Below are 53,619 nucleotides of genomic sequence, written 5' to 3'. Positions count from 1 at the left end.
GGCGTCGGTCTTGATGACGATGTTCGAGAACTCGTTCGGGTCGGTCAGGCGGCCCTCGACCTGCACCGGCAGTTGGAAGGCCGCGGCATTGGTGTCGAACGGCGGCTGGCCGATGGCACCGGCGGCGGCCTGGACGTTCTGGGCGCGCAGGGCGGCGACGATGTCCGGCCCGGTCAGACCGCGCTGGGCCGCCTTGGCCGGGTCGATCCAGACCCGCATCGAATAGTTGCCACCGCCAAAGATCTGGACCGCGCCCACGCCCTCAAGCCGCAGCAGCCGGTCGCGCAGCGTCGAGTTCGCATAGTTGCCGACATAGTCATTGTTCAGCGACTGGTCCGGGGATGTCAGCCCCAGGATCATCAGGAAGCCGCTCTCCTGCTTGTTCACGGTCACGCCGATCTGGCGCACCTGTTCGGGCAGGCGCGGCTCGGCCAGGGCCACGCGGTTCTGCACCAGCACCTGGGCGGCATCCAGATCCGTGCCGGGGTTGAAGGTGACGGTGACCGCCACCGTCCCGTCCGAGGTGGAGGACGATGAGATGTAGAGCATCCCCTCGACGCCATTGACCTCCTGCTCGATCGGCGCGGCGACGGTCTCGGCCACCGTCTCGGCCGAGGCGCCCGGATAGGCGGTGTTGATCGTGATCGTCGGCGGCGCGATCTCCGGATACTGCGACAGCGGCAGCAGCGGATAGGCGAAGGCCCCGACCAGGGTGATGAAGACCGCGATCACGGTCGCAAAGATCGGCCGGTCGATAAAGAAGCGAGAGATATTCATGGCTGGGCCGGACTTTCCCGCTTAGCGGCGTTGGGGCAGGGCGCCCGCCGGTGTGGCGATGGCGGCCGGCGGGGCGCGGGTGACCTGGGCCTGGGTGTCGGTCGGGGTGCGTTCGATCTCGACCGTCTTTGGCGTCACCGGCTGGCCCGGACGGGCGCGCAGCTGACCGTTGACGATCACCCGGTCCGTGGCCTCGATCCCCGAGCGGATCACGCGCAAGCCGTCGGACAGCGGTCCCAGCTCGACCGGCCGGGCCACGACCACATTCTCGGCATCGACGACATAGACGACGCGGCGCGCCTGATCGGTGGCGACGGCGGCATCGGGCACCAGCAGCGCCTGATAGGGGGCGGCACCGGCCACCCGCGCCTGACCGAACAGGCCGGGCTTCAGGAAGCCGTCGCCGTTCTGCACCACGGCGCGCAGGCGGATGGTGCCCGACGCCGGGTCCACGGCGTTGTCGGAGAAGTCGACCGTGCCGCTCCAGCGGAAGCCGGTCTCGTCCTGAAGGCGGATGCGGATCGGGGCCGAGGTGCCGTCGCGCGCATCGCGCTGATAGCGCAGCGTGACCGCTTCAGACGCCTCGAACACAAAGTGGATGGGGCTGGAGGCGACGATGGTCGTCAGCACATCGGCGGCGGATGACCCGCCTCCGACCAGATTGCCGGCATCGACGCGGCGGTCCGAGACGCGGCCCGAGATGGGCGCGGTGACGCGGGTGAACTCGACGTCCAGTTCCCGACCGCGCACGGCGGCCCGGGTCGAGGCGACACCGGCCTCGGCGGTCTGGACGGCGGCGCGTTTCTGATCGACCTCGGCCTGCGACACGGCCTGGATTTCCAGCAGCGATTCGGCGCGGGCCAGCTCACTACGCGCCAGAGCGACCTGCGCTTCGGCCTGCGCGGCCTGGGCGCGGGCCGAGGCCAGCGCCGCCAGCGCCGGGCGCGCATCCAGGGTGAACAGCAGCTGCCCCTTGCGGACAAACTGCCCGTCGCGGAAGTGGACTGCCTGGATATAGCCGCCGACCCGGGCGCGGACGTCCACGCTCTGCGGCGCTTCGAAGCGCCCTGTGAACTCGTCCCAGTCGACGACCTGATCGACCAGCGGGGTCGCGACCGACACCTCCGGCGCCGGCGGCGGGCCCTGGGCCTCGCTCCGGTCGGTGCATCCGTACAGCAGGCTCGTGATCAGCACGGCCACGGCCATGATCTTGAAATGGCGCATCTGCGCAGTCTCCGGCGGCCGGGCAAGCCGGCTCAGTCAGGTTGGAAAGCGGCACGGCGCGAACGGGGAGGAGGCGCGGTGTCAACGACGGGTGACTTAATGGTGATCTCTGTTTCGCTTGTCAACAGCTGATGACAAAGCCATATAGGCCGTGGGGACATTAATCGGAGACCGGATTGGCCTTTCCTGTATGCGGCCCACGCCCGCGCAACGCTGCCGCCACGCGCGCCTCGATCCTCGAGGCCGCGCAAAACCGTTTTGCGCGCGAGAGTTATGACGATGTCGGCATGCGTGACATCGCCGGGGACGCGGGCGTCGACCCGGCCCTGATCGTCCGCTATTTCGGCTCCAAGGAGGGTCTGTTTCGCGCGGCCCTCGATCACTGCCACGAGGGCTCGACCCTGCTCGACGGGGACCGCGAGACCTTCGCGACCCGAATCGCCCACGAGATCGTTTACGGCACCAAAAGCCCCAAGAAGATGCAGGGCCTGCAGATCATCCTGCGCTCCATGTCTTCGGCCCGCGCCATGGAGGTGGTCCAGCAACAGTCCTGCGAGCAGTTCATGAACCCGCTCACCACCTGGATCGGGGGCGACCACGGCGCGGTCAGCGCCCGCATGGCGGCGGCCCTGATGATGGGCATGACGGTCTCCAAGGAGATCACCGGCGGCCTCGACCTGAGCGAGGCAGAATGTCGCTCTCTTGAGCAGAGACTGGCCCGCGTGCTTCAGGATATCATCGACGGCGCTTGAGCCCGACGGCCCTGTCGGTATAAGGGCCGCACACCAGACCTTCCGACCGGATGATCCGCATGGCCACCCCCGAGACCGAAACCACCCACGGTGACTACCAAAAGGGCACCCAGCCGGTTCACGAGCAGCAGGCGACCTATTCCCTGTTCATGAGCCTGGCCAAATGGGGCTCGCTGCAGATCGCGGTGGGCATCACCTTCTTCGTGCTGTGGCTGCAGCCGGGTGGCAGCATCGTCTTCGGTTTCGTCGCCGCTCTGGCCCTGGCGGTGATCGGCTACTTCGCGCTCAAGTCCAAGCCCGCGAAGCACTGACCCCGAGACACTCGACAGGGGGCCGTTTTCGCGGCCCTTTCATATAAAACCAGCGCTTTACCGTGGGGGACCAGACAGCCTAGGCTGTCTGTGAACTGTCCACCCCACGGAGGGATTCGCTTGGCCGTCACTATCGCCGTGACCCGCGAACGCCGAGATGGCGAGACGCGCACTGCCCTGACACCCGACATGGTCAGAAAGCTGACCGGTATGGGTGTGACCGTCGTGGTCGAGACCGGCACCGGTCTGGGCTCCTCCATCCCCGACACCGCCTATGCCGAGGCGGGCGCGACCGTCGCCCGCGACCTCAAGACCGCGCTCACCGGCGCCGACATCCTGATGAAGGTGCGCGGCCCCACGGCCTCCGAGATCAGCGCGTTGCGGCCCGGCACCGTGGTCGTCGCCCTGCTCGACGCCTGGCGCGACAAGGACACCGTCCAGGCCCTGTCCGGCGCGGGCGTCACCTCCTTTGCCATGGAATTCGTGCCCCGCATTTCCCGGGCCCAGGTCATGGACGCCCTGTCGTCCCAGGCCAACCTCGCCGGCTACCGCGCGGTGATCGAGGCCGCAGCCGCCTATGGCCGAGGCTTCCCCATGATGATGACGGCGGCGGGCACGGTGGCCGCGGCCAAGGTGTTCATCATGGGCGCGGGCGTCGCGGGGCTGCAGGCCATCGCCACCGCCCGGCGTCTGGGCGCCGTCGTCACCGCCACCGACGTCCGCCCCGCCGCCAAGGAACAGGTCGAGTCGCTCGGCGCCAAATTCGTCGCCGTCGAGGACGAGGAGTTCAAGGCCGCCGAGACCGCCGGCGGCTATGCCAAGGCGATGTCCGACGAGTATCAGGCCAAACAGGCGGCCCTGACCGCCAGCCATATCGTCAAGCAGGATGTGGTCATCACCACCGCCTTGATCCCCGGCCGCCCGGCCCCCCGTCTGGTCACCGCCGCCCACGTCTCCTCGATGAAGCCCGGCTCGGTGATCGTCGATCTGGCCGTCGACAACGGCGGCAATGTCGAAGGCATCAAGGCGGGCGAGCTCGCCACCACCGCAAACGGCGTCACCCTGGTCGGCTGGACCAATATGCCCGGCCGTATCGCGTCGGACGCCTCCAGCCTCTACGCCCGCAACCTCGTCGCCTTCGTCGCCCTGATGCTCAAGGACGGCATCCTCGCCGTCGACCTCGACGACGAAATCCTCAAGGCCGCCGCCGTCACCCACGGCGGGGCCATCGTCCATGAAGGAGTGAAGGGCTGATGGAACACGTCCCCGTAGACCCCACCGTCTTTCGTCTGGCCATCTTCGTGCTGGCCATCTTCGTCGGCTATTATGTGGTCTGGAGCGTCACGCCGGCGCTGCACACGCCGCTGATGGCTGTGACCAATGCCATCTCCAGCGTCATCATCGTCGGCGGCCTGATCGCCGCGGCGGCCGTGTCCGAGGCCTCGGGCATGAACGGCTGGATCGCCAAGGGCGCCGGCGTCGCGGCGGTGACGCTGGCCAGCGTCAACATCTTCGGCGGCTTCATGGTCACCCGCCGCATGCTGGCCATGTACCGCAAGAAGGAACGCCCCGCCGCCGCTCCGAAGTCGGCCGCCTGACGCATGATGCAGCCTGATCCCACCCAAATTGCCGAAGTCGGCGCCTGGATCGCCACCGGGCTGGGCGCGGGCATGTGGATCTGGATGTTCGTCAAGGAGCGCGACCCCATCCGCCGGGTGCGTCTGAACGACTGCGGCGTGGTGCTGGTGTTCTCGGCCATCCTGACGCGGGTGGTGATCGACGGTCGCCCGCTGGACCCGTTCGACTGGGCCTTTCTGATCCTCAGCCCCCTGTTCATCGCCGCCGCTCTGTGGCGCCTCGCCCGCACCCAGGGGATGGGGCGATGACCGGTCCGGGCATGGAGGATACCGTCCGTGCCTTCGAGGGCGCGCCCCTGCTGGATCATGTGCTCGCGGTCCTGCGCGACTATCAGGCTGCAGCCCATGCGGTGGGGGCCGAGTTCGTCGGTGTTGTCGGTTCGGTCGCCCGCGGCGAGGCAACCGACGACAGCGATGTCGATGTGGTCTTCGACGTCGTGGGGCAACTGGACTACTGGCGACTGGGCGGGCTTCAGCAGGACTTGCAGGACGCGGTCGGCCGCAAGGTCGATCTGGTGGACCGCGCGATGATGATTCCGGAGCGATGGGCCTGGATGTCCCGGGACCTCGTACCGCTGTGATGAACCCGGCGATCCGTTTCCTGCTGGAGGATATCGTCGCCTACGGCAGCGAGGCCCTCGATATTGTCGGCGACCGTGACGCCGGGACCATTCTCGCGGATCGCCTTCGCGAGCATGCGGTGTTGCGAACGGTCCAGATCGTCGGTGAGGCCGCCGCCCAGATCCTGAAGACCCAACCGGAAGGGATCGCGGACCTGGAACTGCGGGACGCGGCTGGCTTCAGGAATGTGCTTGTTCATGGCTACGCAAAGGTCCGCATGGAGCGCGTGGTCGAGATCGTTCGCCGATCGCTACCGCCGCTGATCGCGGGTGCCCGTACCGTCCTGGGGGAAGAAATCGAATGACCGCATCCCTTGCCGCCCTGGCCTATCTGGTCTCCGGTGTCCTGTTCATCCTGTCCTTGCGCGGGCTCTCCAGCCCCGAGACCAGCCGACGGGGTAATACCTTCGGCATGGTCGGCATGGCGCTGGCCATCGCCGTGACCCTGGCGACGCTGGGCCTCACCGATGCGCTGGATCCCCTGACGCTCGGCCTGATCGCGGGCGGGGTGATCGTCGGTGGCGGGGCCGGGGCCCTGATCGCCGCGCGGGTGCAGATGACCCAGATGCCCCAGCTGGTCGCCGCCTTCCACAGCCTGGTCGGCATGGCCGCCTGTCTGGTCGCGGTGGGCGCCGTCTATGCGCCGGTCTCGTTCGGCATCGCCACGCCCGACGGCGGCATAAAGATGCTGTCGATCATCGAGCTGTCCCTCGGCCTCGCCATCGGCGCCGTCACCTTCACCGGCTCGGTGATCGCCTTTGCCAAGCTGAACGGCAATATGTCGGGCGCGCCGATCCTGCTGCCCGCCCGTCACCTGATCAATATCGGTCTGGCGCTGGGGCTGGTGTTCCTGATCGGTGTCCTGATCGGCACGGGCGGCACGGCCACCTGGGCCTTCTGGGGCGTGTTCGCCATCGCCTTGATCCTTGGCGCCACCCTGATCATCCCCATCGGCGGGGCCGATATGCCGGTCGTGGTCTCCATGCTCAACAGCTATTCCGGCTGGGCCGCCGCCGCGCTGGGCTTCACACTGGAAAACATCGCCCTGATCATCACCGGCGCCCTCGTCGGCAGTTCGGGCGCCATCCTCAGCTACATCATGTGCAAGGGCATGAACCGCAGCTTCATCTCGGTGATCCTGGGCGGCTTTGGCGGTGACAGCGGCCCGGCGGGCGCCGGCGCGGTCGAGACCCGCCCCGTCAAACAGGGCTCGGCCGAGGACGCCGCTTTCATCATGAAGAATGCGTCCAAGGTCATCATCGTCCCCGGCTATGGCATGGCCGTCGCCCAGGCCCAGCACGCCCTGCGCGAAATGGCCGACAAGCTCAAGGAGGAGGGGGTCGAGGTCAAATACGCCATCCACCCCGTCGCCGGCCGGATGCCCGGCCACATGAACGTGCTGCTGGCCGAGGCCAACGTCCCCTACGACGAGGTGTTCGAGCTGGAGGACATCAACGCCGAGTTCGCCTCCTGCGACGTCGCCTTCGTCATCGGCGCCAACGATGTCACCAACCCGGCTGCCAAGACCGACCCCCAGTCGCCGATCTACGGCATGCCCATCCTCGACGTCGAAAAGGCCGGCACCGTCCTGTTCATCAAGCGCGGCATGGGCAGCGGCTACGCCGGCGTCGAGAACGAGCTGTTCTTCCGCGACAACACCATGATGCTGTTCGCCGACGCCAAGAAGATGGTCGAGGGGATCGTGAAGGGGCTGTGAACGTGAACTTAGACCAGTGCGTGGAGCACCAGCTGGCCTGAGATGGCACCGCCCATGAGCAACGTGAAGAGCGCGCCAATGACCAGGAGTAGACTCAGCACCCAGCACCAACCCCACTCGCTGTGATAGGCCAGCCTGTATTGGTACACGTAGGCGGCGATGGCGGCGGTTATCGCGCAAGCAAGCGAGCTTCCCAGCCAAATCATCGCCCATCTCGTGAGCAGGAGCGTTTGGGCTGTCACGTCATCGACCTGTGCAGCGAAGGATAACAGGGCAACGAGCGCGCCAGCAGCAGTGGTTATAAGCGAGGTTATGACGACACGACTCCAAGAGAGCGCGCCCTCCGCTTGGACTGGATCGACGTGACGCGGAGTCGTGCTCAAGCCGCCACGCTCTCAGCCTTCAACGCACCCGCCCCTGCCATGTCCCGGTACAGCGCTTCGGGGCTCCAGTCGTAACCATTGGGCCAGGTCAGCGCGCCGTACTCCAGGAACACGCGGTCGAAATAGGCCGGGTCCTCGAAGGCCCGGGTCAGGGGCGTTCCGCGCCGAGCCAGCTCGGAGAAATCCCACTCGCCTGCCTGACCGTCACTGAACCACAGCTTCAGGCGATAATCGCCGAGCCTCTGCAGCTTCCTGACTTTAACAAGCTCAGATGTCATGGTCGGTATCGGGTCCGGGGATTCGCTCTGGTGTTTCGTCGTTCCGCACGGCCGTCCATGCAGCGTTCAGCTCACGACCATACATCAGAATCCAATTCTCGACGATCTTGCGCTGTTTCCTGCCTAGCCTGCCATCGATCATCTTGCCGGTTGCGATGTCGAACCTGGCCTCCAACCCGCCGTGGTAGGCATGAACGTGAGCGGGCGCATGATCGTTGAAGTACATGCGGATCGCGATGCCATAAAAGAAGGCGATGGTGGGCATGGCTTTGCCTAACACGGTTAGATTGCATCGGCTATGACTCCCCCCATATGACCCCCGCCGACATCATCGCCCTGCTGGACCTCGCCCCGCACCCGGAGGGTGGGCATTACCGCGAGACCTTCCGCGATCCGCGCTTGGTCGACGGGCGCTCGGTCGGCACGGCCATCTACTTCCTGCTGACGGCGGGCGAGCGGTCGAAATGGCACCGCGTCGACGCGACCGAGATCTGGCACCACTATGTCGGGGCCCCGCTGGCGCTGGACATCGACGGTATCGGTCGCCTGATCCTCGGCCCGGATGTCGAGGCCGGTCAGCAGCCCCAGATCATCGTCCTGACCGGCAAATGGCAGGCCGCCGAAAGCCTCGGCGACTGGTCCCTCGTCGGCTGCACTGTGGCGCCCGGATTCGAGTTTGCCGGATTCGAAATGGCCGACGATGATGCGCCGCAGGGGAGAGCCTGACCCATGTCCGAGCTGACGACCAAGAGGGCTGACCCGGCAAACAGGTCGGTCTGGCGCGGCCGTGGTTGGGGAGCCGCTGTGGTCGTCGTCGCATTTCTGGGCATGGTGCAAGGGACGGCCCAAAACTGGGGGCCATGGTCCCGGTTCCAGTCGGAGCTTGTGGGGGCGCCAATTATTGGTTGGCAGCATTCATCGCAATGGGTGGAGGTTGTCGGTTTTGTCTTGATCGGGTGGAGCGTGGTGGTGGCCGTTCTCGCTGCCGAGGGCCGCAGGCCCCGCTGGGTCTGGAGTTGGGGAGGGCTGGCAATTGTGGCGCTGATCAGTCTCAGCACCAGCCTTGCCGCTTCGCGAAATGGCGTGGCGCTCTATGCGGACCGGCTTGTCTGGCGTCAGGGCATCTTCTCCGAACTCCGAACCACTTCACTCTCGGAGATTACCAGTCTGAATATCAGCTGCGAGATGGTCCGCCCCTATAGAAGCTTTGATCCCAATAAACTCGTTGATCACTCCGTAGTGAGCATTCGCCTGAACGATGGAAGCCTGGTCGTGCTTGAGGATGGGATGACAGGTTACCGACACTCCGCATTGTCACGCCATCGACTTCCGGTCCTCATTAGACAGCTTGGTCATCTGCCGAGACAGGTAGACTCAGCTGACCCTCGTTGTGTGGATCTGATTGTTTTGCGGTTCGAGCCGCAGGATCAGCCCTATGTCCGGTCCTTGTTTTCAGGGGATGCGGTGCGGGCATCCTTGAGCCGTATCCCTGAGCGTGAGACGATCCACTGGGGGCGATAGGTGGCCTGCCGCTCGCAACATTTCCCTTGAGGCTGACCCATGTCCGAGCTGAAAACACTGCCGACCGATGCCTCGGTCGAGGAGTTCCTCAACGCCGTGCCCCATTCGGGCCGCCGTGCCGACGGCATCGAACTGGATGCCCTGCTGCGCGACCGCACCAGTAGCGCCCCGGTCATGTGGGGCCCGTCGATCGTCGGCTATGACCGCTATACCTATGTCAACACGACGAAAAAGCCCGCCGACTGGCCGATCATCGGCTTTTCGCCGAGGAAGGCGAACCTGACGCTCTACATCATGCCGGGCTTTGCCGAGCGGCCCGATCTGATGGACGGGCTGGGCAAGTGCAAGACCAGCGTCTCCTGCCTCTATCTCAACCGGCTGGCCGATGTGGACCGCGACAGGCTGACGGCCCTGATCGACTGGTCGATCAAGACCATGCGCGAACGCTACGGCGTGTCGTAATCCACGCCGGGCCCGTAATAGGTCTCGAAGAAGGGCTTCATCGGCGCCTCATACCGCTTCCACGCGGCCTTGGAGGAGGCATACAGCGGCTGGCGCACCTGGGCAAAGCTGGCGGTGGTCACGGCCCGGTCGGTGGCGTGGAAATCCCGCACCTGATCCTCCCAGTCCAGCCCGGCGTGATCCAGAATGCGCCGCATCCAGGTGTCGGGATCATCGACCAACTGCTCATAGGGCACGGTCAGCAGGGTCTCGGGCGGCAGGACGCGGGTCCAGTGTTCATGCAGCCGGTCCTCGCCCCGGAAATGCCGGGCGATGTCGGTCAGCGACCGGGTCCAGTCGGCCCCCTTGACGAACCGGGTGCGGAAGCACGACCAGGCGATCCCGGCCGGATGCCGGCGCAGCCAGATGAATTTGGCGTTCGGCAGGCACTGATGGATCAGGCCCAGAAACCGCGTCTGGTTCAGCGTCTTGTCGATCACCCGGCCTTCGGTGCCGAACCGCTCGTCCATCAGGTGCAGATAGGCCCGGCCAATCCGCGTGGCCAAAGTCTCTCCGCCGGGCTGGGCAAAGGCGGCGCGGACGGCGTCGGGCGTATAGCCCTGAACCGACATGGCCGCATGGCGGAACAGATTGACCTCGGCCCCGTCGTGCACCGCCGAATGGCTGACCAGAATCTGCTCGACCAGGGTCGTCCCCGAGCGCGGCAGGCCCAGGATAAAGATCGGCCGGTCGCTGTCGATGTCGCTCTTCGGCAGGCTGTCGATGAAGGCGCGGTCATAGCCCCTCACCACCTGATCGACGAACAGGTCTGACTGGTCGGCGTTAAAGGTGCTGTCCGGCATCTGCAGCTGGCCGGCCTCGTGGAAGGCGGCGAACGCCTTGTCCGTCTGGCCGGTGTCGTCATACGCCTTGCCCAGCGCATACAGCAGCACCACCCGGTTCAGCCGCCGCTCGGGCGCATGACCGATCCGGACGGCCAGCGCCTCCATCGCCGGGATGTCGGGATCGTCCGCCGTGAACTTCTTGATGCCGGCCAGCACCGCCCAGGCGTTCTCGGCCCCCAGCGCCACGGTCGGCAGGTCCAGAATCCGCCGCAGATTGGCAATCGCTGCCTCATTGTCTCCGAACTGCACCTGACAGGTCGCCAGAAAATGCAGCGCAGCCGGATCATTGGGCCGCTCGCGCACCAGCGCCTGGGCCTCGCGCAGGGCCTCCTCCGACCGCCCGTTCTGGCTCAGCAGATTGGCATAGGCCTGACGCGACTCCGGCGTCGGCGCCGCGGCGATATTGCGGCGTGCGGCGGCCAGCGCGATCGACACCTCGCCCATGGTCGCCGCGAGTCGCGAGACCGAGGCCCATTTCGTCCCGATCGGCGGATCGGCCTTGATCGCCCGCGCCAGCTTGTCAGCCGTGGTGTCGCGGTCGCGGGCCTTGAAAGCCTCGACCGCCTCATTGATCAGGCGGGCGCCGTCCTGGTGGGCCGTCGTCATACAGGTCTGTCCTCCGTAAGCCGACGAGGGCTAGCGGCCCCGGCCCCGGATCGCAAGCGCGCTCGCGGATCAGGCGGCCATCGCCGGGATCCAGCTGTCCTGATCGCTGATGCCGGGGGTCCAGCGCGCCTCGTCCCACAGCTGGTCCTCGACCGTATAGCCCGCGGTCGCCGACAGGGTGATCACATCGACCACCTGTTCTTCCAGCCGGTCCCAGATGACCGCCAGATCGCTGCAGCCATCGGCGTCGCACGGCACCGTCAGATAGCGGTCGGCCAGGCGGGTCGGGCGGGGGGCGGGGGTCGCTTGGAACATGGGTCTGATCCTTGTTTGCGGGGCCGGATCGCTCCGGCGCTTGATGACAAAGATAGAATGGCGCACACATACGTCAGAAACGGTCGTAGGCATCCGGAGCCTCCATGCGGCACGACAAGGCAGCGCTGATCCTCGACCTGGCCCGCCGCCTTGCGGCCAGTTCCGAAGGCCTGTCGCTGGACGACATGGCCCGCGACCTCGCCGTCAGCCGCCGCACGGCCGAGCGCATGCGCGATGCCGTGCTGATGATGTTCCCGGCGGTCGAGGAGGTCTCCGATCCCCCGCACAAGCGCTGGCGCATTCGCGGCGGCCTGTCCGCCTTCGAGCAGGCCCCGACCGCTTCCGAACTGGTCGAACTGGCCAAGGCCGCCTCGGGCCTCAGACTGTCGGGTGAACCGGGCCGGGCCGCTGCGCTGGAGGGGCTGGAGCGCAAGATCAAATCGGCCATGCGCTCGACCACGCTGAACCGGCTGGCCCCGGATCTGGAGGCCCTGGTCCGGGCTGAGACCATTGCCGTCCAGGCCGGTCCCCGCCCCACGGCGGACGAGGCCGAGCTGACCCCCATCCGCCACGCTGTCCTGGCCGAGCGCCCGCTGGGCTTTGTCTACAGCCGCCCCGGCGCCCCCTCGCGCAGGCGGATCGTCACCCCCTGCGGCCTGATGTTTGGGCGGGCCAACTATCTGGTCGCCGCCGATCGCGACAGCGGCCGCATCCAGACCTTCCGCCTCGACCGGATGAGCGCGATTACGGTCGAGGAGGGCACGGCCCGCCCGCCGGAAGGCTTCGACCTTCAGGCCTTCGCCTCCCGCTCCTTCGGCATCTATCAGGACGAGGTCGAGCATGTGGAGTTGCTGATCACGCCCGAGGGTGCGGACGAGGCCCGGGCCTGGCGCTGGCACCCGACCCAGACCTTCGAGGACCAGCCCGACGGCTCGGTCCGCGTGCGCTTTACCGCCTCGGGCATGCGCGAACTGGCCTGGCATTTGTTCACCTGGGGCCATCAGGTCCGCATCCTCGCCCCCGACCGCCTCAAGACCGCCATGGCCGAGGCGCTCGACGCCGCGAAAGCGGCGTTGGGCTGACAGCCGCCATTGTGAAGCCGGCGCCCTTCCACAAGGTCGCAGGCACCTTCTTGCTGATGGTCTACTGGGTCATCGGCGTCTGGGTGATGCAGGGCCGCCTCAAAGCCTTGCGGCACAAGCTTGAGGCTGCACCGGAGTAGCGATCCCGCACCCTTTGTCATCCCGGACGCCCCGCAGGGGCGATCCGGGACGGCGGTCCCTGCACTCCATCCCTCCCGGAAATCGCTTGTGCGATTGTCCGGGAGACGGCCCGCCCCATCCGCCCGTCTCCCGGACAGCCGTTCCGTCTTCCGGGATGCCCATAACCACAGGAGCACCGTCCCGGATAATCGCTGACGCGATTTCCGGGATGACAATCCGAAACCTTCACCCACACCGCCGCCCCCTCCGTCACGACGCTTGCGCGTCGCGCCACCTCCCCATGCAATGGGGAGGAGATGAACTGGGCGGCCCCGACCCTTAGGCCTCCGCCGTCGCCCCCCGCAGGCCCTCGCTGTGTCCTCCGTGGCTTTTCTTCGCTGTGGTCGCTGTGATGAACCCCTGACCGGCAGCCGCATCAATGCCCTCAGACGCCGCGCACGCCCGGGCCCCCATCGGCCCTGCGGGCCACCCCCCCCGTCCGTTTTTGACGCACCCGCGTGCCAGCCTCCCCGGCATGACACAGGCTGCTCCCTCTCCCCCCGCCCCCGACGACGTCTGGAGCGTCGCGCGCGAGGCCTATCTGGCAGGGTCGACCGCCGCCATGGTCTGTCGCGAGCTGGCGCTGTCGCCGTCCACCTTCTGGCAGCGCGCAGCGCGTGAGGGGTGGTTGCGTCGCGACCATCCGCGCCGCGCCGCCACCCTGCCGCCGCCCGCGCCGGTCAAACTCGACGATCCCGTCGACGATCTGTGGACCGCGCTCGACAAGGTCTGGCACCGCATCTGCGCCGCCCTGGATGCCGGGGATGCGGCCGGGGCCGCGCGCTGGACGCGGGTCCATGCCCAGCTGAAGGCCACGGCGACCGCCGAAAACCAGGCCCGGGCCGCCGACCGCAGGCGCGCCGCCCATCAGCAAAGCCTCGATGCCCTGCGCGAAAGCGAGGCCATCGTACGCGCCGCCGAGGCCCATATGGCCGCCCTCCACGCCCGGCAGGCCGTCTCGAAAGTGGAGAAAGTGGAGTCTGTTTTGCGGGACTCCACGCCACCCCCGGCGTCACAGCCCGCCCCACCCCTCAACCGCGCCCAGCGCCGCCGCCTGCAGAAGCGCGGCGGCGGCCCTTGATCCCCGTGTCAGGCTTCAAACGGATAGGGGCTGACCGACTTGGTCCAGTCGTCGACCGCCAGCGGCCGGTCCAGCGGCGGGGCGGCGCGTTCGGCGCAGGGGTGGCGCAGGCACAGCCGGCAGGCCGGGCCGATCGGCGTCACCTCGGGCGCGGCCAGATCGAGGCCCCGGCTATAGACCAGCCGCGGCGCATGCTTCAGCTCGCACCCCAGTCCGATGGCCAGATCCTGCCCGCCGTCGTCGGCTCCGTCCCCCTGCCGCCCGACCGTGCGCGCCAGGGTGAACCAGCGCCCGCCCTCCGGCGTCTCGATGATCTGGGTGACGATCCGCCCGGGCGTGCGGAAGGCCGCATGCAGCCGCCAACGCGGGCACGCCCCGCCAAAGCGCGAGAACGGAAACGCCCCCGAGGCATAGCGTTTGGAGATATTGCCCGCCTGATCGACCCGCATCAGGAAGAAGGGCACCCCCCGCGCCGTGGGCCGCGACAGGGTGGTCAGCCGGTGCGCCGCCTGTTCAAACGACACGCCGAACCGGGCCGTCAGCCGCCCGAGGTCATAGGCGGTGTCCTCGGCCGTCGCCTGAAACGGGCCGTAAGGCATCAGGGTCGCGGCCGCCAGGGTGTTGGTCAGCGACACCTTCAACAGCCGCCGGGTCGCCTCATCCGGCGGTCGCGCGGCTCCGGTCATGGCCTCCAGCTCGGCCCCGTGCTCGCTCAGCGCCAGCTGATAGGCGACGGCAAAGGCCCGCGACGACGGCCCCAGCGTCTCCGACAGCAGCAACCGCCGCCGGTGCGGATCGAACCGCCGCGTCCATTCGACCATCACCTCGGCCGGCATCACCTTGACCGTCAGGTGGTGTCGCGTGGCCAGCCGCGCGCGCGCCGCCGCCTCAAAGCTGTCGTGCACCCCGCCGGCCGGGTCGAACAGGGCGGCGTTAAGCGCCTCGCCCAGCGTATCCAGCTCGGCGAAATGGTTGTTGCGCGACTGGATGTGGTCCCGCACCCAGTCGGACGGCGTGCCGGTCTCGACGCCGCCGTGCTCGGCCTCGATCCGGCTGCGGCTGCGCTGCTCGGCCAGCGACCGGTAAAGCCGGATCAACGCCTCGGCCGCGCCGGGCAGGTCCTCGCCCAGCTGCAGCATCTCGTGGCGGGGCACGCTGATCCCGGCGAACAGGGGGTCGGCGAATACCTCGGCCAGTTCGGCCTCGCCGACGCCTCCCTGATTCAGGGCGCGCAGATCGACGTCATAGGTCTCGGCCAGTCGCAGCAGCAGCTGCGCCGTCACCGGCCGCTGGTTCCGCTCTATGTGATTGAGATAGCTGGGGGAAACGCCCAGGTCGGCGGCCATGGCCGTCTGTGTCAGGTCCAGCTCGCGCCGCAGCCGCTTGAGGCGCCCCCCGAGAAACAGCTTGCGATCCGGCGTCTGATCCATGGCCGCAGTTTGTCACATTATGACTGGAATGCAAGTGTCATGATGTGACGAAATGTCAGGAATGCGACCGCTTTTCGTGTATAAATCGTGACTGTCGCGTGTTTCCTTCCTCGCAACCGGTGGCCGCGCGCCGCCTGCATCCAAGACGAGGGACTACCCATGACCACTTTCGCCGATTTGGTGCCGTCGCCCAAGGGCCGCTTTGACGGGATTGAACGCCCCTATACGCCGGAAGACGTCCTGCGCCTGCGCGGTTCGGTGACCCCGGCCCAGACCCTGGCCCAGCGCGGCGCCGACCGCCTGTGGGAGCTGCTGCACACCGAGCCCTACATCAATGCCCTGGGCGCCGTGACCGGCAACCAGGCCATGCAGATGGTCCGCGCGGGCCTCAAGGCCATCTACCTCTCGGGCTGGCAGGTCGCCGCCGACGCCAACACCGCCGGCGCGATGTACCCGGACCAGTCCCTCTATCCCGCCAATGCCGCGCCCGAGCTGTGTCGCCGCATCAACCGCACCCTGCAACGCGCCGACCAGATCGAGCATGCCGAGGGCGGCGCCAAGCGCGACTGGTTCGCCCCGATCGTCGCCGACGCCGAGGCCGGCTTTGGCGGCCCGCTGAACAGCTTCGAGATCATGAAGGCCTTCATCGAGGCGGGCGCCGCCGGCGTCCACTTCGAGGACCAGCTGGCCAGCGAGAAGAAGTGCGGCCACCTCGGCGGCAAGGTGCTGATCCCGACCCAGGCGCACGAGCGCAATCTGGTCGCCGCCCGTCTGGCCGCCGATGTCATGGGCACCTCGACCATCACCGTCGCCCGCACCGATGCCGAATCGGCCCAGTTGATCACCTCGGATGTGGACGAGCGCGACCACCCCTTCATCAACCGCGAGGATCGCACGCCCGAGGGCTTCTTCCGCCTCAAGCCCGGCACCGGCCTTGACCACTGCATCGCCCGCGGCCTCGCCTATGCCAACATCGCCGACCTGCTGTGGTGGGAGACCTCCCACCCCGATCTCGACGATGCGAAGAAGTTCGCCGAGGCCATCCAGAAGAAGCACCCCGGCAAGCTGATGGCCTATAACTGCTCGCCCTCCTTCAACTGGGAGGCCAAGCTGGACAAGGCCACCATCGCGAAGTTCCAGCGCGAGCTGGGCGCCATGGGCTACAAGTTCCAGTTCGTCACCCTGGCCGGCTTCCACAGCCTCAACAACGGCATGTTCGAGCTGGCCTCGGGCTATCGCGACCGCGGCATGGCGGCCTATTCCGAGCTGCAGCAGCGCGAGTTCGCCAATGAGGCCACCGGCTACACGGCCACCCGCCACCAGCGCGAGGTCGGCACCGGCTATTTCGACCAGGTCGCCACCGTCATCTCGAACGGCCAGTCCTCGACCACGGCGCTCAAGGACTCGACCGAAACCGCCCAGTTCGTCGCCGCTGAATAAGCAAGGAACCCACCCATGGAACCGATCAAATCGACCGACGGCATCATCGACTTCTGCCTCGCCCCGCTCAGCCTCGATGGGGGCTCCGAGTCGGAGCGCGAGGTCCGCCGCCGCATGACCCACGTCATCCGCACCCTTCAGGCCAAGCTGGCCGGCCCGGTCGCCGTCGACTTCTCGAACATGCCCTCACAGGTCATCAACGAAGCCGCCCACGGCTATGAATAACTGATCCTCCCCCGCTTGCGGGGGAGGGGGACCGCGTAGCGGTGGAGGGGGCGGAACGCCTAGCTGAACGCGAACAGCAGGCGGCCCTCGCCCATCCGCTCACGCAGGCCCGGCAGGTCGGCGTGGGCGACCGAGAAACAGCCGTACGACCGGCCCAGCTTGCCTTCGCGCTCGAGGAAGTCCGGGTCGGCATAGTCGGCGCCGTGCACGATGATGGCCCGCTCGCGCGCCTTGTCGTTCGAATACTCCAGCCCGTCCAGCAGGACATTCGGCCCCTGCTGCGGACCCCAGTTCGGGCCTGCGGTCACATAGGACCCGACCGAGGACATGAAGCTTTCTGGCGTGTTCGAGAAGGCGCGCGGCACACCCGTGTGCTCGGGGTCGGATCCCCGACCGTGGCTGGTGCGCATGGCCGTGACCGTCCCGGCCAGCAGATCTACTTCATACAGGCGCGGCTCGGCCGAATGCACCTTGAAGTCGACCAGATACATGCGGTCCCGTTGCGGGATCTTGCGGTGGTGGATGTCCAGCGCCGCCATGGCCCGGTCCATCACTTCCTTGCGCACCATGCCCTTGGGATCGAGCGGCGCCGGGTCACCGGACAGAACGACAGGCGCGACGGCGGGGGTCGGCACCGGTTCCGGCATGACCAGCGGCGTGGCCAGATCGACCGTACTGGCGGTGGCGGAAGAGCATCCCGCCATCAGCGCGGAGCCCCCCAGGATCAGTCCTCGTCTCGATATCCGCATGCGACGCCCTCTTGCGGTTCAACGATCATGACAGGTTGTTTCAAATCCGTACGGCCATAGCAACCTGAGCCTTGGCGAAACCTCCCAAGGGCCTATGGTGCAAGCCTCATACCGGGGAGGTGGAAATGCGTTCGATCCTGATGGCCCTTGGCCTGTTGCTGTTGTCGGCCGTGCCCAGTCTGGCACAGCAAGGCGCGGTCCCGACTGGCCTTTCTCCTGATGGGGGAACGACGTTCCTGCAGGTCGGGCGTCTTCTGGCCGATCCGGGAACCGGCAGAATTCTCACGGATAAAACTGTTGTGATCACGGACGGCCGGGTGGTCGAGATCCGCGACGGGTTTTTCGTTAACGAGGCTGAGGTAGGCCGCATCATCGACCTGCGCGACGCCTTCGTCCTGCCCGGCCTGATCGACAGCCACGTCCACCTGACCAGCCAACAGAGCCCGACCGGCCGGCTGGATGCCGTCACCCTGTCGACCTCGGACCGGGCCATGATCGGGGTCCGCCACGCCCGGCTGACCCTGATGGCCGGCTTCACCACCGTGGCCGATCTGGGCGGGGCCAATGAGGCCGTCTTCGCCCTGCGCGACGCCATCCGGCGGGGCGATGTCATCGGCCCGCGCATCATCGCCTCGGGCTCGTCGGTCTCGATCCACGGCGGCCATGGGGATGCCAACGGCTACCGCGACGAGGTCCTGCACGTCCTGTCCTCACCCAGTATTTGCTCGGGCGTCGACGACTGCATGCGGGCCGTCCGCGAGCAGGTCCGCGCCGGGGCCGACGTCATCAAGATCACCGCGACCGGCGGCGTCCTGTCGAACACGGCCGCCGGTCTGGGCCAGCAGTTCACCGAGGCCGAGCTGGCCGCCATCGTCGAGGCCGCCCACCGCATGGGCCGCCGCGTCACCGCCCACGCCCACGGCGCCGACGGCATCAATGCCTTCCTGCGCGCCGGCGGCGATTCGATCGAGCACGGCACCTATCTCGATGACGAGTCGATCCGCCTGATGCGCGACAGCGGCGCCTGGCTGGTCCCGACCCTGATGGCCGGGGACTATGTCGCCCGCGTCGCCTCGGGGCCCGACAACTTCTTCACCCCGGCCCAGACGGAAAAGGCCCTGCAGGCCGGGCCCCTGATGCTCGACATGGCCGGTCGCGCCCACCGGGGCGGGGTGCGGATCGCGTTTGGCACTGACTCGGGTGTCTCGGCCCACGGTGACAATGCCCAGGAGTTCGCCCTGCTGGTCCGCGCCGGCCTGACCCCGCTGGAGGCCATCCAGACCGCCACCGTCAATGCCGCCGAACATCTCGGCATCGCCGATCAGGCGGGCCGTATCGCGCCCGGCATGCCCGCCGACCTGATCGCCGTCTCGGGCGACCCGCTCAGCGACGTCACCGTACTCGAACGCGTCACCTTCGTCATGAAGGGCGGGGTGGTGTACCGCTCGGAGTAGGGCTCAGCCCCCGCAGGTCCGGGCCAGCAACGCATCCAGCGCCGCCTCGTCCTCGAAGCGGGCGCGGACGGGCCAGGCGGTGACGCGGGCGCGCCAGTCGGGGGGCAGGCGCACCCAGTCCTTTTCGGTCGTCACCAGTCCGGCGTCGAAGACCGCCGCCCGCTCGGCCAGAGCCCTTAGCTCGCCTTCGGCATAGGCGGCGTGGTCGGCGAACGGGGCAAAGTCGACCAGATCACAGCCGGCGGCCTTCAGCGACCGCTCGACCTTCCACGGCTTGGCGATGCCGGCAAAGCCGATCAGCGGTCCCGGCGGCGGCGGCCCCGCCGGCTCCAGCCGCGCGATCAGAACGGGCAGCGCCCCGAACAGGGCCAGAAGCTCCGGATCGGGCGTCGGAAGGTCGGCGGGCATCAGCACCACCACCGCATCGGCCCGGGCCAGACCCGTCGCCAGCGGCTCGCGCATGGGGCCGGACGGGAACACCGCCCCGTCGCCGAATGGCCATTCGTCGTCGCGGGTCTCGCCGTCAACGATGATCAGGCTGAGGGTCTTGGTCAGCGTCGGGTTCTGGTGGGCGTCATCCAGCACCAGCGCCTCGGCCCCGGATGCGACGGCAGCGTCGGCCCCCGCCGCCCGGTCCCGCGCGATCCAGGCGGGCGCCACCTGCGCCAGCATCAGCGGCTCGTCGCCCACGTCCTCCGCCGTGTGCGCGCCAGGATCGACCCGCACCGGACCCTCCAGCCTGCCGCCATAGCCGCGCGACAGGGCGTGGGCCGCGACGCCGCGTGCTTTCAGCCGTTCCAGGATCGCCAGCGCGATCGGCGTCTTGCCCGAGCCGCCGACCGTCAGATTGCCGATCGAGATGATCGGCACGCCGGGGTCATGGGGCACCGTCCGGGCCATCCGCCGCGCGGTCGCCGCCGCCCAGATCCACGAGACCGGACGCAGCAAAAGCCGGGGCAGAACGCCATATTTGCGGTCGCGGCGGTACCACCAGCGCGGGGTCGAGATCTTCATCGGCGGCCTCCGGCGGGGGGCAGCAGCGGTGCCATCGCCTGCCAAAGGACTTCCAGCCCGCCGTCGGCGCCCGCCGCGGCCTGTTCGGCCTGCCGGCCCAGCTGGCGGGCCTGATCCGGGTCTGCCAGCAGCGCGGCCACCCGGGGCGCCAGACGCGACAGGTCGGTGATGATCTCCAGACCACCCGCGTCGGCCATCGTCCCGGCGATGCTCCAGTTGCTCATGTCCGGCCCGGTCAGCGTCGCCCTCGCCAGCCGCGCGGGCTCCAGCGGATTATGGCCGCCGACGGGCGCGCGTCCGATCAGCGGACCAAAGGCGCCGCCCAGAACCACGACCTCGGCCAGCCTCAGGAACAGGCCCATCTCGTTCAGCGTATCGGCCAGATAGACGTCCGTGTCCGCGCCGGGCATCTCCCCCCGCGACCGCACCGCGACCGTCAGGCCCAGCGCCGCCATGTCGGCCTCGATGGTTCCCGCCCGCTCCGGGTGGCGGGGCACGACGATCAGGAAGGGCAGGGGATCAAGCGCCTGCAGCCGCTGGACCAGCGCCGCCTCCTCGCCCTCATGGGTGCTGGCCAGCACGACCACGGGCCGGTCGCCGATGGCCTCGCTCAGCCGGTCGAACGCCTTGCGGTCAAAGGGCAGGGGCGCCCCGACCAGCTTCAGATTAACCCGCCCGTCCGTCCGTCCGCCCAGCTCCGCAATCCGCCCCGCCGAGGCGTCATCCTGCGGCAGGATGCAGGCGAAGGCTTCCAGCAGCATCCGCGCCGCTGCCGGGCGCTTCTTCCAGCCCCTCGCGCTGTGTTCGGTGATCCGCGCGCTGGCCAGCATCAGCGGAATGCCCCGGTCCTGCGCCTCCAGGATCAGGTTCGGCCACAGCTCGCTCTCGACAAACAGGCCCAGCGACGGCCGCCAGTGGTCGAGGAATCCGCTGACCGCCCCCGGCGTGTCGACTGGCGCATACTGGTGGATCACCCCCTTGGGCAGGCGCTGGGCCATCATCCGGGCCGAGGTCAGCGTCCCCGTCGTCACCAGCACCGACAGGTCCGGCCGCCGCTCGGCCAGCAGGGCAATGACCGGCAACAGGGACAGGCTCTCGCCCACGCTGATGGCATGCATCCAGACCAGCGCGCCGGCGGGCCGCCCGGCCGCGGCATGGCCCAGCCGCTCCTCGATGCGCGCGGGGTCTTCCTTGCCCTTCCGCGCCCGGTACGCCAGCACATGCGGCGCCAAGGGCTCCAGCACCCGCGTCGCCAGCCGATAGGTGCGCAGCAGCAGGCTCACGCCGGGTCCCTGCTCAAGCCTGTCAGCCGGTCGGCGCGCGCCTCGACCGCGTTCAGCCGGTCGGTCCACTCGGCGGTGACCTCGTCCATGTCGCCGTCCTCGGGCCAGTCCACCCGGTCCCAGACCACCGCCCCCTTGCCGAACGGCAGGGGCAGCACCGCCCGGTCCCAGCTGTTCAGCCGGATGGCCGGATTGCACGACACCCCGATCAGAAGCACGGGCGCACCCGACATCCGGGCCAGCGTCGGCAGGCCGGGCGCCATCACATTGACGGGTCCGCGAGGGCCGTCGGGCGTGATCGCCAGTCCGCCCGCCTTCAACTGGCGCAGGCCGTCGCGCAACGCCTGCGTCCCGCCCTTGGCCTGTTGCCGCTTGTCCTTGTTGGCCGAAGATCCACGGATGGCGGGAAAGCCCAGCCGCGCCATGGCCCGGGCCAGAAACTGTCCGTCGGGCGACAGCGAGATCAGCCCCTTGGTCGGCTGGCCCCGTCCGTGCGGCCAGCTGGCGGGCGCGAGGCCCAGTCGCGAATGCCAGAACACCACCAGCACCCCGCCGCCCTGGTCCCAGACCGCCTCGGCGACGCCCTCATTCTCGCGCTGCCAGCGCAGGGTGGCGTAGCAGAAGGCCATCCACTGCGAGAGCAGCCAGGCGACGGCCTTCTGGATCAGGGGATTGCGCAGCGGCCTCATGCCACGACCCCGGCGGGCTGGCCGTCCAGCGCCTGACTGCGCGCCAGCCGCGAATAGAGGCCCTTCTGCGCCACAAGGTCGGCGTGGCTGCCCTGTTCCACCACCCGCCCGGCCGAGATCACATAGATGCGGTCGGCGTTCTGAACGGTCGACAGCCGGTGGGCGATCATCAGGGTGGCGCGGCCCTCCATCAGCCGCTCCAGCGCCGCCTGCACCAGCGCCTCGCTCTCGGTGTCCAGCGCGCTGGTCGCCTCGTCCAGCAGCAGGATCGGCGCATCCTTCAGGAAGGCCCGGGCGATCGCCACCCGCTGCCGCTGACCGCCCGACAGGCGCAGGCCCGCTTCGCCTGCCCGGGTCTGATAGCCGTCGGGCAGGGCGCTGATGAACTCATGCGCCGCCGCCGCCCGGGCCGCGTCCTCGATCTGGTCCTGCGTCGCGCCCGGCCGGCCATAGGCGATATTGGCCGCGAGCGTGTCGTCGAACAGGAAGGGCTCCTGCGTGACCAGCGCAATCCGGTCGCGCAGGTCGGCCAGCTTCAGCTCACGGATATCGCGGCCATTGATCGTCACCCGACCTGCCGTCACGTCATAGAAGCGGGGCAATAGGCTCAGGATGGTGCTCTTGCCGCCGCCGGACGGGCCGACCAGCGCCACGGTCTCGCCCGGCCGCACGACCAGCTCAACCTCGGACAGGGTGGGGGCACTGCCCTCGCTGAGCGGGCCATAGGCGAACGACACGCCCTCCAGCGCCACCGTCACCGGCCCGTGCGGCAGGGGCTCTGCGTCCGGCGCCTCGCGGATCTCGGGCTGGATATCCAGCGCCCCGAACAGCCGGTCGGCGGCGGTCAGGCCTTCCGACATGACGGTCTGCAGATTGGTCACCTGACGCAGCGACTGTCCCGCCGCCATCAGCAGGCCGATATAGGCGGCAAAGGCCCCGACCGTCATCGCCCCGTCGCGCGCCTGCCAGCCGGCATAGGCCATGACGGCGGCGACCACGATCATCGCCACCAGGTTCGACATCGGCCCGGCAAAGGCGCGGGCATCGGCGCTCTTGATCACATGGCGCTGGCGCCGCCCCACGACCTCGCCCACGCGGGCCTGTTCGGCATCCTCGCGGTTCTCGATCTTGATCAGGCGGACGCCGTCCAGATTCTCCATCAGGGCGGTCGACAGATTGCCGGTCTCGACCATGGCCCCGGTCGTCGCCTTCTTCATCCGCTTGCCGAACCGGCGGATGACCAGGGCGATCAGCGGCGCCCCCAGCAGCACGATCAGCGTCAGCCGCCAGTCGCTCCAGGCCATATATGCGATCACCGCAATCAGGGTCAGCGCATGCTGGGTATAGTTGACCATGCCGTTGGTGAAGGCTTCCCGCACCAGATTGGCGTCGAACAGCACCGACGAGACAAAGCCGCCCGAATGCTGCGCCCGCAGCCGCGCCAGATCGGCCCGGATCATCGCCCCGAACAGCTTGATCTGGATGTCGCCGACGATGCCGTGGCCCAGCCGGTTGACCAGCGCCGCCTGTCCCAGCGCCGCCACCGTCCAGATCAGGCCCGCGCCGACGATGATCAGGGGGATCCACAGCAGCGCCCGCCCGGGCGGCACGGTGATCACACCCCAGATGGTCACGGCCTTGCCGAGGAACAGGCCGTCGATGGCCGGCTCCAGCAGCTGCAGCACCGTCGCCGCCATGATCCCGACCACCGCCGCACACAGCATCGACAGCCCCAGCGCCGCCTTGTGCCGGGACAGATAGTCACGCCAGATCCGGCCCAGCAGCGGGCGGGCAGGTCTGGAGGATGCGTCGGGCGCGGACATGCCCTCTCGGTCGTCTGATGCCCCCTGCAAGTCAAGCGTCTGGCGAAATTGCATTGCTGCCCTTCCCGGCGAAAGGCTATCTGCCCCCCATGTCGCGCCATGATCTGTCCACGCGCCTGGGCCGCTTCAAGACCCACCTGTCCTATTGGCTCGAGGACCATGCCTTCCTGCGCGTGGCCTTTTCGAATGCCCACTGGCTGGGCCCCGATCTGGTGCGCACCAACCAGCCCTCACCGCGCCAGCTGGCCCGCTGGAAGGCGCGGGGCATCAAGACCGTCATCAACCTGCGCGGCGCGCGGGACGAGGCCTATTACTGGCTGGAAAAGGACGCCTGCGAGCGGCTGGGCCTGACCCTGATCGATGCTCCGCTGGACTCGCGCGACGTGCCGGGTCCCGACCGGGTGCACCGGGCCAGGGCCCTGTTCCAGACCATCGAATACCCCGTGCTGATCCACTGCAAGTCGGGCGCCGACCGGGCCGGTCTGATGGCGGTCTTCTATCGCCATTTCCATCTCGGCGAGCCGATCTCGGAGGCCATGAGCCAGCTGTCCAAGAAGTATCTGCACAGCCGCGAGGGCCTGACCGGCGTGCTCGACTTCTACCTCGAGAAATACGTCCACGAGATCGAACCGCAGGGCATCGGCTTCCTCGAATGGGTCGACAGCCCCGGCTATGACCCCAAGGCCATCCGCGCCGAGTTCAAGGCCGGCTGGTGGGGCACATTGCTGACGGAACGCCTGCTCAAGCGGGAATAGGGTCTACCCCCTAGTCGGCGATAATGCGGCCATCGGCCCATCCCCACATCACGCTCACAGCGCTTGGGGGGCGAAGCTCAGAGAGCTCGACCGTGAGGATCCATACGTCGCTCCCGGGGCTATCTCCGCGTAGCACCAGTGCCCAGCAATAATACCCATCCCGACAGTCGCTTTCGGCGGTCCTCACGTGGGTCAGATCGCCCGGCTTCAGAATCGCCAGCCCCTGATCCCCGGTGGGGCACCGTTCAATATTCCTGCAGCCCCATCGCACGCGTTGGTCGGTCCGCGCGTCGAGGGCCAGGGCCTCAATAATCTGCCCAGCCAGCCGGACAGTGCCCTCATGCTCTGCGTCTATATAGGCCAAGTTTCCCTGCTGGCCCCAGTGATAGCAGGCGATGTCATGGGCGATGTCCCTCTCCCGCTCCTCCGCAACGGTCTCATCCCCGCGTTCAGGTTCGACGGCCATGATCCCGTAGCTGGTCTGGGCACTAACTTCCGTCGCCCGCGGGATGCCGTCACCCCGATCAGGTCCCATGTTGATCCAGAAACGGTCCTGTTCACAGATACCCGGTGACCCTAGTGATGCGCGCATCCTTGTTTCGCCATCAAGGGCGATGCCTTCTCCCATCAAGAACGCGTCCCCGGGCCGGAGAGTGGTGTTCGATTGGAGGGCTTGCAGAACCTCGTCTGTCGACGGAACGAGGACGGTCTCCTGGGCCTGAGCGGCGGTCGCCAGCAGAGGGATGGAAAGCAGCAGGGCGCGTAGCAACATGGCAGGATCCCGTCAGCGAGCGGTGGATCACTATTGCCGTCTACCCGGTTGGGCTCAACCCCACGGACCGCCCGATCCGCCGCCGCCCTCGGCGCGGCGTTCGGCCTCGCGCCTTGCCTTGCGGTCGGCTTCCCAGCGTTTGAACCAGCGGTGGTAGCTGCGCTCACCGCGCATGACGAACACCCAGTAGATCAGGCTGGCGCACAGCAGGACCAGGGCGAACACCTGCTGCGTATCAAAGGTCTGGCCGAACAGGGTCATCGGTCGTCTCCATAGCGCAGGCCAGAGGGTCTCACGGTCCGCGCCTGGGCGCCAGACGGCGGGCTCAGTGGGCGTCGCCGCGCGGGTCGATCATCCGGTGCGCATGCAGGATGAAATAGCGCATGTGGGCGTTGTCGACCGTGGCCTGGGCCTTGGCCTTCCACGCCTTCTTGGCCTCTCCGTAGTTCGGGAAGGCGCCGACGAAGTCGATCTTCGACAGGTCGCGGAACACCGGGGCATCCAGGTGGCGCAGCTCTCCGCCGATCACCAGATGCAGCAGCTGCTCGGGCTCTTGTCCGGGGGTCTTGGGGGTGTCGGTCATGGGCGGCTGGCCTGCGGGCAGGCCTCCTGATGAAGGGGAGGGGATCAACTGGCCCGGGGGATAGCCCCGGTTCGCTCCAGGATCAACGGGTGCAGGGCCGGCGCCGAACAGATCAGGCTGGCCTGACGCGGATCAGGCCGGTTGAAGCGCCAGTCCCCGCCGAGATGATCGGTGACAATGGCCCCGGCCTCTCGCGCGATCAGGGCCCCGGCCGCGACGTCCCAGTCCCACTTGGGCGTCAGCGCCACCGTGGCGTCAAATGCCCCGCCTGCCACCAGCGCCATCCGGTAAGCCAGGGCGTTGCGCTTCTCGAACCGCATGGGGGGCCAGGGCGTCACCCACTGCGGCCCCTGCAGCATCTGGGCGCTGGCCAGCAGGGAGGCGTCCTCCAGCGCATCGGTGTCGCTGGCCCGGATGGTCCGGCCGTTCATGCGGGCCCCGGTGCCGACCGTCGCCTCAAAGGTCTCCGACAGCTCCGGCACATGGATCACGGCGGCGACGGGCTGGCCGTCCTCGACCACGGCGATGGGAATGCACCACCACGGCCGGTTGGCGATAAAGGCCTGGGTGCCGTCGATCGGGTCGACCACAAAGATGCGCCGGTGCTTCAGCCGCTCGGGGCTGTCCGGGGTCTCCTCCGACAGCCAGCCATAGTCGGGACGTGACGTCCGCAGGCGGTCCTTCAGAAAGGCATCGACGGCATAGTCCGCGCTGGTGACCGGCGAGCCGCCGGGCTTGTGCTCGATCTCCAGACCCTTGACCCGCTCGGCCTCGGCCAGGATGGCGCCCTCGCGCGCGGCCTCGACGATCAGGGCCAGGTCGGCGGCGAGATCGGTCACTTGCCGGCCACCGCCACGCCGTCGATCAGCAGCGACGGGCTGTTGAACGACGACCGGAACTCCAGATCGCTCCCCGCCACCATCCGCATCCACAGCGCACGCAGATTGCCGGCCACCGTCACCTCGCTGACCGGATGGGTGATCTGGCCGCCCTCGAAGAAGAAGCCCGACACCCCCGCCGACCAGTCGCCGGTATTCGGGTTCAGCGACGGCCCGAACATCGAGGTCACCAGCAGGCCGGTGCTCGCCTGACCCATCAGGCCGGGGAGGTCCAACTCGCCCGGCGTCAGGTGCAGGTTGTGGGTCGAGACGCCCGACGGCCCGGCCAGCCCGCGCGAGGCATGGCCGGTGCTGGCCAGACCCAGCTGCGCCGCCGCCGCCGTATTCATCAGCCAGGTGGTGATCACGCCCCGGTCGACCAGCGCCCGCTCAACCACCTGGACCCCCTCATCGTCGAACGGGGTCGAGCCCAGACCCCGCATGCGGAAGGGGTCATCGATCAGCGACAGGGGAGCGGGCAGCACGGCCTCGCCCATGGCGTCCTTCAGGAACGACGTGCCGCGCGCAATCGACGGGCCGGAAATGGCGCCCAGCAGGGGCGACAGCACCTGGGTCGCGACCCGGTTCTCGAAGATCACGGGCAGGGTCTGCGAGGCGATCTTGCGCGCCCCGACGCGGGCCACGGCGCGGCGTCCGGCCTCCAGCCCCAGCGATTCGGCCGACGGCATGTCCGACAGATGGCGCAGGGTGCGATGCTCGCCGCCCCGCTCCATCGCCCCGTCCTTCTCGGCAATGACGCCCGCGCCTAGCGAAAAGGCGGTGCCGCGATACTGGCCGTCAAAGCCGTGCGAGGTCACCAGCCGCCAGGCGCTGCGCGAGGCCGAGGCATGGCCGCCCTCGGACCGCGCCACACCCTCGACCCCCAGCGCCGCCGCCTCACAGTCGCGCGCGGCCGCCTCCAGCGCCTTGGGTTCAGGGAATCCGTCGTCGTACAGGTCCAGCTCGCGGAACGGCGCCCGGGACAGCCGCTCTTCGGGGGCCAGCGTGGCATAGGGGTCCTCGGGGGCCAGCCGCGCCATGGCCACGGCCCGCTCGATCAGCCGCGCCCGCGTCGGTGCCGACAGATCCGAGGTCGAGACCGTCGCCTGCCGCCGCCCGATGAAGACCCGCAGGCCCAGATCATGCGATTCCTCGCGCTCGACATCCTCCAGCGCCCCGTCGCGCACCCCGACCGACAGCGAGGTCCGCTCGGCGGTCACCGCCTCGGCGGCATCGGCACCGGCCCTGAGCGCGGCGGCCAGGACATCATGGATCAGATCAGTGGTGGGAGCAGGGGAATCGGCCATGCCCCGATATGGCGACAGCGGCCCGCAGGGGCAACCGTCCGCGCCTGTCCGACCTCAGCCGACGGCCTGTCCGATCAGGAGCCCTGCCGCAAACAACAGCACCGCATAGGTCAGGGCCATGCCCAGGATCCGGCCCAGCGACGGCCCCTTCTGGAACAGCAGTCCGCCCGCATGGATCACCCGCCCGGCCAGCAGGGTCGCTCCCAGACTATGGATCAACAGCGGCGTCGCCCCCGTCAGGGCCAGCAGCAACAGGGCGATCAGGCCGGCCGGCACATATTCCGCGGCATTGCCAAAGGCTCGCCCGGCCGCCGTCAGCGACACATGGCCGCCGTCGCCAAAGGCCACCTTCAGCCGTCGCCTCTGCCCGACCACACCAAACGACAGCACCACCAGCCACAGCACCAGCAGGCCGACCCACAGCGACAGGGCGTCCAGCGCCCCGGCGGCGGCCTCGGGCTGGATGAAATCCGACAGCGTCATCAGCGTGTCTCCCGCGCGACCGGATACAGGTTGAAGCGGTCGTCATAGAAGGGCGTCCGCTCATAGAACCACGCGAGGCGCGCGTCACCGTTCGCGGCAAACTCGGGATCGGCGGCCAGCTTGGCCTCGAACTCGGCCTTCAGCGCCGGGTCGGCGGCCAGCATCGCCTCGGCCAGCGGGGCAATGGCATAGCCCTCGATATATTCGACGCGGTTCAGCACCTCGAGGAACATGCCCCAGGCAAAGAAGCTCTCGCTCGACTGCGGCTCCAGCAACAGCACCACCACATCGCCCAGCGGCTGGTCGGTCGACACCCGCACCGATCCGGCGGGGAAGGTCCAGTCGCGGGCCTCGGGCGTCACGCCGCCCACCCGGACCGGCACATGGCCTTCATTGGTGCGCGGCGACAGGCGGATGTCCTCCAGCCGCAGCATCTCGACGGACACCGTGCGCGCCTCGTCCAGCGTCTCCATCTCGATGCCGTGCATCCGCAGCCGCTCGATGATGTCGGCCCGGTGCGCCGGCACCCAATAGGCTTCAGGCCGCGCCAGCTCCAGCGTCGGCACCGAGCCATAGAAGGGCATCTGCCACAGCTCCGGATCGGCCACGCCCAGCCAACGCACCTCCTCGCGACCCGACGCCGGGCTCACATAGGTCTCATAGCGGATGCCCTTGAACGGGCGGATCGAGACGGGCTCCTCGCTCGGCACGAAATTGGTCGGGACAGTCGCGGGGCGCAGGGCCCGGTCGGCCTCGACCGCAGCCCGCAGATCGCTGCCCTCGTCCGCCAGCACCGTCAGCGCCGTCTCGAGGAAGACATAGGTGCCCAGCACCCGCTGGTCATAGGGCTTCAGGCTGTGGTTCTCGATCAGGATGGTCGGCACATGGGCGGCCGAGCCCCAGCCGTTCGAGAACCGCTCGCCCAGCCCGCCGTCCGACAGGCCCGCGCGGGGGTTCTGGTCGTCGATGCCGAACACCAGCTCGCCCGGGATGTGGCCCTGCGCCTCCAGCGCCGCATTCATCGCCGGCTTGAAGGCACGGTCCAGCCACAGCGCCGTCTCCGGGCTGCGGCTCCAGATGCCGTTCTCGCCGTTGTAGCCATAGGTCACGTCATATTGATAATCGAGGCCGTCGGTGACGTGGATGTCGACATACAGGTCCGGCTGATACTTCAGGATCAGCCCGCGCACCGCCTGCATCTCGGGCTGGTCCAGCTTCATATAGTCCCGGTTCAGGTTCTGGTTGGTCGCAGTGTTGCGCCAGCCCTGAATGCGCGGACCGCGCTGGTTCGGCCGTGAATACGCACTGGCCCGCTCATGCCCGTCCACCGACAGGATCGGGATCAGGATCAGATTGGCCCCGTCCAGCAGGTCGTCGCGCCCGTAAAAGGCGATGTCGCGCAGCAGCATCATGCCCGCGTCCTTGCCGTCGATCTCGCCGGGGTGGATGCCCGCCTGCGCCAGGATCACGGGCTTGGACGGATCGAACTTGGCCCCGTCCTTGGAGGCGATCACCGCATAGATCGGCCGCCCCTCGGGCGACGTTCCAAACTCCTCGATGCGGATCCAGTCGGACGCTGCATCCAGCCGGTCGAACCAGGCGCGCGTGTCCTCATAGTTGGGGCTGAAATCCAGCTCGGGGTCGCGCTCGAAGTCCGTGGCCCACGGGTCTGACGCGGGCCGCAACAGCGACCGGCTAGCCCCGTCCCACGCCGGGGCCGGCGGCAGGAAGCCCTGCGGATCATACAGGGCCTGGTTGGGCAGGGCGGGCGAGGGGGTCTGGGCCATGGCGAGGGCTCCCGTAAAAAGCTGGGCCGACGCCGCAAGCAGACTGATCAGGATAAGGCGACGCATCATGGGCTCCCTTTGATCATGCCGGACAGAGGGCCGCAACGTCTGGGCTAGCTTCCCAGCAGCGACCAGCCCCCGGCCTGGACCAGCGCGGTCAGCGCCCGAGCGGTGGTGAAAACGTGGTAGGCGACGAGCACGACCAGCGCCCCGATGACCCACTTGCGGGAGGGCGCAAAGGCCCCGATCGAGGTGCCGCCGATAAAGATCGCCAGCCCGATCCAGAAGATCGGCCCCAGCGGAATCCGGGCAATCTCGCCGCTCAGTCCGGTGATGGCAAAGAAGGTTGCCGCCACGATCAGATTGGCCGCCAGCACACAGGCAAACACGATCCGCCGGTGCGCCCAGAAGTGGTCGTCGAGGTCCAGCCTCTTCCCCTCGGTCGCCACCCGCGGAAAGGTCACGCTGGCCGCAACGTAGAAGGTCCCCGCCACCACCAGCCCCAGCACCAGCAGGGCAAAGTTGAACGGCGCAAAGCGAAAGATCACCCAGGCCTGATTCCAGAAGGTGGCGATGTCGATGGCCACAAAGATCGCCAGCAGCGGCGTCAGCCAGCCGAACCGGATCCGCTCGCGCTCATGCAGCACCCGCGAAAACCCGCCCACCAGCTCCGCCACCGATAACCCCAGCAACAGTCCATAGAAGCTGAAAAAGAACTCGAACGCGCTCATGTGGCCCCCTGAAGTGCGACGCCTGTCGTCGCCCTATTCCTCGAACATCTCACGAAGCACCGCCAGGGTGGCGCTCAGGATACCGGCTTCAGCCTCGCCAATGCGACGGCCCAGCCGTGCGTGATCAATCATTCGAACCTGATCCACGGCCGCCGCACCCGGCTTTTCGGAAATGGACGTAGCGACGCGGTAGCGCCGACCCTGACTGCTGGTCAGAGGCACGACGATGCAGGTGCCATGGCGATTGATCTCGTCCGGCGAGACGATCATGCACGGACGGGTCTTGCGAATCTCGTGTCCGACGGTGGGGTCCAGCTTCACCCACCACACCTCGCCGCGCTTCGGCACTATGGTTTCACCACGCCGTCAGCGAGCAGTTCAGCCTCGACGCGTTGCATGTCTGCCTCGGAAAGGGCATCCCAGGCGTCGGGGATATCGTCTGACAGATCGGCGTCTACCCACTCGCGCTCCTCATCGGTCAGCCCTGCGGCGGCGATCGCTTTGGCGTCTTCCTCCCATCCCTCGCGGACAGGTCGCTGCGCCGGGACAATGCTGATCTTGCCGGGCTCATAGACAAACTCCACCGCGCCGCCCTCCGCTACGCCCAGCGCCTGAAGCGCCGGCTTTGGCAGGATGACACCTTGCGAGTTGCCGATTTTCCGGATTGAGGTGGCCATGGCCGAACTCCGTTGCAACGAAGTTATAACACGGCCAAGCCCTCACTTCCAGATCGGCGTTCCGTCACCGGGTAATCCCAGGCGGGTCCACATCTCCGACACCCGTTCGACCACGGCCTCGTCCATGCGGATTTCCTCGCCCCATTCGCGCTTGGTCTCAGGGGGCAGCTTGTCGGTGGCGTCGAGGCCGATCTTGGAGCCGAGGCCGCTCTCGGGGCTGGCAAAGTCCAGATAGTCGATTGGCGTGCTTTCGATGACGGTGATGTCGCGTGCCGGGTCCATCTTGGTCGAGATGGCCCACATCACGTCCTTCCAGTCGCGGGCGTTGATGTCGTGGTCCACCACGATGATCCATTTGGTGTACATGAACTGCCGCAGATAGCTCCAGCAGCCCATCATCACGCGCTTGGCATGGCCCGGATAGGCCTTCTTCATCGACACCACGGCGATGCGATAGCTGCATCCCTCGGGCGGCAGCCAGAAGTCGACGATCTCGGGAAACTGCTGGCGCAGCAGGGGGATGAAGACCTCGTTCAGCGCCTCGCCCAGCACGCTAGGCTCGTCCGGCGGGCGGCCGGTGAAGGTGGTCAGATAGATCGGGTCGCGACGCATGGTGACGGCCGTCACCTGAAACACCGGGAAGGTCTCGACCGAGTTGTAATAGCCCGTGTGGTCACCGTACGGCCCCTCGGGCGCGTGCTCGTCCAGCAGGACGTGGCCCTCCAGCACGATCTCGGCGGTGGCGGGCACCATCAGCGGCACGGTCTTGCAGGGCACCAGCTCGGCCTTGGCCCCGCGCATCAGTCCGGCGAACTGGTATTCGCTGAGGGTATCCGGTACCGGCGTCACGGCCGCCAGAATGGTGCCCGGGTCGGCGCCCAGCACAACGGCGCAGGGCAGGGGTTCGCGCTTGCCGGCCTTCTTGTGCCGGGCATAGTGCTGGGCTCCGCCGCGGTGGGCCAGCCAGCGCATGATCGCCTTGTCCCTGCCCAGCACCTGCATGCGATAGATGCCGAGGTTGAAGTCGTCCTCGCGGTCGTCGGACGGGCCCTTGGTCACCACCAGACCCCAGGTGATCAGTGGTGCGGGCTCGCCGGGCCAGCAGCCCTGGACGGGCAGGGCGGTCAGGTCGATCTGATCGCCCTTCAGCACCACCTCCTGCACTGGCGCCTTTTTCACCACCTTCGGCCGCATCGCCATGACGGTCTTGGCCAGCGGCAGCATCTCCATGGCATCGGCCAGACCGCGCGGCGGGGTCGGATTCCTGAGGAAAGCCAGCAGCTCGCCGACCTCGCGCAGTTCGGCGGCGGTGGTGCGGCTCTTGCCCTCCAGCGTCACGCCCATGGCGACGCGCTTCACCGTCCCGAACAGATTGGCGAGGCAGGGGATGGGGCTGATCGAACCGTCCGGCATGACCGGCTTTTCGAACAGCACCGCCGGGCCGCCGTTCCGCAGCAACCGGGTCTGGATCTCGGTCATCTCCAGCTGGGTCGAGACCGGCTCGCGAACGCGCACCAACTCGCCCTCGGCTTCCAGCAGCTCGATGAATTCGCGCAGGGACTTGTAGGCCATGCGCCCACGCTTAGGCGGGCCCGCGGCGTCTGTCACGCGGCCAGGATGTCGCTCAGTAGGCCGGTGTGTCCGACACCAGCGCCCAGACCGGCAGGTGCAGGTGGCGGGTGGCGACGGCCATCTGGGTCGAGTTCATGTGGGCGCGGCCGCTTTCCAGCCGGCGAACCCCCTCCGGCGTCAGCTTCAGCGCTCCCGCCAGCGCATCGACATCGCACCCGCGCTGGTCTCGCCAGTGCTTCAGCCGACGTCCGACCGCGACATCACCCGGGTTCGTTCCCGGAAACGCCAGGACACTGCCCATCTGCGAACCTCCCCAGGTTCAATATGATTGGGAGGTATCCTGATCCCATTCAAAGACCGGATCAATCCAGTCACCCAGACGACCGCCCGGATGGGCCAGGGCGTGGATGCGGGCCATCTCGTCTTCGGTGAGGGCAAAGTCGAAGATGTCGAGGTTCTCGGCCGCGCGGCTTTCCTTCGAGGTCTTGGGGATTGCGATCACGCCCTGCTGCACGATCCAGCGCAGGGTCACCTGTCCGACCGACTTGCCGTGGACCTCGGCGATGGCGCGGATCGTGGCGTCCTCGACGATCTTGCCCTGGGCCAGCGGCGACCAGGCCGTGACGGATGACCCGAGGTCCCGGGCCGTGTCGATCAACGTCTTCTGCGACAGATAGGGGTGGTATTCGACCTGATTGGTGATCAGCCGCGCCTCGGACAGGTCCTGCGCCTTCTTCCACTCGCCGGACGGGAAGTTCGACAGGCCGATGGCAGCGGTCAGGCCGCGCGCCTTAGCTTCATTCAGGGCCCCGATCGTCTCGACCAGCGGCGGCGTCGCCTTCGGCCAATGCAGCAGCAGCAGGTCGGGCGCCGTGCCCAGGCTGTTTGCCGATTCCTCGGCCTGCTTCAGCAAGGCGTCGTGGCTGAAATGATCCACCCAGATCTTGGTGGTCAGCCAGAAGTCACCACGCGCCAGACCGGCATCGCGGATGCCCTCGCCGACGCCCTTCTCGTTCCGGTAGATCCAGGCCGTGTCGATGTGGCGATAGCCGTTCGTCAGGGCGTGACCGACCATGCGCCGCGCATCGTCCGGCTCCAGCTGCCAGGTGCCCAGCCCCAGCAGGGGGATGTCGTATCCGTCGACGGTCAGGGTGTCGGCCGTTGCCATGGGGAAATCCTTCGGCGTGGGGAGGGGACTTTAGCTGGGGCTGATCTCCGAAGTATCAAGGGCGCACTCAGCCGGCCTCGGCCATCTCCGGATGGGCCTTCCTCAGTTTCGCCAGCGCGACCTTACGCCAGCGGCTGGCCAGTTCGGCCTTCAGCCAGTCCGGGTCGACCCGCTCGATGCGGATCAGCGCATAGGCATAGGGGCGATAGTGGTCGGTGATGTGGAAGACCTCGGGGTCGACCTCGACCAGCATGTCGCGCCGCTCGATCGAGCCGACATCCAATGCCAGACTGTCGTCCTCGGCCCGCAGTCGCGTCAGGAACTTGCCCGCAATCCGCCAGCAGGGCTGACCATAGGCCGTGCTGTGTTCCGCCCCGGGCAGGGCCATGATCAGGGCGTCGACCTCGTCCTTGGTCATTGTACGCGCTCCGAATTGAAAAAGGGCCGCCCCGGACAGGAGCGGCCCTTTCGGTATCAGGCGGTTGGCCCGATGCCTACATGATGTCTTCGTTCATCAGGCCGACTTTCAGAAAGCCGTTCTGCTGCAGGGTGTTCATGACGGTCATGAACTCATTGTACGCGACCTCGGCGTCGGCCCGGATGAAGACGCGCTCTTCCTGGCAGGCGCCGCCGCCCAGAGCCGCACAGGCGTCGACCGGCAGACGCGTGATGTCGGTTTCGGTCAGCACGTCACCCACGCCGACATACAGCTGTCCGGATTCCTGGATGTTGATGACGACCGGCTCAACGATTTCCTGGCCCGGCTCGGGCGGCGTTGCCGGCGGCAGGTCCAGGCGGATCGACACGGTGGCCAGCGGCGCGGCGACCATGAAGATGATCAGCAGCACCAGCATGATGTCGACGAACGGCGTGACGTTGATGTCCGCGTTCTGGCTGATGGTCTTGCCACCGCTCGGTCCCGAAAGTTTGGCGCCCATGGGGTCGTCTCCGTGTCATGCCGCCGCTCGGGGCGTACGTGTGGATCAGCTTCAACCGTCTCTTGGCGATCCTGACGGCGCTTGTAAAGCGGTCAGAGGCCCTGAAGGGTTCCGATTCTGAGGATTACGCCTGACGGGCGAACCCGCCGACCCTTCTCAGCCCCTCGCCAGCTTCAAAAACCGCTCCATCTGCGCCGGATCGCTCTTGAAGACGCCAGTGAAGCGGGTGGTGATGGTCGAAACATGGCGGTGATGGACGCCGCGGGTGGTCATGCACTGGTGTTCGGCGTCAATCAGTACGGCCACGCCGGCCGGTTTCAGGTGCGATTCGATGGCCCCGGCGATCTGGTTCGTCAGGACTTCCTGGGTCTGCAGTCGCTTGGAGAAGATCTCGACCACGCGGGCGATCTTGGAGATGCCCACGACCTTTTCGGTCGGCACATAGGCGACATAGGCCTTGCCGAGGAACGGCGCCATATGGTGCTCGCAGTGGCTCTCGACCTCGATGTCACGTAGCAGCACCATGTCGTCATAGCCCTGCACATCCTCGAAGGTGCGCGACAGTTCCTTGGCCGGATCGGCGCCATAGCCTTCGAACCATTCGCCATAGGCGTCGACCACGCGCTTGGGCGTATCGATCAGGCCCTCGCGGTCGGGGTTGTCACCGGCCCAGGCCAGCAGGGTGCGCACGGCCTGCATGGCCTCTTCGCGCGACGGACGGATGATGGCGTTGGTGTCGGCGTCGGTGACCAGGCTGGGCTTTTGCACAATGGCATCCATATCGATGTAATGGCGACGAAGTTGCGCCGGAACGAGGGTTCCGGAAATGACGCGCGCCGCTCTCCCTTTTTTCTGCGGGAACGAACTGTGTGGTTGGACCCGTCCCGTCCCGGCTATATGGGATGATCCCCTTTCCCCGCAAGCAAGCCGGACCGGCCCCCGCCATGCCTCTCGTGCTCCACGACACCCTGACTCGCACCAAACGGGTCTTCGAGCCCCGTGATCAGACGCGCGTGACCCTCTATGTCTGCGGACCGACGGTGTATGACTTTGCCCACATCGGCAATGCGCGCCCGCCGGTGGTTTTCGATGTTCTGGTGCGGCTCCTACGCCGTCGCTACGGGGCCCAACACGTCGTCTATGCCAGGAACGTCACCGACGTGGATGACAAGATCAATGCCAAGGCGGCGAAGGAGGGCGTGCCGATCGGAGAGATCACCGCCCGCTATGAGGCCGCCTACCTCGAGGACATGGCGCGGCTGAACGTCACACCGCCCGATATCGCCCCCCATGTCACCGATCACATGGATGCCATCGTGGCCCAGATCGGAGCGATTCTGGAGCAGGGCTGCGCCTATGCGGCCGAGGGCCATGTGCTGTTCGATGTGTCCTCGTACGAGGCCTACGGCGCGCTGTCGGGCCGCAATCTGGACGACATGATCGCCGGCGCCCGGGTCGAGGTGGCGCCGTACAAGAAGAACCCCCACGACTTCGTCCTGTGGAAGCCGTCAAAGCCGGGCGAGCCGGAGTGGCCGTCCCCCTGGGGCCCGGGCCGTCCGGGGTGGCACATCGAATGCTCGGCCATGATCGAACAGGTGCTGGGCCTGCCCATCGACATCCACGGCGGCGGCATCGACCTGGCCTTCCCCCACCATGAGAATGAGATCGCCCAAGGCGTCTGCGCCCACGGCCATGCCCATGGCGAGCGCCCGCACGACCACTATGCCCGCTACTGGATGCACAACGGCTTTCTGACGCTCGACGCGGAAAAGATGTCCAAGTCGCTCGGCAATGTGCTGCTGCTCCACGATCTGGTGCAGGCCATTCCGGGCGAGGTGGTGCGCTGGGCCCTGCTGTCCGCCCACTACCGGCAGCCGCTGGACTGGACCCAGAACCTGCTGGATCAAAGTCGCAAGTCGCTGGACCGGCTGTATGGCGCGCTGGCCCGCTCTGCCGACGTCGCCGCATCGACCGACGAGCCGGCCGCCGAATTCCTCAAGGCCATTGAGGACGACCTGAACACTCCCGGCGCGATGGCGGTGCTGTTTGCGCTGTCCGGCGAGATCGAACGCGGGCTGACCGCAGGCGACGCCGTTGCTGTTGCGCAGGCCAAGGGTCAGTTGCTTGCATCAGCCGATGTTCTCGGCGTGCTCCAGTCGGACCCGGCCGAATGGCTCAAGGGCGATGCCTCCGACGATCTGGCGGCCGAGGTCGAGGCCTTGATCGAACAGCGTGCCACCGCCCGGGCTGCGAAGGACTGGCCCGAGGCGGATCGCATCCGCGACCGGCTGACCGCGCTCAACGTCGAGGTCATGGACGGAGCCGAAGGTGCCCGCTGGCGCCTCCGGTCCTAGGCATCAACGCGTGCGGCTGGACGGCAGCCCACGGATTTCGCAGGCATAGTCCCGCTCGGGCGCAGCGCTTTGCGCACCGGTCGGGGTCAGGATGCCGCCACGGGCATCACAGTCGGCCCGGAGCGCGTCCAGCTGCTGGGTATAGGTGCCATCGCGCGGTCCCATACCGGCGCAGGCGGCCAGCGACAGGCCCAGAGCACCGACCGCAGCGGCCGACAGGATTGCGGGTCGTTTCAGACGGTCATTCATCGAATTCTCCATCACAAGGTGTGGGACACATTAGCTTGTCCCTGACTATGGCTAACCCGTGGCAACGCCAGCTGTTCCGTTCAGGAATGTGGCGGGGGGTGGACCCGATTGCGGCAACGCTGCTACCCCTTCGCGTATGGAAACCGGAACCTGGATCACCCTCGGCCTGTATTTCGCCCTGATGCTGGGCATCGGGCTGTACTCGTACCGCGAGTCCACCTCGGACGTGTCGGGCTATATGCTGGGCGGGCGAAAGCTGGGACCGGCGGTCGCCTCCCTGTCCGCAGGGGCCTCGGACATGAGCGGCTGGATGCTGCTGGGTCTGCCGGGGGCCATGTATCTGTCCGGCCTGTCCTCGGCCTGGATCGCCATCGGCCTGTTCCTCGGTGCGCTGGCCAACTATCTGATCGTGGCCCCCCGCCTGCGCACCTATACGGTGATGGCCAATGACGCGATCACCATCCCCGACTATTTCGACAAGCGGTTCATGGACCGGTCGCGCCTGCTGCGCGTGATCTCCTCGCTGGTCATCGTCGTCTTCTTTACGCTCTACACCTCCTCGGGCCTTGTCGCGGGCGGCAAGCTGTTCGAGAGCGCCTTCGGCCTCGATTACGCGTGGGGTCTGTGGATCACGGCGGGCGTGGTGCTGGCCTACACCATGGTCGGCGGCTTCATGGCTGTCAGCCTGACGGACTTTGTGCAGGGCTGCATCATGTTCGTGGCCCTGATCCTGGTGCCCATCGTCGCCCTGATGCAGATCGGCGGCGTCGACGCGATGACCGAGACGGTGCGCGGCATCGATCCCGGCCTCCTCAACCTGTTCGAGGGGGCGACGATTATCAGCGTCATCTCGGCCATGGCATGGGGTCTCGGCTATTTCGGCCAGCCTCACATTATCGTCCGCTTCATGGCCGTACGCTCGCTCAAGGATGTGCCGGCCATGCGCAATATCGGCATGAGCTGGATGCTGGTCACCCTGATCGGGGCGCTCGGCACCGGTCTGGTCGGCCTGGCCTATGCCACCCGCATGGGGGTCGAGGTCGCCGATGCCGAAACCATCTTCATCATCCTGTCGGATGTGCTGTTCCATCCGTTGATCACCGGCTTCCTGCTGGCGGCGATTCTGGCGGCGATCATGAGCACCATCTCGTCCCAGCTGCTGGTGTCGTCCAGTTCGCTGACCGAGGACTTCTATTCCATCTTCCTGCGCAGGAATGCGCCCCAGAAGGAACTGGTCATGATCGGTCGACTGGCCGTGCTGGCCGTGTCGCTGGCCGCCATCTTCCTGGCCTACGATCCCTCGAACAATGTTCTGGGCCTGGTCTCCAATGCCTGGGCCGGCTTCGGGGCCGCGTTCGGGCCGCTGGTGATCCTGTCGCTGACCTGGAAGCGCATGACCCGCAATGGCGCCCTGGCCGGCATGATCGTCGGCGCGGTCACGGTTCTGGTCTGGATCTACGCGCCCGTGCTGGCCGATGGCCAGACCCTGTCGCAGGGCAGCGGCGTCTATGAGATCGTGCCGGGCTTCATCCTCAGCTGGCTGGCCATCTGGCTGGTCAGCATGGCGGGCAAGGCCCCGTCCGAGGACGTCCAGTCGACCTTCGAGGCGGTCCGTCAGGCCCTGCATCGCAAGGGTGAGCCCGAAACCCCCCGTTAACCGACCGGGCCCACCCTGAGGGCTTACGCCTTCAGAGGTGCGCCATGTCGACCATCCAGACGTCCAGCTACCGGCGGACCCGGGATCATTTCGAACCCCAGGACATCGACCCGCACGAACAGCGCCGCCTGCGCGGCCTGATGGAGCAGATCGACTACACGGCCTATGTCTCGAACCGCGAGGTTGTGGGCCAGATGCTGTCCTCGGTCGACGCCGGTCATTTCCAGCGGCTGGCGATCACCGTGGCGACCGCCCGCGCCAAATGGGTGGCCGAGGCGCTGCGCCAGTCCGAGTCCGGCGCCCCGTCCACGCCCGACCAGATCGCCCGCCTGACCGCCGCTCGCACCGCGTTTGAGGAACTGTCCGAGGCCTATGAGGGGCTCCGGCGCATGGTCGATCGCGGCTATGTGCCGATGAAGTCGCCGGGCTGACGGGCCATCAGGCCTTCAGCCGGTAGCCCGTCTTGAACATCCAGCCGACGATCGCCAGACAGGTGAAGAAGAAGCCCAGCGTCGCCGTCAGGCTGATGCCCACGCTGACGTCCCCGACCCCATAGAAGGCCCAGCGGAAGCCCGAGATCAGATAGACGACCGGGTTGAACAGCGAGATGGTCCGCCAGATGCCCGGCAGCATGTCGATCGAATAGAAGGACCCGCCGAGGAAGGTCAGCGGGGTCACGACCAGCATGGGGATCATCTGCAACTGTTCGAACCCCTGGGCCCAGATGCCGATGATGAAGCCGAATAGCGAGAAGGTGGTGGCGATCAGCACAAGGAAGGCGATCATCATCAGCGGATGCTCGATCCGCAGAGGCACGAACAGCGCGGCCGTCGCCAGGATGATCAGCCCCAGCACCATCGACTTGGTCGCCGCCGCCCCGACATAGGCCAGAACGATCTCGAACGGCGAAATGGGCGCCGACAGAATCTCGTAGATGGTGCCGGTGAATTTCGGGAAATAGATGCCGAAGCTGGCGTTGAAGATCGACTGGGTGAACAGGCTGAGCATGATCAGGCCGGGCACGATGAAGGCGCCGTAGGCCACACCGTCGATTTCGGTCATGCGGCTGCCGATGGCCGAGCCGAAGACCACGAAATAGAGGGCCGTGGTGATGACCGGGGTGACGATCGACTGCCAGAAGGTGCGCAGCGCCCGCGCCATCTCGAAGCGATAGATGGCCCAGACTCCATAGGCGTTGAAGCTCATGATGCGGCTCCTTCACCGGTCGACGGTCGGGCCGGTTTGTCGCGATGGACCAGGCTGACGAAGATGTCCTCCAGCGAGCTCTGGGCGGTGTTCAGATCCTTGAAACCGATGCCCAGATCACTGACCGCGCGCAGCAGCGAGGGCACGCCGGTGCGCTCGGCATTGGCATCGAACACATACTCAAGCTCATTACCGTCGGCCTTCAGCGTGACCTTCCATTCGGCCAGCTCGGTCGGCACGGCCTGCATGGGATCCTGCAGGTTCAACGTCAGCGTCTTCTTGCCGAGTTTTTTCATCAGTTTGGTCTTGTCCTCGACCAGGATCAGTTCGCCGTTCAGGATCACGCCCACCCGGTCGGCCATCTCCTCGGCCTCCTCGATATAGTGGGTGGTCAGGATGATGGTCACGCCCCGCTCGCGCAGGCCCCGCACCAAGGCCCACATATCGCGGCGCAATTCGACATCAACGCCGGCGGTCGGCTCATCAAGGAACAGGATGTCCGGCTCGTGGCTGAGCGCCTTGGCGATCATCACCCGGCGCTTCATGCCCCCCGACAGGGTCATCAGCTTGGCGTCCTTCTTGTCCCACAGACTCAGATCCCGCAACGTCTGCTCGATAAAGGCCGGGTTCGGTGCCCGGCCGAACAGGCCGCGACTGAAGGTGACGGTGGCCCAGACGGTTTCAAACGCGTCGGTGGTCAGTTCCTGCGGCACCAGGCCGATCCGCTCGCGCGCCTTGCGATAGTCGGACTGGATATTGTGCCCGTCGACCAGCACCGTGCCGGTGCTGGGGGTAACAATCCCGCAGATGGTGCTGATCAGCGTCGTCTTGCCGGCCCCGTTCGGCCCCAGCAGGGCGAAAATCTCGCCCTTTGAAATCTCCAGATCGACCTGCTTCAGCGCCTGATGGCCGCTGGCATAGGTCTTTGTCAGGCCGTCGATAGAAATGACCGGCTGCATTCCGTCCCCCTCGTGTCCGGCTCTGCCAATTAGGGGCTCGGTACCCGCCTCACAAGCGGAGCTTCCTGCGGTTTGGAGAGTTGATGCCGCCGATGGATATCCGCTGGGCTGAACACCGCACCGAAAGACTGATCAGGAAGGCGCGCAGGCTCTGGCGGCGGCGGCCCGCCCTGCCGGCCGTGTTCGAGGCTCTGGCCCGTTTCGGCTATGGCGCGCGGGGCTTTGTCTATCTGTCGATCGGGGTGATCCTGATGCTGACCGCCCACGACCTGACCAGTCAGACGGCCGGGTCTACCGGCGTGGTCGAAACCTTGGCGCGACAGCCCTTCGGACGGCTATGGCTGATGGCCCTCGGGCTCGGCCTCTGGGCCTTTGTGCTGTGGCGGGTGCTGCAGTCAGTCTTCGATGCCGACAACGAAGGCAGCGACCTGTCCGCCCTTGGCAAGAGGGCGGGGCAGGCGATCAGCGGTGTGGTCTACGGCCTGTTGGCCTCGACCGTCTTTGAGGTGCTGGACGAGGTCTTCGCCAATCCAACCCGCGAGGACGTCGCGGAGAATCAGGAGAAGGCGCGCGCCCTGATGGAGCTGCCGTTCGGACAGGCCATGCTGATCGGCGTCGGTCTGGTGATTCTGGCGGTCGGCGTCGGCAATGTCGTGCGCGGCTTCCGGTCCGATTTCGCCCGCGACCTCGCCTGTTCCGAAAAGATATGCAAGCGCGTCGTGCCTCTGGCCCACATCGGCTATGTCGCCCGGGGCCTCGCCTATTTCCCCTTGGCCGGTCTGGTTATGCTGGCGGGGTTCCGCGAGCGCGAGTCGGCGATCACCAGCTTTGGCGGCGCGCTCGAGGCGGTCGAGACCCTGCCGGCCGGCCCGTGGCTTCTGAGCGCCACCGCGCTGGGGATGATGGCCTTCGGCGCCTTTGCCTTCGTCGAGGGTCGCTTTCGCCGCATCCGCCCGCCGCGCGACCTCGAAATCACCTGACGATCCGCGTCCGGAGGCGATCCCCCGGCGTATCTGCGGTACCTGCCCGCCCGGAGCCCTGACCATGACCCTCGTTCGCCTGTCCGCCCTCGCTGCCCTGGCCCTGATGGTCAGCGCCTGCGTCACGGCCCCGTCGCCGTCGGAATATCGCGCGCCCGCGCCGCTCAAGCCCGTCGACGCCGAACGCCTGTATTCGGGGCGCTGGCTCGAGGTCGCCCGCCTGCCGATGTCGATCACGGACGGCTGTGTGGCCGGGGCCTCCAACTATACCCTGGTCAATGAGACCCGCGTCGATGTGCTGGACACCTGTCAGGTCGACACCCCGGACGGTCGCGAAAAGGCCATTGGCGGGCGCGGCGAAATCCTCGATCCCGGCACCAACACCCGGCTGCGCGTCCGCTATGTCGCGGGCTTCGTCACCTGGGACTACTGGATCCTCGACCGGGCCGAGGACTACAGCTGGTTCATCTCGGCTGACCCGACCTTCGAAAAGCTGTTCATCTACACGCGCGAAATTCCGACCGATGCCGAGCTTCAGGCCCTCGTCCGGCGATCGGCCGAGCTGGGCTATGACGTGTCGAAGCTGGAGTTCCCGCCGGCCGAGTAACTTTCCGGCGCGCTTGACCCTGCGTCACCGGGGCACGCGCGCCACGCCCGCCCACAAACCGCGTCCCGCAGCACCCGACGATTCCCCTCGTGGTTGACCTGACGCCTCCGGCCCGTCATCACCGGTGAAACAGCCGCACAGGGAGGATCGGGCGATCATGGGCTTGCTGGCCAATATCCGACGGGATCTGAAGTTTGCCGCCGGACTGCGTCGCCTGCTTTCGCGCATCAAGCCGATCGATCTCGACAGTACGGTGCTGGTCTGTGACGACCTCGAGGAGGCCGTCGACCGCTTCCCCGACCGCATCGCCATCGAGGACGAACATCGCAGCCTGACCTATCGCGAGTTCGACAGCATGGCCAACCGCTTCGCCCATTGGGCGCGCGGCCGCAATCTGAAGCGCAGCGATACGGTCGCCCTGGTCATGCTGAACCGGGCCGAATACCTCGCGGCCTGGTTCGGCCTGTCCAAGGTCGGCGTCGCCACCGCCCTGATCAACACCAACCTGACCGGCCCGGCTCTGGGCCACTGCATCGAGATTTCCGGCGCCTCCCAGATCATCACCGATCAGGACTGCTGGCGCGCGCTCGAGGACGCCCGTCCCCATACCGACCGCAACATGATGCTGTGGGTGCTGGGCCTCGCCGATGAGGACGAGGTCAGCGACCGCCGCGACCTCGACACCCCGCTCCGCAGCGCATCGTCCGTGCGCCCGGCCCCCAGCGCGCGGGCGGGCCTGACCAATCGCTCGACCGCCCTCTACATCTATACGTCCGGGACCACCGGCATGCCCAAGGCCGCGCGCGTGCCCCATTCGCGCGCCCGCACCTACATGCGCGCCTTCGCAGGCTGTACGGCCACGACCGAAAAGGACGTCATCTACAACGTCCTGCCCCTCTATCACTCGACCGGCGGTCTGGTGGGCATCGGCCCGGCCCTGCTGAACGGCGGAAAGCTGGTGCTGCGCAAGCGCTTCTCGGCCACCGCCTTCTGGCCCGATGTGAAAAAGTCCGGCGCCACCGTCTTCGTCTACATCGGCGAGCTGTGCCGCTACCTCGTCAACAGCCCCGAGCATGAGGACGAGCGCGCCCACCAACTGCGCCTCGCCTATGGCAATGGCCTGCGCCCCGACGTCTGGGACGACTTCAAGACCCGGTTCGCCATCCCTGAAATCCTTGAATTCTACGGCTCGACCGAGGGCAATGTCTCGGTCTTCAATTTCGACGGTAAGCCCGGTGCGATCGGCCGCGTGCCCTGGTTCGTCAAGGGCAAGGTCAACATCCGTCTGGTGCAGTTCGACTTCGACACCGAAACCCCGGTGCGCGGCTCTGACGGGCGCTGCCGCCTGGCCGAGGTCGGTGAGGTCGGCGAGGCCATCGGCATGATCGGCGATGACACCCGCCACGACTTCTCGGGCTATGCCGACAAGTCCGCCTCGCAGAAAAAGATCCTGACCGACGTCTTCAAGCCCGGCGACCGCTGGTTTCGCACCGGCGACCTGATGCGTCAGGACCGCGAGGGCTATTTCTACTTCATCGACCGGATCGGCGACACCTTCCGCTGGAAGGGCGAGAATGTCTCGACCGCCGAGGTCGAACAGCGGCTGGCCGAGGCGCCGGGCGTCAAGGAAGTCATCGCCTACGGCGTCCCCGTCCCGGGTCAGGACGGCAAGGCCGGCATGGTCGCGCTGGTCGTCGAGGGCCGTTTCGGCGCCACCGCTTTTGCCGAATATGTCGAGGCCAACCTGCCGTCCTATGCACAGCCCCAGTTCGTGCGCGTCATGAAGGCCGTCGACACCACCGGCACCTTCAAATACCGCAAGGTCGATCTGGTCACAGACGGCTTCGACCCGGACAAGGTCGACGGCCCCCTGTTCGTGCGAGGCGGCAAGGCCGGCTACACCAAACTGACCCCCGCCGCCCGCCAGGCCATCCTCGACGGCGAGACACGGCTCTAGCGACCCTTGGCAACGCGGCCTTAAGCATTAACGGGCAGGGTTGACGCCTCTCGTTCGCCACAGGTGTCGCCTCCGTCCATGTTCCAGATCATCGGCATTATCCTGCTGTTCGCCATGGTGTTCGGCAGCTACATCCTGGCGGGTGGCAAGATGGGGGTGATCATGCACTCCCTCCCCTATGAGCTGATGGCCATCCTGGGCGCCGGTGTGGCCGCCTTCCTGATCGGCAATTCGGTCGGCACCATTAAGGCGACGCTGGCCGGCTTCGGCAAGGTGTTCGTCGGCAACAAGTGGAAGCGCAAGGACTATATCGACCTGCTCAGCCTGCTGTTCCAGCTGACCAAGACGATGAAGTCCAAGGGCGTCATCGCCCTTGAAAGCCACATCGAAAAGCCCGCCGAATCCACGATCTTCCAGAAATATCCGAAGATCATGAAGGACCATTTCGCCACCGACTTCATCTGCGACACCCTGCGCATGATGACCATGAACCTCGAGGATCCGCATCAGATCGAGGACGCCATGGAAAAACAGCTGGAAAAGCACCACCACGAGGGTCTGGCCGGCGCCCATGCCCTTCAGACCATGGCCGACGGCCTGCCGGCGCTGGGCATCGTCGCGGCCGTGCTGGGCGTCATCAAGACCATGGGCTCGATCACCGAGCCGCCGGAAATCCTGGGCGGCATGATCGGCGGCGCCCTGGTCGGCACCTTCCTCGGCGTGTTCCTGGCCTATGGACTGGTCGGGCCGATGGCCGCCCGCCTTAAGGAGATTGTCGACAGCGACGGCGCCTTCTACAAGATCATCCAGTCGGTGCTGGTCGCGCACCTGCACGGCAATGCGGCCCAGATCTCGGTCGAGATCGGTCGCGGGGATATCCCCTCCGGCGCCCAGCCCTCGTTCACCGAGATGGAAGAGAGCCTGGCCAACGCCCCGATGGAAGCGGCCTGACGACCGGCTTCATCCACACGTACCGCTCACGGAAGATCACGAACCCGTGAGAATTCGCTTGCGACTCGGCTCACATTTCCGTTATCACACCTTTGCGGGGATTCATGACCTCGTTGAACCTTCTGAAGGATGAAAAACACATGCGTATCGTCGCTCTGATCGCCGCCTCGGCTGCCGCCCTGGCCATCACCGCCTGCACCCCCGCCGCTGACGAAGCCGCTCCGGCTGAAGAAGCTGCTGCCGAAGCCGAAGTGGCTCAAGACGCCGCTGCCGACGCCGAAGCCTCCGCCATGGAAGCCGGCGCTGCCGCCGACGAAGCCACGGCCGCCGCTGGCGAAGCCATGGCCACGGAAGCTCCGGCTGCCGAAGCCGCTCCGGCCCAGTAAGCCAAACAGATACGGTCCTTCGGGACCTGATCGGGAAAGGGTCGCCCTCACGGGCGGCCCTTTTTTCTTGCGCCGTCGCGACACCTGTCTCCCGGCCCGATAGGGAAGGTTATGACTCCCCCCTCCGACACCTCCGCCGACCTGATCTGGGACGACGACGGCACCCCCCGTTCGGGACGGTTCGGCGACATCTATTTCTCGCCCGAAGACGGTCTGGCCGAGACGCGTGCCGTCTTTCTTGAGGGCTGCGGCCTGCCGGGTGCCTTCGCCGGTCGCGATCATTTCTGTGTCGCCGAATTGGGGTTTGGAACCGGGCTGAACATCGCGGCTCTCCTGATGCTGTGGCGCGACCATGCCGATCCCGGGGCCCGCCTCAGCCTGTTCTCGATCGAGGGCTTTCCCCTTTCCCGCGACGAGGCCGCCCGTGCCCTGTCCGGCTGGCCCGAGCTGGAACCCGCCATCCGGGCCATGTGGGCTGTCTGGCCATCCGCGACGCCGGGTCTGCACCGGCTGGACCTGCCGACCTTCAATGCGACGCTCGACCTCGCCGTCGGGCCGGTCGAGCAGGGGCTTTCGAACTGGACCGGCGCAGCCGACGCCTGGTTCCTGGACGGCTTCTCGCCCGCCAGCAATCCCGACATGTGGTCCCCCGCCGTGATGACCCAGGTCGCCGCCCTAAGCCGCCCGGGCGCGCGCCTGGCCACCTTCACGGTTGCCGGTGCCGTCCGGCGCGGCCTGACCGAAGCGGGGTTCGCCGTCGACAAACGTCCCGGTCATGGCCGCAAGCGTGAGCGACTGGAAGCGGTGCGCCACGGAACGCCCGCCCCGGACTGTGCGCCCGCCGACATCGTCATCCTGGGCGCCGGGATCGCCGGGGCATCCCTTGCCCGGGCTTTTGCGGCGCAGGGCCGCGCCGTCGAGGTGATCGAGGCCGAGGAACCCGGCGCAGGCGCATCCGGCTTTGAAGCGGCCCTCGTCACGCCGCGTCTGGATGTCGGCGACGCCGACCTCGCCTCAGGCTATGCCCAGGCGCTGGAGCGGGCCGGACAGCTGTATGACGCCGTCGAGGGCGCGGTGCTGGCGCGCGGTGTGCTGCAACTGCCGGGGCGCGAGCGCGACATCGACCGTCACGCCAAGATCGCCGAACAACCGATCTGGCAGGGTGGGCACATGACCGTCCTGTCGGCCCGGGAGGTCTCCGACCACCTCGGTCAGGCGGTTGAGACCCCGGGCCTCCTCATGGCCGACGCCCGGGTCGTGCGGCCGCGAGCCATCCTCTCCTCCTGGCTGCCGGCGGGGGTCACGTGCGCCCCAGTGGCCCGGGTAGAGCGCGATCCGCAGGGCTGGGTCCTGTATGACCCGCACGGAGCCGTCCTCCGTCGCACCGCCTGTCTGATCCTGGCCGGGGGGGCGGGCACAGCGGCTTTGATGCCCAACCTTTCTCTGCAGCCCGTGCGCGGTCAGGTCGAGGTGGCCCGGGGCATTGCCGCGCCTCCGCCCGTGGCCTGGGGCGGCTATGCCATTCCGATCGGCGACGACCTCCTGTTCGGATCGACTCACGACCGGGATGACACCGGCACAGAGGTCCGCGCCGCCGACACGGCGCGCAATCGCACGGCGCTCGCAGACCGGTTTCCCGGGCTCGCCAACGGGCTGGAAGAGGGCACCATCACATCCCGCGCCGCGACCCGGGCCACCACGCCCGACCGCCTGCCGTATGCGGGCCGATTGGACGAAGGCCTTTATGTCCTCGGGGGTCTGGGCTCCCGGGGCTTCTGCCTCGCCCCCCTTCTGGCCGAGCATATCGCGGCCCTGTGCCTCGACCGGCCATCGCCTGTGCCAGACGCCGTCGCCCGAAGGTTCGACCCGCGTCGCCGCGATTCCGGACTTGCGAAACCCTCGTTACCGTCGGACGTTAGCGATGCATGACCCTTTCGATCCGAACCCCCGTTTCGCTAGCCCTCGCCGGATCGCTTCTGGCTATGGGCGCCTGCGCGCCGACGACCCCGTCGGGCGACACGACGGCCTTCAATGACCAGACCTGTTTCTCGCCTTCCCAAGTGCGGGGCTTCAGCGACGGTCCTGGCCAGACGGTCTATCTGAACGTCGGGCGCGACTCCTATCCGTTGACGGTCTACGGGGCCTGTACGGGCCTCGACAGCTCGCTGGGCTTTGCGCTTGAGCCCGATGCCGTGGGCGTGACCCGTCTGTGCCCGGGCGATTCCACCCGCATCGCCGTGCGTGGTAACGTCAGCCCCGTGGAATACTGCAGTGCCCGCGTCGGCCCCCGCCTCGAGGGCCGCAGCTAACCCCTCACCGGAGACTCGCCATGATCCGCATCGCCGCGCTTTCGTTGCCCATCCTGATGCTGGCTGCCGCCTGCGCCCCGGGGCCGGACATGGTCATGGCCGACGGCACCCAGCGCGCCTGCTTCATGTCCGACCGGATCATCAACTTTCGCGCAGGTCAGTCGCCCTCGATCTATGTGAAGGCGCTGGGCGGCGACGTGTTCGAGGTCCAGACCACCAGCTATTGCTCCGGCATTGAAAGCGCCAACACCTTGGCCTTCACGCCGCTGGTCGGGTCCAGCACCCGGACCTGCGTGTCTGACTCCCTGTCCGTCGATGTGGCCGTGGCCGGGGCCTCGTCCAATCGGTGTCGCGCCCGCGTGGTCCGCCAGTTGAGCGCGGAAGAGGTCGCGGCCCTGCCGTCACGCTACCGGCCCTAGGTTGCCGATCTAGCCCTTGGGCTTCTGGGCATAGCCCAGCCGCTGGTTCAGCTTGTCGATCAGGTCAATGGCCGTGTCCGCGATCACGGACCCGGGCGGATAGACCGCCGCCACCCCGGCATCCAGCAGCGGCTGAACGTCTGAAGGCGGAATGACCCCGCCGACCACCACCATGATGTCCTCGCGGCCCAGCTTCTTCAGCTCGGCGATCAGCTGCGGCGCCAGCGTCAGGTGCCCGGCGGCCAGCGAGCTGGCGCCCACGGCGTGAACGCCTTTCTCGACCGCTTCCTGCGCGGCCTCGGCCGGAGTCTGGAACAGCGATCCGGCGGTAGCCTCCAGCCCCAGATCACCATAGGCCGTGGCAATCACCTTCTGACCCCGGTCGTGGCCATCCTGACCCAGCTTGGCGATCAGGATGCGCGGCGGCCCGCCGTCATTCTCGACAAAGGCGGCGACCATGTCCCGCGCCCGACTGATCTTCGGGTCCTTGCCCGCTTCCCGGGCATAGACCCCCGAGACCGTCTTCACCGTCGCCACATGACGGCCAAAGGCGGCCTCCAGCGCATCCGAGATTTCGCCGACGGTGGCCTTGGCGCGTGCTGCATTGATCGACAGGGCCAGCAGATTGCCGTCGCCCTTCGCGCCTGCGGTCAGGGCATCCAGGGCTGAGGTGGTGGCGGCTTCGTCGCGCTCGGCCCGCAGCCGCTTCAGCTTGTCGATCTGGGCCGCCAGCACCGCCGCATTGTCGACCTTCAGCACCGGAATGTCGTCGACCTGATCGGACAGATAGCGGTTCACCCCCACCACCGTCTGCTGGCCGGTATCGATGCGCGCCTGGGTCCGGGCCGCCGATTCCTCGATGCGCAGCTTGGGAATGCCGGCCTCGATGGCCTTGGCCATTCCGCCCAGGCTTTCGACCTCGGCCATGTGGGCGCGCGCCCGCTCGGCCAGTTCGTGGGTCAGCCGCTCGACATAGTGGCTGCCGCCCCACGGGTCGATCACCCGCGTCAGGCCGGTCTCCTGCTGCAGCAGGATCTGGGTGTTGCGCGCGATCCGGGCCGAGAAGTCGGTCGGCAGGGCCAGTGCCTCGTCCAGCGCATTGGTGTGCAGGCTCTGGGTCTGGCCACCGGCCGCCGCCATGGCCTCGACCATCGTCCGGCTGACGTTGTTGAACACATCCTGGGCCGCCAGCGACCAGCCCGAGGTCTGGCAGTGGGCGCGCATGCTGAGCGACTTGGGATTCTTCGCGCCGAACTTCGACACGGCCTCGGCCCACAGCAGCCGCCCGGCCCGCATCTTGGCCACCTCCATGAAATAGTTCATGCCGATGGCCCAGAAGAAGCTGAGCCGCGGCGCGAACCGGTCCACGTCCATGCCCGCGTCCACGCCCGCCTGCAGATATTCGATCCCGTCTGCCAGCGTATAGGCCAGCTCGAGATCGGCCGAGGCCCCGGCCTCCTGCATGTGATAGCCGCTGATGCTGATCGAGTTGAACTTCGGCGCGTGCTCGGCCGTCCAGGCGAAGATGTCCGAGATGATCCGCATCGAGGGCAGGGGCGGATAGATGTAGGTGTTGCGGACCATGAACTCCTTGAGGATGTCGTTCTGGATGGTCCCGGTCAGCTGGGCGGGGGCGACCCCCTGTTCCTCGGCGGCGACGACATAGAGGGCCAGGATCGGCAGCACCGCCCCGTTCATCGTCATCGACACGCTCATCTTGTCCAGCGGGATGCCGTCGAACAGGGTCCGCATGTCCAGGATGGAGTCGATCGCCACGCCCGCCATGCCGACATCGCCGGCGACGCGCGGGTGGTCGGAATCATAGCCCCTGTGCGTGGCCAGATCGAAGGCGACCGACAGCCCCTTCTGCCCCGCCGCCAGATTGCGCCGGTAAAAGGCGTTCGATTCCTCGGCTGTCGAGAACCCCGCATACTGGCGGATGGTCCACGGGTTCTGGGCGTACATCGTCGGATAGGGGCCCCGGTGATAGGGCGCGATCCCCGGCAGGCCATGGATGAAGTCCATCCCCTCCAGCGCGTCTGCCTCATACCGGGGCGCGACCGAGATGCCCTCCGGCGTCTGCCAGGCGGTACGGTGCGGTCCGGTCCCGGTCGCGCCGGTGTCCAGCGTCAGGGTGGTGAAATCGGGGCGGGTCATCGGGCGGTCTCCCCGGTCTCGAGATCTGCGGCGAGGCGCAGGGGGGAAAGCGGCTCACAGCGGTAGTCCGGCGGCGGCGGCGCGTCGTCTGCCTCGTCCGTCACATGGGCCGGGCGCGGGTCCTCGTCGACAAAGCGGGTCACGCCGATCAGATGGGCATCGCCGCGCGCATAGCCGGTGACCAAAGCCTCCCGCGCCTTCGCCACACGGCTCTGCAGACCGCCGCCTTCGACCGAGGCCACCAGCCCGCCTTCGCGCTCGATCTGTCGGAAGGCCGCCCAGCCCGCCTCGGCCAGATCGCGGGTGCGGGTATCGAGAAACCAGGAGCCCGCCGCCGGATCGTCGACCCGCCCCAGATGCGCTTCCTCCATCAGGATCAGCTGCGTATTGCGCGCCTGCCGCAGGGCAAAGGCATCGGGCATGCCCGCCGCCCGGCTGAAGGCGTCCAGCACGATCACATCGGCCCCGCCTACCGCGCCGGCAAAGCCCGCCGCCGTGAGCCGCAACAGATTGGGCCAGGCGTCGCGGGCAGCCAGCATGCGCCGCGACGACCGTGCCTCGATCACCGCCTCAGACTCGGCCCCCCACGCCCGGGTCAGCGTGCGCCACATCAGGCGCAGCGCCCTAACCTTGGCCAGGCCGTCGAAATAGCTCTGGTCCAGAGACACGCCCAGAACCATCCGCTGGAACGCCTGCGCCGGCGACAGGCCCGCGCGCCCCGCCGCATCGGTCAGGGCCACGGCATTGGCCAGCAGATAGCCCAATTCCTGTGCGGCCGTGCCGCCGGCCTCGTGCACCACCCGCCCCGAGGCGAGGAAGGCGCGGGCGTCGGGATAGGCCTCGGCATGGCGCGCCGCCGTATTGCCCGCCAGCTCCAGATAGTCCGCCAGCGGTCGCGCCCCGCCGCCCTGGCCGACAAAGGCCGAGACGGGATCCATGTGGAAGGCCAGCCGCGCGCGCGGGGAGCCCTTGGCCGCCACCGCCAGCGCATCGGCGGCGGTCGCCCCGTCCAGACCCGCGTCCAGTGCCACCTCGGCCAGTTCCAGCTGAACCCCGGCCAGCGTCTGGACCAGGGTGTCCGAATCTGCCGTCACGCCGCCGCGCACCAGAAGCGAGGCCGCGCCCCCCTCCAGCTGCGCCAGCGCCAGCGCGTTCAGCGCGGCCGCATCATCGCCTTCCACCAGAATCCGCAGGTCCCACGCCCGCCCGTCGGCATGGGAGGGCCGGGGTGCCGTCACGGCCTCTCCCGCATTCGCGGCGGCATACAGCGGCCGCAGATCCAGACCGTCGGCATCCAGATGTACCAGACTGGCCAGATCACGATCCTTGAGCGCGGCTTCGGCCAGCGCGCGCCAGTCGGCGGGGGAGGGGGTGGCAAAGGGCGAGTTGGACATGGGGCTTCTATGGCCGAGGCGGCGGCGCGTCGCAATTGTATCGGTGCCTGCCAGGGCCTATCACAGGGGTTCCTCCCACCGGAACGTTGCATGCTCCAGGTCCGATTGAAGCCGCCCGTCTGTCCCAGCCGCCCGCTGGCTGCCGACTGCGGCGCGTGCGGCGCGCGAGCCTTCAGCGTCTGCGCCAGTCTGGAGGGCGAGGATCTGGCGCGCCTGTCAGCCCTGGCCGAACCGGTCCGATTCGCGGCGGGACAGGCCCTGACCCGTCAGGGCGAGCGCGCCGACTATCTGTTCAACATCACCTCGGGCACGGCCAGGGTGCAAACCCTCATGGCCGATGGGCGGCGTCAGATCACCGGCTTCCTGTTCGCGGGTGACTTTGTCGGGCTGGAGGCCGCCGCGCGCCATGCCGGTTCGGTCGAGGCCATCGAGCTGGTGACGGCCTG

At 67.4% G+C, this 53,619-nt stretch carries 63 protein-coding genes (2 of these 63 cut by a window edge); 30 read left to right on the top strand and 33 right to left on the bottom strand.

Going from position 1 to position 53,619, the window contains the following annotated elements:
• Positions 1-777: the start of an efflux RND transporter permease subunit gene (locus EG854_RS08740; protein WP_123287722.1), read on the bottom strand. The gene continues 2,451 nt to the left of window position 1, outside the view; 777 of the gene's 3,228 nt are visible here — the first part of the coding sequence; its start codon is at positions 775-777; its stop codon lies off the left edge, out of view.
• Positions 778-798: 21 nt separating this feature from the next.
• Positions 799-2,001 carry an efflux RND transporter periplasmic adaptor subunit gene (locus EG854_RS08735; protein ID WP_123287721.1) on the bottom strand — a complete coding sequence of 401 codons (1,203 nt, stop codon included), beginning with the start codon at positions 1,999-2,001 and terminating at the stop codon, positions 799-801.
• A 176-nt stretch (positions 2,002-2,177) separates the two neighbouring features.
• Between EG854_RS08735 and EG854_RS08730 the strand changes: the two genes are divergently transcribed.
• The 8 genes from EG854_RS08730 to EG854_RS08695 all read left to right on the top strand — a co-directional run bounded on the left by EG854_RS08730 (position 2,178) and on the right by EG854_RS08695 (position 7,038).
• Positions 2,178-2,753, top strand: coding sequence for a TetR/AcrR family transcriptional regulator (locus EG854_RS08730; protein ID WP_123287720.1), 576 nt, complete (start codon positions 2,178-2,180; stop codon positions 2,751-2,753).
• Positions 2,754-2,803: 50 nt separating this feature from the next.
• The gene (locus EG854_RS08725; RefSeq protein WP_241153187.1) at positions 2,804-3,064 is read left to right on the top strand and encodes an aa3-type cytochrome c oxidase subunit IV; all 261 of its coding nucleotides are present in this window, start codon (positions 2,804-2,806) and stop codon (positions 3,062-3,064) included.
• 120 nt (positions 3,065-3,184) lie between these two features.
• The gene (locus tag EG854_RS08720; RefSeq protein ID WP_123287718.1) at positions 3,185-4,318 is read left to right on the top strand and encodes a Re/Si-specific NAD(P)(+) transhydrogenase subunit alpha; all 1,134 of its coding nucleotides are present in this window, start codon (positions 3,185-3,187) and stop codon (positions 4,316-4,318) included.
• Entirely contained in the window at positions 4,318-4,662 is a 345-nt protein-coding gene (locus EG854_RS08715; RefSeq protein ID WP_123287717.1) for an NAD(P) transhydrogenase subunit alpha part 2, read from the top strand. The genes EG854_RS08720 and EG854_RS08715 overlap by 1 nt, the downstream gene beginning before the upstream one ends.
• A 3-nt stretch (positions 4,663-4,665) precedes the next feature.
• Complete coding sequence (locus EG854_RS08710) at positions 4,666-4,950, top strand: hypothetical protein (RefSeq protein ID WP_241153186.1); 285 nt, start codon at positions 4,666-4,668, stop codon at positions 4,948-4,950.
• The gene (locus EG854_RS08705) at positions 4,947-5,282 is read left to right on the top strand and encodes a nucleotidyltransferase domain-containing protein (RefSeq protein ID WP_123287715.1); all 336 of its coding nucleotides are present in this window, start codon (positions 4,947-4,949) and stop codon (positions 5,280-5,282) included. Before EG854_RS08710 ends, EG854_RS08705 begins: the two co-directional genes overlap by 4 nt.
• Positions 5,282-5,626: a HepT-like ribonuclease domain-containing protein gene (locus EG854_RS08700; protein WP_164461970.1), complete on the top strand. Its 345-nt coding sequence runs from the start codon at positions 5,282-5,284 to the stop codon at positions 5,624-5,626. Before EG854_RS08705 ends, EG854_RS08700 begins: the two co-directional genes overlap by 1 nt.
• Positions 5,623-7,038 (top strand): NAD(P)(+) transhydrogenase (Re/Si-specific) subunit beta, encoded by a 1,416-nt coding sequence (locus EG854_RS08695; protein WP_123287713.1) that lies wholly within the window; start codon positions 5,623-5,625, stop codon positions 7,036-7,038. Before EG854_RS08700 ends, EG854_RS08695 begins: the two co-directional genes overlap by 4 nt.
• A gap of 379 nt (positions 7,039-7,417) precedes the next feature.
• Here EG854_RS08695 and EG854_RS08685 read toward each other — a convergent pair whose 3' ends face one another.
• Entirely contained in the window at positions 7,418-7,699 is a 282-nt protein-coding gene (locus tag EG854_RS08685; protein ID WP_123287711.1) for a DUF2442 domain-containing protein, read from the bottom strand.
• On the bottom strand, positions 7,689-7,964 hold the full coding sequence (locus tag EG854_RS08680) for a DUF4160 domain-containing protein (RefSeq protein ID WP_123287710.1): 276 nt from the start codon (positions 7,962-7,964) through the stop codon (positions 7,689-7,691). Before EG854_RS08680 ends, EG854_RS08685 begins: the two co-directional genes overlap by 11 nt.
• A 47-nt stretch (positions 7,965-8,011) precedes the next feature.
• Between EG854_RS08680 and EG854_RS08675 the strand changes: the two genes are divergently transcribed.
• From EG854_RS08675 to EG854_RS08665, 3 genes are read left to right on the top strand one after another with little or no spacing between them, the layout of a single operon-like run.
• Complete coding sequence (locus EG854_RS08675) at positions 8,012-8,425, top strand: cupin domain-containing protein (RefSeq protein WP_123287709.1); 414 nt, start codon at positions 8,012-8,014, stop codon at positions 8,423-8,425.
• Between the two features lie 3 nt (positions 8,426-8,428).
• Positions 8,429-9,220: a hypothetical protein gene (locus EG854_RS08670; protein WP_123287708.1), complete on the top strand. Its 792-nt coding sequence runs from the start codon at positions 8,429-8,431 to the stop codon at positions 9,218-9,220.
• A gap of 39 nt (positions 9,221-9,259) precedes the next feature.
• Positions 9,260-9,682, top strand: a complete 423-nt coding sequence (locus EG854_RS08665; protein ID WP_123287707.1) for a DUF1801 domain-containing protein — start codon at positions 9,260-9,262, stop codon at positions 9,680-9,682.
• Here EG854_RS08665 and EG854_RS08660 read toward each other — a convergent pair.
• A complete protein-coding gene (locus tag EG854_RS08660; RefSeq protein WP_123287706.1) occupies positions 9,667-11,172 on the bottom strand; it encodes a tetratricopeptide repeat-containing sulfotransferase family protein in 1,506 nt (501 codons plus the stop codon). The genes EG854_RS08665 and EG854_RS08660 overlap by 16 nt on opposite strands.
• Before the next feature lie 69 nt (positions 11,173-11,241).
• Positions 11,242-11,487 carry a hypothetical protein gene (locus EG854_RS08655; protein ID WP_123287705.1) on the bottom strand — a complete coding sequence of 82 codons (246 nt, stop codon included), beginning with the start codon at positions 11,485-11,487 and terminating at the stop codon, positions 11,242-11,244.
• A gap of 104 nt (positions 11,488-11,591) precedes the next feature.
• Between EG854_RS08655 and EG854_RS08650 the strand changes: the two genes are divergently transcribed.
• The 3 genes from EG854_RS08650 to EG854_RS08645 all read left to right on the top strand — a co-directional run bounded on the left by EG854_RS08650 (position 11,592) and on the right by EG854_RS08645 (position 13,830).
• Positions 11,592-12,569 (top strand): helix-turn-helix transcriptional regulator, encoded by a 978-nt coding sequence (locus EG854_RS08650; protein WP_123287704.1) that lies wholly within the window; start codon positions 11,592-11,594, stop codon positions 12,567-12,569.
• A gap of 11 nt (positions 12,570-12,580) precedes the next feature.
• Complete coding sequence (locus tag EG854_RS13385; protein ID WP_260155209.1) at positions 12,581-12,709, top strand: hypothetical protein; 129 nt, start codon at positions 12,581-12,583, stop codon at positions 12,707-12,709.
• A gap of 515 nt (positions 12,710-13,224) precedes the next feature.
• A complete protein-coding gene (locus EG854_RS08645; protein ID WP_123287703.1) occupies positions 13,225-13,830 on the top strand; it encodes a hypothetical protein in 606 nt (201 codons plus the stop codon).
• An 8-nt stretch (positions 13,831-13,838) separates the two neighbouring features.
• Here the strand turns inward: EG854_RS08645 and EG854_RS08640 are convergent, their stop codons facing one another.
• Positions 13,839-15,260: a helix-turn-helix domain-containing protein gene (locus EG854_RS08640; protein ID WP_123287702.1), complete on the bottom strand. Its 1,422-nt coding sequence runs from the start codon at positions 15,258-15,260 to the stop codon at positions 13,839-13,841.
• A gap of 159 nt (positions 15,261-15,419) precedes the next feature.
• Between EG854_RS08640 and aceA the strand changes: the two genes are divergently transcribed.
• A complete protein-coding gene (aceA, locus tag EG854_RS08635) occupies positions 15,420-16,700 on the top strand; it encodes an isocitrate lyase (protein WP_123287701.1) in 1,281 nt (426 codons plus the stop codon).
• A gap of 15 nt (positions 16,701-16,715) precedes the next feature.
• Complete coding sequence (locus EG854_RS08630) at positions 16,716-16,925, top strand: hypothetical protein (protein ID WP_123287700.1); 210 nt, start codon at positions 16,716-16,718, stop codon at positions 16,923-16,925.
• A gap of 59 nt (positions 16,926-16,984) precedes the next feature.
• Here EG854_RS08630 and EG854_RS08625 read toward each other — a convergent pair whose 3' ends face one another.
• Positions 16,985-17,674 (bottom strand): murein L,D-transpeptidase catalytic domain family protein, encoded by a 690-nt coding sequence (locus EG854_RS08625; protein ID WP_123287699.1) that lies wholly within the window; start codon positions 17,672-17,674, stop codon positions 16,985-16,987.
• A gap of 125 nt (positions 17,675-17,799) precedes the next feature.
• On the opposite strand from EG854_RS08625, the gene EG854_RS08620 reads away from it, so the two are divergent.
• Positions 17,800-19,128, top strand: coding sequence for a metal-dependent hydrolase family protein (locus EG854_RS08620; protein ID WP_123287698.1), 1,329 nt, complete (start codon positions 17,800-17,802; stop codon positions 19,126-19,128).
• A gap of 3 nt (positions 19,129-19,131) precedes the next feature.
• Here the strand turns inward: EG854_RS08620 and lpxK are convergent, their stop codons facing one another.
• The 4 genes from lpxK to EG854_RS08600 are packed head-to-tail and all read right to left on the bottom strand — an operon-like array spanning position 19,132 to position 23,937.
• Complete coding sequence (gene lpxK, locus EG854_RS08615) at positions 19,132-20,142, bottom strand: tetraacyldisaccharide 4'-kinase (RefSeq protein WP_123287697.1); 1,011 nt, start codon at positions 20,140-20,142, stop codon at positions 19,132-19,134.
• Entirely contained in the window at positions 20,139-21,425 is a 1,287-nt protein-coding gene (locus EG854_RS08610) for a 3-deoxy-D-manno-octulosonic acid transferase (RefSeq protein WP_123287696.1), read from the bottom strand. Before EG854_RS08610 ends, lpxK begins: the two co-directional genes overlap by 4 nt.
• Positions 21,422-22,114 carry a lysophospholipid acyltransferase family protein gene (locus EG854_RS08605; RefSeq protein ID WP_123287695.1) on the bottom strand — a complete coding sequence of 231 codons (693 nt, stop codon included), beginning with the start codon at positions 22,112-22,114 and terminating at the stop codon, positions 21,422-21,424. The genes EG854_RS08610 and EG854_RS08605 overlap by 4 nt, the downstream gene beginning before the upstream one ends.
• Complete coding sequence (locus EG854_RS08600; RefSeq protein ID WP_123287694.1) at positions 22,111-23,937, bottom strand: ABC transporter ATP-binding protein; 1,827 nt, start codon at positions 23,935-23,937, stop codon at positions 22,111-22,113. Before EG854_RS08600 ends, EG854_RS08605 begins: the two co-directional genes overlap by 4 nt.
• 89 nt (positions 23,938-24,026) lie before the next feature.
• Here EG854_RS08600 and EG854_RS08595 point away from each other — a divergent pair, with 89 nt between their 5' ends.
• A complete protein-coding gene (locus EG854_RS08595; RefSeq protein WP_123287768.1) occupies positions 24,027-24,692 on the top strand; it encodes a fused DSP-PTPase phosphatase/NAD kinase-like protein in 666 nt (221 codons plus the stop codon).
• Between the two features lie 10 nt (positions 24,693-24,702).
• Here EG854_RS08595 and EG854_RS08590 read toward each other — a convergent pair whose 3' ends face one another.
• The 16 genes from EG854_RS08590 to folE all read right to left on the bottom strand — a co-directional run bounded on the left by EG854_RS08590 (position 24,703) and on the right by folE (position 36,368).
• Positions 24,703-25,464, bottom strand: a complete 762-nt coding sequence (locus EG854_RS08590; RefSeq protein WP_123287693.1) for a hypothetical protein — start codon at positions 25,462-25,464, stop codon at positions 24,703-24,705.
• Positions 25,465-25,518: 54 nt separating this feature from the next.
• A complete protein-coding gene (locus EG854_RS08585; RefSeq protein WP_123287692.1) occupies positions 25,519-25,725 on the bottom strand; it encodes a hypothetical protein in 207 nt (68 codons plus the stop codon).
• Between the two features lie 64 nt (positions 25,726-25,789).
• Positions 25,790-26,047, bottom strand: coding sequence for a DUF4170 domain-containing protein (locus EG854_RS08580; protein ID WP_123287691.1), 258 nt, complete (start codon positions 26,045-26,047; stop codon positions 25,790-25,792).
• Positions 26,048-26,091: 44 nt separating this feature from the next.
• Complete coding sequence (locus EG854_RS08575) at positions 26,092-26,886, bottom strand: 3'(2'),5'-bisphosphate nucleotidase CysQ (RefSeq protein ID WP_123287690.1); 795 nt, start codon at positions 26,884-26,886, stop codon at positions 26,092-26,094.
• Entirely contained in the window at positions 26,883-28,232 is a 1,350-nt protein-coding gene (locus tag EG854_RS08570; RefSeq protein WP_123287689.1) for a TldD/PmbA family protein, read from the bottom strand. The genes EG854_RS08575 and EG854_RS08570 overlap by 4 nt, the downstream gene beginning before the upstream one ends.
• Before the next feature lie 54 nt (positions 28,233-28,286).
• On the bottom strand, positions 28,287-28,715 hold the full coding sequence (locus EG854_RS08565) for an MAPEG family protein (protein WP_123287688.1): 429 nt from the start codon (positions 28,713-28,715) through the stop codon (positions 28,287-28,289).
• A complete protein-coding gene (locus EG854_RS08560; protein WP_123287767.1) occupies positions 28,715-30,502 on the bottom strand; it encodes a M14 family metallopeptidase in 1,788 nt (595 codons plus the stop codon). The genes EG854_RS08565 and EG854_RS08560 overlap by 1 nt, the downstream gene beginning before the upstream one ends.
• Before the next feature lie 113 nt (positions 30,503-30,615).
• The gene (locus EG854_RS08555; protein ID WP_123287687.1) at positions 30,616-31,233 is read right to left on the bottom strand and encodes a hypothetical protein; all 618 of its coding nucleotides are present in this window, start codon (positions 31,231-31,233) and stop codon (positions 30,616-30,618) included.
• A 33-nt stretch (positions 31,234-31,266) separates the two neighbouring features.
• Positions 31,267-31,581, bottom strand: a complete 315-nt coding sequence (locus EG854_RS08550; protein WP_123287686.1) for a type II toxin-antitoxin system PemK/MazF family toxin — start codon at positions 31,579-31,581, stop codon at positions 31,267-31,269.
• Positions 31,581-31,910 carry an AbrB/MazE/SpoVT family DNA-binding domain-containing protein gene (locus tag EG854_RS08545; protein WP_123287685.1) on the bottom strand — a complete coding sequence of 110 codons (330 nt, stop codon included), beginning with the start codon at positions 31,908-31,910 and terminating at the stop codon, positions 31,581-31,583. The genes EG854_RS08550 and EG854_RS08545 overlap by 1 nt, the downstream gene beginning before the upstream one ends.
• A 42-nt stretch (positions 31,911-31,952) precedes the next feature.
• Positions 31,953-33,482, bottom strand: coding sequence for a UbiD family decarboxylase (locus EG854_RS08540; protein ID WP_123287684.1), 1,530 nt, complete (start codon positions 33,480-33,482; stop codon positions 31,953-31,955).
• Between the two features lie 52 nt (positions 33,483-33,534).
• The gene (locus EG854_RS08535; RefSeq protein WP_123287683.1) at positions 33,535-33,783 is read right to left on the bottom strand and encodes a helix-turn-helix domain-containing protein; all 249 of its coding nucleotides are present in this window, start codon (positions 33,781-33,783) and stop codon (positions 33,535-33,537) included.
• Between the two features lie 18 nt (positions 33,784-33,801).
• Positions 33,802-34,650 carry an aldo/keto reductase gene (locus tag EG854_RS08530; protein WP_123287682.1) on the bottom strand — a complete coding sequence of 283 codons (849 nt, stop codon included), beginning with the start codon at positions 34,648-34,650 and terminating at the stop codon, positions 33,802-33,804.
• 67 nt (positions 34,651-34,717) lie between these two features.
• Complete coding sequence (locus tag EG854_RS08525) at positions 34,718-35,068, bottom strand: MmcQ/YjbR family DNA-binding protein (protein ID WP_123287681.1); 351 nt, start codon at positions 35,066-35,068, stop codon at positions 34,718-34,720.
• Positions 35,069-35,144: 76 nt separating this feature from the next.
• Entirely contained in the window at positions 35,145-35,588 is a 444-nt protein-coding gene (locus tag EG854_RS08520; RefSeq protein WP_123287680.1) for a biopolymer transporter ExbD, read from the bottom strand.
• Positions 35,589-35,744: 156 nt separating this feature from the next.
• The gene (gene folE, locus EG854_RS08515; protein WP_123287679.1) at positions 35,745-36,368 is read right to left on the bottom strand and encodes a GTP cyclohydrolase I FolE; all 624 of its coding nucleotides are present in this window, start codon (positions 36,366-36,368) and stop codon (positions 35,745-35,747) included.
• A 164-nt stretch (positions 36,369-36,532) separates the two neighbouring features.
• On the opposite strand from folE, the gene cysS reads away from it, so the two are divergent.
• Positions 36,533-37,942 (top strand): cysteine--tRNA ligase, encoded by a 1,410-nt coding sequence (gene cysS, locus EG854_RS08510; protein ID WP_123287766.1) that lies wholly within the window; start codon positions 36,533-36,535, stop codon positions 37,940-37,942.
• A 3-nt stretch (positions 37,943-37,945) separates the two neighbouring features.
• On the opposite strand, the gene EG854_RS08505 is transcribed toward cysS, so the two are convergent.
• Positions 37,946-38,191 (bottom strand): hypothetical protein, encoded by a 246-nt coding sequence (locus tag EG854_RS08505; RefSeq protein ID WP_123287765.1) that lies wholly within the window; start codon positions 38,189-38,191, stop codon positions 37,946-37,948.
• A 136-nt stretch (positions 38,192-38,327) separates the two neighbouring features.
• Here EG854_RS08505 and putP point away from each other — a divergent pair, with 136 nt between their 5' ends.
• Both putP and EG854_RS08495 read left to right on the top strand, forming a co-directional pair.
• Entirely contained in the window at positions 38,328-39,848 is a 1,521-nt protein-coding gene (putP, locus tag EG854_RS08500; RefSeq protein WP_123287678.1) for a sodium/proline symporter PutP, read from the top strand.
• Positions 39,849-39,892: 44 nt separating this feature from the next.
• Positions 39,893-40,279 carry a hypothetical protein gene (locus tag EG854_RS08495; RefSeq protein WP_123287677.1) on the top strand — a complete coding sequence of 129 codons (387 nt, stop codon included), beginning with the start codon at positions 39,893-39,895 and terminating at the stop codon, positions 40,277-40,279.
• Positions 40,280-40,286: 7 nt separating this feature from the next.
• Here the strand turns inward: EG854_RS08495 and EG854_RS08490 are convergent, their stop codons facing one another.
• Both EG854_RS08490 and EG854_RS08485 read right to left on the bottom strand, forming a co-directional pair.
• Positions 40,287-41,054 (bottom strand): ABC transporter permease, encoded by a 768-nt coding sequence (locus EG854_RS08490; RefSeq protein ID WP_123287676.1) that lies wholly within the window; start codon positions 41,052-41,054, stop codon positions 40,287-40,289.
• Positions 41,051-42,013 (bottom strand): ABC transporter ATP-binding protein, encoded by a 963-nt coding sequence (locus EG854_RS08485; RefSeq protein ID WP_123287675.1) that lies wholly within the window; start codon positions 42,011-42,013, stop codon positions 41,051-41,053. The genes EG854_RS08490 and EG854_RS08485 overlap by 4 nt, the downstream gene beginning before the upstream one ends.
• 83 nt (positions 42,014-42,096) lie before the next feature.
• Here EG854_RS08485 and EG854_RS08480 point away from each other — a divergent pair, with 83 nt between their 5' ends.
• The 8 genes from EG854_RS08480 to EG854_RS08445 all read left to right on the top strand — a co-directional run bounded on the left by EG854_RS08480 (position 42,097) and on the right by EG854_RS08445 (position 49,622).
• Positions 42,097-42,993: a DUF1206 domain-containing protein gene (locus EG854_RS08480; RefSeq protein WP_206423390.1), complete on the top strand. Its 897-nt coding sequence runs from the start codon at positions 42,097-42,099 to the stop codon at positions 42,991-42,993.
• Positions 42,994-43,057: 64 nt separating this feature from the next.
• Positions 43,058-43,600 carry a lipocalin family protein gene (locus tag EG854_RS08475; RefSeq protein WP_123287674.1) on the top strand — a complete coding sequence of 181 codons (543 nt, stop codon included), beginning with the start codon at positions 43,058-43,060 and terminating at the stop codon, positions 43,598-43,600.
• 157 nt (positions 43,601-43,757) lie between these two features.
• Positions 43,758-45,557 carry a long-chain-acyl-CoA synthetase gene (locus tag EG854_RS08470; protein WP_123287673.1) on the top strand — a complete coding sequence of 600 codons (1,800 nt, stop codon included), beginning with the start codon at positions 43,758-43,760 and terminating at the stop codon, positions 45,555-45,557.
• A 78-nt stretch (positions 45,558-45,635) separates the two neighbouring features.
• Complete coding sequence (motA, locus tag EG854_RS08465; protein WP_123287672.1) at positions 45,636-46,508, top strand: flagellar motor stator protein MotA; 873 nt, start codon at positions 45,636-45,638, stop codon at positions 46,506-46,508.
• 140 nt (positions 46,509-46,648) lie between these two features.
• Entirely contained in the window at positions 46,649-46,894 is a 246-nt protein-coding gene (locus tag EG854_RS08460) for a hypothetical protein (protein ID WP_123287763.1), read from the top strand.
• A 111-nt stretch (positions 46,895-47,005) separates the two neighbouring features.
• Positions 47,006-48,823: a tRNA (5-methylaminomethyl-2-thiouridine)(34)-methyltransferase MnmC2 gene (mnmC2, locus tag EG854_RS08455; protein ID WP_123287671.1), complete on the top strand. Its 1,818-nt coding sequence runs from the start codon at positions 47,006-47,008 to the stop codon at positions 48,821-48,823.
• Positions 48,820-49,203, top strand: coding sequence for a hypothetical protein (locus EG854_RS08450; RefSeq protein ID WP_164461969.1), 384 nt, complete (start codon positions 48,820-48,822; stop codon positions 49,201-49,203). Before mnmC2 ends, EG854_RS08450 begins: the two co-directional genes overlap by 4 nt.
• Positions 49,204-49,223: 20 nt before the next feature.
• Positions 49,224-49,622: a hypothetical protein gene (locus EG854_RS08445; protein ID WP_123287669.1), complete on the top strand. Its 399-nt coding sequence runs from the start codon at positions 49,224-49,226 to the stop codon at positions 49,620-49,622.
• Positions 49,623-49,631: 9 nt separating this feature from the next.
• On the opposite strand, the gene scpA is transcribed toward EG854_RS08445, so the two are convergent.
• Together scpA and EG854_RS08435 are read right to left on the bottom strand one after the other, a co-directional pair.
• The gene (gene scpA / locus EG854_RS08440) at positions 49,632-51,779 is read right to left on the bottom strand and encodes a methylmalonyl-CoA mutase (RefSeq protein ID WP_123287668.1); all 2,148 of its coding nucleotides are present in this window, start codon (positions 51,777-51,779) and stop codon (positions 49,632-49,634) included.
• Positions 51,776-53,173 (bottom strand): methylmalonyl-CoA mutase family protein, encoded by a 1,398-nt coding sequence (locus EG854_RS08435; protein ID WP_123287667.1) that lies wholly within the window; start codon positions 53,171-53,173, stop codon positions 51,776-51,778. Before EG854_RS08435 ends, scpA begins: the two co-directional genes overlap by 4 nt.
• A 90-nt stretch (positions 53,174-53,263) precedes the next feature.
• Between EG854_RS08435 and EG854_RS08430 the strand changes: the two genes are divergently transcribed.
• Positions 53,264-53,619, top strand: partial view of a Crp/Fnr family transcriptional regulator gene (locus EG854_RS08430; protein ID WP_123287666.1) — the beginning only. It continues 382 nt past the right edge of the window; the window shows 356 of its 738 coding nt (coding positions 1-356); the start codon lies at positions 53,264-53,266; its stop codon lies off the right edge, out of view.

This window comes from Brevundimonas halotolerans, from assembly GCF_003730275.1.
GTDB lineage: Bacteria > Pseudomonadota > Alphaproteobacteria > Caulobacterales > Caulobacteraceae > Brevundimonas > Brevundimonas halotolerans.
Note: the sequence above shows the minus strand (reverse complement) of the source record. Positions and strands in the feature narration are given on the sequence as shown.

Bases quoted from the DNA above. Each gene is read 5' to 3' on its own strand.
- EG854_RS08475 (WP_123287674.1), top strand. From the start codon at position 43,058: ATGACCCTCGTTCGCCTGTCCGCCCTCGCTGCCCTGGCCCTGATGGTC.
- EG854_RS08570 (WP_123287689.1), bottom strand. From the start codon at position 28,232: ATGGCCGATTCCCCTGCTCCCACCACTGATCTGATCCATGATGTCCTG.
- EG854_RS08560 (WP_123287767.1), bottom strand. From the start codon at position 30,502: ATGGCCCAGACCCCCTCGCCCGCCCTGCCCAACCAGGCCCTGTATGAT.
- EG854_RS08435 (WP_123287667.1), bottom strand. From the start codon at position 53,173: ATGTCCAACTCGCCCTTTGCCACCCCCTCCCCCGCCGACTGGCGCGCG.
- aceA (WP_123287701.1), top strand. From the start codon at position 15,420: ATGACCACTTTCGCCGATTTGGTGCCGTCGCCCAAGGGCCGCTTTGAC.
- EG854_RS08460 (WP_123287763.1), top strand. From the start codon at position 46,649: ATGCGTATCGTCGCTCTGATCGCCGCCTCGGCTGCCGCCCTGGCCATC.
- EG854_RS08555 (WP_123287687.1), bottom strand. From the start codon at position 31,233: ATGAGCGCGTTCGAGTTCTTTTTCAGCTTCTATGGACTGTTGCTGGGG.
- EG854_RS08620 (WP_123287698.1), top strand. From the start codon at position 17,800: ATGCGTTCGATCCTGATGGCCCTTGGCCTGTTGCTGTTGTCGGCCGTG.
- folE (WP_123287679.1), bottom strand. From the start codon at position 36,368: ATGGATGCCATTGTGCAAAAGCCCAGCCTGGTCACCGACGCCGACACC.
- EG854_RS08600 (WP_123287694.1), bottom strand. From the start codon at position 23,937: ATGTCCGCGCCCGACGCATCCTCCAGACCTGCCCGCCCGCTGCTGGGC.
- EG854_RS08485 (WP_123287675.1), bottom strand. From the start codon at position 42,013: ATGCAGCCGGTCATTTCTATCGACGGCCTGACAAAGACCTATGCCAGC.
- motA (WP_123287672.1), top strand. From the start codon at position 45,636: ATGTTCCAGATCATCGGCATTATCCTGCTGTTCGCCATGGTGTTCGGC.
- EG854_RS08450 (WP_164461969.1), top strand. From the start codon at position 48,820: ATGACCCTTTCGATCCGAACCCCCGTTTCGCTAGCCCTCGCCGGATCG.
- EG854_RS08685 (WP_123287711.1), bottom strand. From the start codon at position 7,699: ATGACATCTGAGCTTGTTAAAGTCAGGAAGCTGCAGAGGCTCGGCGAT.
- EG854_RS08660 (WP_123287706.1), bottom strand. From the start codon at position 11,172: ATGACGACGGCCCACCAGGACGGCGCCCGCCTGATCAATGAGGCGGTC.
- EG854_RS08585 (WP_123287692.1), bottom strand. From the start codon at position 25,725: ATGACCCTGTTCGGCCAGACCTTTGATACGCAGCAGGTGTTCGCCCTG.
- cysS (WP_123287766.1), top strand. From the start codon at position 36,533: ATGCCTCTCGTGCTCCACGACACCCTGACTCGCACCAAACGGGTCTTC.
- EG854_RS08670 (WP_123287708.1), top strand. From the start codon at position 8,429: ATGTCCGAGCTGACGACCAAGAGGGCTGACCCGGCAAACAGGTCGGTC.
- EG854_RS08675 (WP_123287709.1), top strand. From the start codon at position 8,012: ATGACCCCCGCCGACATCATCGCCCTGCTGGACCTCGCCCCGCACCCG.
- EG854_RS08665 (WP_123287707.1), top strand. From the start codon at position 9,260: ATGTCCGAGCTGAAAACACTGCCGACCGATGCCTCGGTCGAGGAGTTC.
- EG854_RS08470 (WP_123287673.1), top strand. From the start codon at position 43,758: ATGGGCTTGCTGGCCAATATCCGACGGGATCTGAAGTTTGCCGCCGGA.
- EG854_RS08525 (WP_123287681.1), bottom strand. From the start codon at position 35,068: ATGACCAAGGACGAGGTCGACGCCCTGATCATGGCCCTGCCCGGGGCG.
- EG854_RS08715 (WP_123287717.1), top strand. From the start codon at position 4,318: ATGGAACACGTCCCCGTAGACCCCACCGTCTTTCGTCTGGCCATCTTC.
- EG854_RS08625 (WP_123287699.1), bottom strand. From the start codon at position 17,674: ATGCGGATATCGAGACGAGGACTGATCCTGGGGGGCTCCGCGCTGATG.
- EG854_RS08725 (WP_241153187.1), top strand. From the start codon at position 2,804: ATGATCCGCATGGCCACCCCCGAGACCGAAACCACCCACGGTGACTAC.
- EG854_RS08595 (WP_123287768.1), top strand. From the start codon at position 24,027: ATGTCGCGCCATGATCTGTCCACGCGCCTGGGCCGCTTCAAGACCCAC.
- EG854_RS08580 (WP_123287691.1), bottom strand. From the start codon at position 26,047: ATGACCGACACCCCCAAGACCCCCGGACAAGAGCCCGAGCAGCTGCTG.
- EG854_RS08640 (WP_123287702.1), bottom strand. From the start codon at position 15,260: ATGGATCAGACGCCGGATCGCAAGCTGTTTCTCGGGGGGCGCCTCAAG.
- EG854_RS08590 (WP_123287693.1), bottom strand. From the start codon at position 25,464: ATGTTGCTACGCGCCCTGCTGCTTTCCATCCCTCTGCTGGCGACCGCC.
- EG854_RS08645 (WP_123287703.1), top strand. From the start codon at position 13,225: ATGACACAGGCTGCTCCCTCTCCCCCCGCCCCCGACGACGTCTGGAGC.
- lpxK (WP_123287697.1), bottom strand. From the start codon at position 20,142: ATGAAGATCTCGACCCCGCGCTGGTGGTACCGCCGCGACCGCAAATAT.
- EG854_RS08650 (WP_123287704.1), top strand. From the start codon at position 11,592: ATGCGGCACGACAAGGCAGCGCTGATCCTCGACCTGGCCCGCCGCCTT.
- EG854_RS08565 (WP_123287688.1), bottom strand. From the start codon at position 28,715: ATGACGCTGTCGGATTTCATCCAGCCCGAGGCCGCCGCCGGGGCGCTG.
- EG854_RS08530 (WP_123287682.1), bottom strand. From the start codon at position 34,650: ATGGCAACGGCCGACACCCTGACCGTCGACGGATACGACATCCCCCTG.
- EG854_RS08480 (WP_206423390.1), top strand. From the start codon at position 42,097: ATGCCGCCGATGGATATCCGCTGGGCTGAACACCGCACCGAAAGACTG.
- EG854_RS08735 (WP_123287721.1), bottom strand. From the start codon at position 2,001: ATGCGCCATTTCAAGATCATGGCCGTGGCCGTGCTGATCACGAGCCTG.
- EG854_RS08535 (WP_123287683.1), bottom strand. From the start codon at position 33,783: ATGGGCAGTGTCCTGGCGTTTCCGGGAACGAACCCGGGTGATGTCGCG.
- EG854_RS08680 (WP_123287710.1), bottom strand. From the start codon at position 7,964: ATGCCCACCATCGCCTTCTTTTATGGCATCGCGATCCGCATGTACTTC.
- EG854_RS08655 (WP_123287705.1), bottom strand. From the start codon at position 11,487: ATGTTCCAAGCGACCCCCGCCCCCCGCCCGACCCGCCTGGCCGACCGC.
- EG854_RS08445 (WP_123287669.1), top strand. From the start codon at position 49,224: ATGATCCGCATCGCCGCGCTTTCGTTGCCCATCCTGATGCTGGCTGCC.
- EG854_RS08495 (WP_123287677.1), top strand. From the start codon at position 39,893: ATGTCGACCATCCAGACGTCCAGCTACCGGCGGACCCGGGATCATTTC.
- EG854_RS08695 (WP_123287713.1), top strand. From the start codon at position 5,623: ATGACCGCATCCCTTGCCGCCCTGGCCTATCTGGTCTCCGGTGTCCTG.
- EG854_RS08540 (WP_123287684.1), bottom strand. From the start codon at position 33,482: ATGGCCTACAAGTCCCTGCGCGAATTCATCGAGCTGCTGGAAGCCGAG.
- mnmC2 (WP_123287671.1), top strand. From the start codon at position 47,006: ATGACTCCCCCCTCCGACACCTCCGCCGACCTGATCTGGGACGACGAC.
- EG854_RS08605 (WP_123287695.1), bottom strand. From the start codon at position 22,114: ATGAGGCCGCTGCGCAATCCCCTGATCCAGAAGGCCGTCGCCTGGCTG.
- scpA (WP_123287668.1), bottom strand. From the start codon at position 51,779: ATGACCCGCCCCGATTTCACCACCCTGACGCTGGACACCGGCGCGACC.
- EG854_RS08700 (WP_164461970.1), top strand. From the start codon at position 5,282: ATGAACCCGGCGATCCGTTTCCTGCTGGAGGATATCGTCGCCTACGGC.
- EG854_RS08630 (WP_123287700.1), top strand. From the start codon at position 16,716: ATGGAACCGATCAAATCGACCGACGGCATCATCGACTTCTGCCTCGCC.
- EG854_RS08490 (WP_123287676.1), bottom strand. From the start codon at position 41,054: ATGAGCTTCAACGCCTATGGAGTCTGGGCCATCTATCGCTTCGAGATG.
- EG854_RS08705 (WP_123287715.1), top strand. From the start codon at position 4,947: ATGACCGGTCCGGGCATGGAGGATACCGTCCGTGCCTTCGAGGGCGCG.
- EG854_RS08710 (WP_241153186.1), top strand. From the start codon at position 4,666: ATGATGCAGCCTGATCCCACCCAAATTGCCGAAGTCGGCGCCTGGATC.
- EG854_RS08505 (WP_123287765.1), bottom strand. From the start codon at position 38,191: ATGAATGACCGTCTGAAACGACCCGCAATCCTGTCGGCCGCTGCGGTC.
- EG854_RS08545 (WP_123287685.1), bottom strand. From the start codon at position 31,910: ATGGCCACCTCAATCCGGAAAATCGGCAACTCGCAAGGTGTCATCCTG.
- putP (WP_123287678.1), top strand. From the start codon at position 38,328: ATGGAAACCGGAACCTGGATCACCCTCGGCCTGTATTTCGCCCTGATG.
- EG854_RS08520 (WP_123287680.1), bottom strand. From the start codon at position 35,588: ATGGGCGCCAAACTTTCGGGACCGAGCGGTGGCAAGACCATCAGCCAG.